Origin of the sequence: Pseudomonas marvdashtae, assembly GCF_014268655.2 — a bacterium.
Classification (GTDB): domain Bacteria; phylum Pseudomonadota; class Gammaproteobacteria; order Pseudomonadales; family Pseudomonadaceae; genus Aquipseudomonas; species Aquipseudomonas marvdashtae.
Window position 1 is genome coordinate 166496 of record NZ_JABWQX020000001.1, and the last position, 55853, is coordinate 222348.

Here is a 55853-nt window from a genome sequence, read left to right on the forward strand (position 1 = left end):
TCGACAACAGCATGCCCTGGCACTTGCCGGGGGACTTCAAATACTTCAAGGCCACCACCTTGGGCAAGCCGATCATCATGGGACGCAAGACCTGGGATTCCCTTGGCCGACCGTTGCCGGGGCGCTTGAACATCGTAGTCAGCCGCCAGCCGGACCTGATGCTTGAGGGGGCGGAAGTGTTTTCCACGCTGGAGGCAGCGGTGGCGCGGGCCGAAGCCTGGGCGCGGGAACAGGGCGCCGATGAGCTGATGCTGATCGGCGGTGCCCAACTCTACGGGCAGGCATTGGCACAGGCGGATCGGCTTTACCTGACTCGCGTGGCGCTGAGCCCGGAAGGGGACGCATGGTTTCCGGAGTTCGATCCGAGCCAGTGGAGACTGGTCTCGAACCAGCCGAACCCGGCCGATGGAGACAAGCCGGCCTATAGCTTTGAAGTGTGGGAAAAATTCTGATTCAAGCGTAGATGTGGATCGTTCCCACGCTCTGCGTGGGAATGCAGCCCGTGACGCTCCGCGTCACTGGACGCGGAGCGTCCCTTGAGGCATTTCCACGCAGAGCGTGGGAACGATCAATCTCCGGTGCCGCCGGTCAAGCGTGCACCAGCTCTCCATGCGCATCGGCGTCCAACAGCGCCTTGTCGGTCTGCTGCATCACCTGGCTGGTAATCGCCCCGGCGGTGATCGAACCGCTGACGTTCAAGGCCGTGCGGCCCATATCGATCAGCGGCTCGACTGAAATCAGCAGCGCCACCAGCGAGACCGGCAGGCCCATGGCCGGCAGCACGATCAGCGCGGCAAACGTCGCGCCGCCGCCGACACCGGCCACCCCAGCCGAGCTCAAGGTCACGATGGCAACCAGCGTCGCGATCCATACCGGGTCCAAGGGGTTGATGCCCACGGTCGGCGCGACCATCACCGCCAGCATCGCCGGATAGAGCCCGGCGCAACCGTTCTGGCCGATGGTGGCGCCGAACGATGCGCTGAAGCTGGCAATTGCCCTGGGAATGCCGAGGCGGCTGGTCTGGGCTTCGATGCTCAGGGGAATGGTCGCGGCACTGGAGCGGCTGGTGAAGGCGAAGGTCAGCACCGGCCAGATCTTGCGGAAGAAACGCAGCGGGTTGATCCCGGCGGCGGACACCAGCAAGCCATGGACCACGAACATCAAGCCCAGTCCCAGATACGAGACCACAACGAAGCTGCCAAGCTTAATGATGTCCTGCAGGTTGGAACCGGCCACCACTTTAGTCATCAGCGCGAGCACGCCGTACGGGGTCAGCTTCATCACCAGACGCACCAGGCGCGTCACCCAGCTTTGCAAGGTGTCGATGGCGTTGATCACTTTCTGGCCTTTCTCGGCGTCATCCTTGAGCAGTTGCAACGCCGCGACACCGAGGAACGCGGCGAAAATCACTACGCTGATGATCGACGTCGGCTTGGCCCGAGCCAGGTCGGCAAAGGGGTTTTGCGGAATGAACGAAAGCAGCAATTGCGGGATGTTCAGGTCGGCGACCTTGCCGGCGTACTCGCTCTGGATCACTTGCAGGCGCGCCAGTTCCTGGGTGCCGGCCACCAGGCCCTCGGCGGTGAGGCCAAACAGGTTGGTCAGGCCGATGCCGATCAACGCGGCGATGGCGGTAGTGAACAGCAGCGTGCCAATGGTCAGGAAGCTGATCTTGCCCAGGGACGAAGCGTTATGCAGGCGGGCCACGGCGCTGAGGATCGAGGCGAAGACCAGCGGGATTACGATCATTTGCAGTAACTGCACGTAGCCGTTGCCCACCAGGTCGAACCAGCCGATCGAGGCCTTGAGCACCGGGTTGCCGGCGCCATAAATCGTGTGCAGGGCGATACCGAACACCACGCCCAGCACCAGGGCCAACAGCACTTTCCTGGCCAGGCTCCAGGTGCGGTGACGGGTTTGCGCCAGGCCGAACAGCAAGGCGAGGAACACCAGCAGATTGAGGATCAGCGGCAGATTCATCAAAAGAGACTCCGATAAGACGTGCCAGTCGCCCGAAGCCGCGACTGTGAGCCGGGAAGCCTAACAGCCTGATATCTAATGAATTAATACTAAAAAGGCATGTTGATTGTCGTTTATGGAATAAGGACTTGGCGTTTGCGGGTATGCCGCTGGCGTGATCAGGACGCAAGCGGTCGCGGCTGGGCGAGGACTGTCACACGCATTTGTTAGCGTCGAGTCTTTGAACCTGGGAGAAATGCCGATGAAGCGCGCACCTCGTTTTCTCGCTGTCGTCTTGAGTCTTGGCCTCGCCGGCCAGGTCCTCGCCACCGAACTCAAGCACTGGCCGGCGGAGCAGGCCAAGGCTTTGGACGCGATGATCGCGGCCAATGCCAACAAGGGTAGCTACGCGGTGTTCGACATGGACAACACCAGCTATCGCTACGACCTTGAAGAGTCGTTGTTGCCGTTCATGGAAAACAAGGGCCTCATCACCCGGGAGACCTTGGACCCGTCCTTGAAGTTGATGCCGTTCAAGGACACGGCCGACCACAAGGAAAGCCTGTTTAGCTATTACTACCGTTTGTGCGAAGTGGACGACATGGTCTGCTACCCGTGGGTAGCCCAAGTGTTCTCAGGCTTCACGCTCAAGGAACTCAAGGGCTATGTCGATGAGTTGATGGCCTCCGGCAAACCGGTGCCGACCACCTATTACGATGGCGACAAGGTGGTCCAGTACAACGTCAACCCGCCGAAAATCTTCACCGGCCAGGCCGAGCTATACAACAAACTGATGGAAAACGGCATCGAGGTCTATGTCATGACCGCCGCTTCCGAGGAACTGGTGCGCATGGTCGCTTCGGATCCCAAGTATGGCTACAACCTCAAGCCGCAGAACGTGATCGGCGTGACCACGCTGCTCAAGGACCGCAAGACTGGCGAGCTGACCACCGCCCGCAAGCAAATCACCAACGGCAAATATGACGAGAAGGCCAATCTTGGCCTGGAATACACGCCTTACCTGTGGACCCCGGCGACGTGGATGGCCGGCAAGCACGCGGCGATCCTGACCTACATCGACGAATGGAAAAAACCGGTGCTGGTGGCTGGCGACACGCCGAGCAGCGACGGCTACATGCTGTTCCATGATGTAGACGTGGCCAAGGGTGGTATCCACTTGTGGGTCAATCGCAAGGATAAATACATGACGCAGATAAACGGCATGATGGCCAAGCACGCGGCCGCCCAGGCCAAGGAAGGGTTGCCGGTGACGGCGGACAAGAACTGGGTGATCGTCAAGCCTGAAGATATCCAGTAAACCGGATCAGGTCGCGGCTTCTGTGGCGAGGGAGCTTGCTCCCGCTCGGCTGCGAAGCAGTCGTGAACCGGCGGGTGCGGTGTGTCTGATGCTCCGCATTTGGCAGGTTTTAGGGCCGCTTTGCAGCCCAGCGGGAGCAAGCTCCCTCGCCACGGGAATATCGTTGGTCCAATAAAAAATGCCCCGCACTTGGCGGGGCATTTTTATTGTCGCTATCGACGCTTACAGCCCGTCGAGCATCGCCTTGTTGCGCACCGCGCCTTTGTCGGCGCTGGTGGCGAGCAGGGCATAGGCCTTGAGGGCGGTGGTGACTTTGCGCGGACGCACTTCCACCGGCTTCCAGCCTTTCTTGTCCTGCTCGGCCCGGCGTTCGGCCAGTTCTTCATCGCTGATTAACAGGTTGATCGAACGGTTCGGAATGTCGATCAGCACCTTGTCACCATCGCGCACGAGGCCAATGGCGCCGCCCGCAGCGGCTTCCGGCGAGGCGTGGCCGATGGACAGGCCCGACGTGCCACCGGAGAAACGGCCGTCGGTGAGCAATGCGCAGTCTTTGCCCAAGCCCTTGGACTTCAGGTAGGAGGTCGGGTAGAGCATTTCCTGCATGCCCGGGCCGCCCTTCGGGCCTTCGTAGCGGATGATCACGATATCGCCAGCCTTCACTTCATCGGCGAGGATGCCGCGCACGGCGCTGTCCTGGCTTTCAAAGATCTTGGCGTTGCCTTCGAACACATGGATCGACTCGTCGACGCCGGCGGTCTTCACCACGCAGCCGTCCAGGGCGATGTTGCCGTACAGCACGGCCAAGCCGCCTTCCTTGGAGTACGCGTGCTCGACGCTGCGGATGCAGCCGTTTTCACGGTCGTCGTCCAGGGTCTCCCAGCGGGTCGACTGGCTGAATGCGGTTTGCGTCGGGATGCCCGCCGGGCCGGCCTTGAAGAAGTGATGCACGGCCTCGTCGGTGGTCTGCGTGATGTCCCACTTGGCGATGGCTTCGGCCATGGTCTTGCTGTGCACGGTCGGCAGGTCTGTATGCAACAGGCCGCCACGGGCCAGCGACCCGAGGATGCTGAAGATCCCGCCAGCGCGGTGCACGTCTTCCATGTGGTACTTCTGGATGTTCGGCGCGACCTTGCACAATTGCGGCACGCTGCGAGACAAGCGATCGATGTCGCGCAGGTCGAAATCGATCTCGGCTTCCTGGGCGGCGGCCAGCAGGTGCAGGATAGTGTTGGTGGAACCGCCCATGGCGATGTCCAGGGTCATGGCGTTTTCAAACGCCTTGAAATTGGCGACATTGCGCGGCAATACCGACTCATCGTTCTCGCCGTAGTAGCGCTTGCACAATTCGACGATGGTCCGGCCAGCCTGCAGGAACAACTGTTCGCGATCGCTGTGGGTGGCCAGTGTCGAACCGTTGCCCGGCAACGCCAGGCCCAGGGCCTCGGTCAGGCAGTTCATCGAGTTGGCGGTGAACATGCCGGAGCACGAACCGCAGGTCGGGCAGGCGCTGCGCTCGTACTCGGCGACCTTCTCGTCAGAGGCGCTGGAGTCGGCGGCGATTACCATGGCGTCGACCAGGTCCAGGCCATGGCTGGCGAGCTTGGTCTTGCCGGCTTCCATCGGGCCGCCAGAGACGAAGATCACCGGGATATTCAGGCGCAGCGCAGCCATGAGCATGCCGGGGGTGATCTTGTCGCAGTTGGAAATGCAGACAATGGCGTCGGCGCAATGGGCGTTGACCATGTATTCGACCGAGTCGGCGATGATCTCGCGGCTCGGCAACGAATACAGCATGCCGTCGTGGCCCATGGCGATGCCGTCGTCCACGGCGATGGTGTTGAATTCCTTGGCGACACCGCCGGCGCGTTCGATTTCACGGGCGACCAGCTGTCCCAGATCCTTGAGATGCACGTGGCCCGGTACGAACTGGGTGAAGGAGTTGGCAATGGCGATGATCGGCTTCTTGAAGTCGTCATCCTTCATCCCCGTGGCGCGCCACAAGGCACGGGCGCCGGCCATGTTGCGGCCATGGGTGGATGTTTTCGAGCGGTAATCAGGCATGGAGCACTCCGGGCGGCTAATCAGGTACTTATCAGGTATCAATGGGAAGTGAGCTTCTGTTGACGTCCGGAACACTCGGGATTGGCGGTGTGTCCGGAAGTGGCCGACAACTGTGCAGGATCGCTGCGCGCCTCAGCATGAGCTCATAAACCCGCCGGGGATGAATGGCGATGAATGCCGTGATTCTACACCGCTGGCGCCAGGATGAAATGACGCAAAGCGCTGATCGGGCGCCAATGTCGTGCGCGGGATGACGACTGGCAGGGTTCAGCCAGCCAACAATCCCTTGCCATGCTGGCGGACCAGGGCATTGAGGGCCAGCCCCAGCAGGCTGAGCAGGACCAGGCAGAGGGCCAGGGTGAGCTGCAAGTCCAGCGGGGTGAGGCTGATCGCGGCGCTGGTCAGCCCGCCGACGGTGAATATCAGTACGCTGCCGGCCGAAGCGGATGTGCCGGCCTGCCCGGGAAATCGATTCATGGCTTGGGTATGGGCGGCGGCGCGGGCAATGGTCGTTCCGGTGGTGCAGACGATCATGGGCACTAACAGCGTGGTGACTGACAAGCCCAGGGAGTGGGTGAGCCCCAGCATCAGCAGGCCTGCGCCGAGAATCAGGCCCAGGCCCGTAATGATTTGTGCCTGTGGATCGATTCGATGGCTCAGCACGGTCGCGACGGCGCCGCCGCCGATATAGGCCAGCCCATAGCCCAGCAGGGCCAACGAAAAAGCCTCGGGAGAGAGGTGCAACTGGTCGATCAGGACCAGCGGTGAAATGACGATGAACGAGAAATGACAGGAAAACGCCAGGGCCGAGGTTAGCCAATAGGCCATGAAACGGAAGTCGCCGCAGACCTTTCGATAGGCGGCGATGAAATCCAGGCGCCTGGGTTGGCTGCCCGCCGCGCCGTGGTGAAGTAGACGACTGGCGCCGATGAATGCACCAATTGCCAGGGCGATGAACACCAGGAAACTGCCACGCCAGCCCATCCAGCTTTGCAACCCGGTGCCGGCCAGTGGCGAAACGGAAATGAAAATCCCCCCGCAGGTGACCAGGAAGATCCGCAGTCGCTGCTGTTCCTGACCGGTGAACAGGTCCTGGATCAGCGCTTGGGACAGCACGAAAAAGCCACACCCCAAGGCCTGGACAATACGCGACAGCAAAAAAGACCAGTAACCGTCGGCAAGCACGCAACCTGTTGCTCCAACGGCTGAAACGGTAATCCCGATCAGCAGCAGGTTTTTTCGCCCCATGACGTCGGAAAGCGGCCCGACCAGCAGTTGCGAAAGGGCGATACCCACCGCGAACAGGCTGACGGACAGGGCAATGTCCGATGATGGACGTTCGAAATGCCCGGACAGGGCGGGGAACGAGGGCAGCACGACATCGATTGGAAAGACACCGAGCAGCGTCAGCGTCAGCAACAAGCCGACGGTGGCCGGTTTGCGGGCCGCCAGGCGGTTTTGCGGATCAGTCATGAGGCGTTCCAAGGGCGTACCTGAGGGTCGCTTTCAATCCTAATGCGTCATGGCCGCCAGTTACGGGGAGATTGAGTAGGACGGTTCTGATAATCGCGTGGGGGCGTTCCTACACACTTGTTCAGACGCGCAAAAAAATCGCAGCCAAGGCTGCGATCTGGTTGCCAGTCGGGGGCACAGCGCTACGGCACTGGCCCCGCCCGGCCTCAGCTGTTAGGCAACAACCGGCAAGTGATGCTCTTGATGTAGCGGGTTTCGGCGATTGCCGGGTGCACCGGATGGTCTGGTCCCTGGCCGCCGCGTTCGAGCAGTTGGATGTTGCGGTCCAGGTGACGGGCGCTGGTCAGCAGGATGTTCTGCAGATCATCTTCGGGGAGGTGCATCGAGCACGACGCGCTGACCAGGATGCCGTCCTTGCTGAGCAGGCGCATGGCCTGCTCGTTGAGGCGGCGGTAGGCGCCTTCGCCGTTCTTCAGGTCTTTCTTGCGCTTGATGAAGGCGGGTGGGTCGGCAACGATGACATCGAAACGTTCTTCGCTGGCCTTGAGTTCCTTCAGGGCCTCGAACACGTCGCCTTCGATGCAGGTCAGCTTCTCGGCGAAGCCGTTCAACGCGGCGTTGCGCTCAACGCCGTCGAGGGCGAAGGCTGAAGCATCGACACAGAATACTTCACTGGCACCGAATGCCGCGGCTTGCACGCCCCAGCCGCCGATGTAGCTGAACAGATCCAGTACGCGCTTGCCCTTGGCATACGGCGCCAGGCGTGCGCGGTTCATGCGGTGATCGTAGAACCAGCCGGTCTTCTGGCCTTCCATGACCGGCGCTTCGAATTTCACCCCGTTCTCTTCCAGCGCCACCCACTCCGGCACGAGGCCGAACACGGTCTCGACGTAGCGGTTCAGGCCTTCGGCGTCACGGGCAGCGGAGTCGTTCTTGAACAGGATGCCGCTGGGTTTCAGCACCTGGGTGAGGGCGGCGATCACGTCGTCCTTATGGGCTTCCATGGTCGCGGAGGCGATCTGCACGACCAGGATGTCGCCGAAACGGTCGACCACCAGGCCCGGCAGCAGGTCGGAATCACCATAGACCAGGCGATAGAATGGCTTGTCGAACAGCCGCTCGCGCAGGGACAACGCTACGTTGATACGATGCACCAGCAGCGACTTGTCCAGTGGCAGCTTCACATCGCGTGACAGCAGGCGCGCGCAGATCAGGTTGTTGGGGCTCATCGCAACGATGCCCAGCGGCTTGCCGCCTGCGGCCTCGAGGATTGCCTGGTCGCCGGCCTTGAAGCCGTGCAGCGGGGTGGCGGCCACGTCGATTTCGTTACTGTAGACCCACAGGTGGCCGGCGCGCAGGCGACGGTCGGCGTTGGCTTTGAGGCGCAGGCTAGGCAGGGACATGACGTCGCTCCGGAAAAAAGAGCGGGAGTATACCGTGTTGCGGGGATTGGCGGGCTTAGAGGACGATCGGTGGCCTGGCGGTGTATCGGATCCATCTTTAAGGGTTAGAATCCCTGCCTGGCCCAGAGTGCGTACCCATGTCCAAAGAGCTTACCGCCGAACAGATCCAACAGTCCCTTCAAGGCATCAGTGTGCCGCCCCAGCCGCAAATCATGGTGGATTTGCAAATGGAGCAGTACATGCCCGATCCGGACCTGGAGACCATCGCCAAGCTGATTTCCCAGGACCCGGGACTCTCGGGTGCCTTGCTCAAGATCGTCAATTCACCCTATTACGGCTTGAGCAACAAGATCACCTCGATCCAGCGCGCCGTGAACCTGCTGGGCAGCCGCTCGATCATCAACCTGATCAACGCGCAATCGATCAAGGGCGCGTTGCACGATGACGCGATCGTGGTCCTGAATCGCTTTTGGGACACCGCCCAGGACGTGGCCATGACCTGCCTGACCCTCGCCAAGCGCGTCGGTCTGCAGAACGGTGACGAAGCCTACGCGCTGGGGTTGTTCCACGATTGCGGCGTGCCACTGATGCTCAAGCAGTTCCCCACGTACATGGGCGTGCTGGAGGAGGCCTATGCCAACGCCAGCGCCGAATGCCGCGTGGTGGATACCGAAAACCGTGTGTTCAACACCAACCATGCGGTGGTCGGCTATTACACATCCAAGTCCTGGCGCCTGCCGGATCATGTCAGCCAGGCCATCGCCAATCATCACAATGCGCTGGCGATTTTCAGTGACGAGTCTTCGCGCAATAACAGCCCGCTGAAGAACCTCTTGGCGATCCTGAAGATGTCCGAAAACATCTGCGCGTCCCATCGGGTATTGGGCAATCAGGCCGAAGACCGCGAGTGGCAGTGCGTCGGGCCGCTGGTGCTCGATTACATAGGGTTGTCGGAGTACGACTTCCAGACCCAGAAACAGGAAATTCGCGACCTGGCCACTCGTTGAGTGCCGTCGCCTGATTCGAGAACCCCATGCCAGAACTGCCGGAAGTCGAAACCACCCGTCGCGGAATTGCACCGCACCTTGAGGGGCAGCGGGTCAGCCGCGTGCTGGTGCGCGACGGCCGCTTGCGCTGGCCTATTCCGGAAGATCTCGACGTGCGGCTTTCGGGGCAGTGCATCGTTCAGGTGGAGCGGCGCGCGAAGTACCTGTTGATCAATGCCGAGGTCGGCACGCTGATCAGTCACCTGGGCATGTCCGGCAACCTTCGGCTGGTTGAAATCGGCATGCCCGCCGCCAAGCATGAGCATGTCGACATCGAGTTGGAGTCCGGCCTGGCCTTGCGCTACACCGACCCTCGGCGCTTTGGGGCGATGCTCTGGAGCCTCGATCCGCTCAATCACCAATTGCTGATTCGCCTGGGGCCGGAGCCGCTGACCGATCTTTTTGACGGCGAACGGCTTTTCCAACTCTCCCGTGGGCGTTCGATGGCGGTCAAGCCGTTCATCATGGACAACGCGGTGGTGGTTGGCGTCGGCAACATCTATGCGACAGAAGCGCTGTTTGCTGCCGGGATCGACCCGCGTCGCGAGGCGGGCGGCATCTCTCGGGCGCGTTACCTGAAGTTGGCGATCGAGATCAAACGCATCCTCGCCCATGCCATCGAGCGTGGCGGGACCACGTTGCGGGACTTCATTGGCGGCGATGGCCAGCCCGGTTATTTCCAGCAGGAATTGTTCGTGTACGGGCGGGGCGGACAATCGTGCAAGGTTTGCGGCACGGGGCTGCGGGAAATCCGCCTGGGCCAGCGTGCGAGCGTCTGGTGCCCACGCTGCCAGAGCTGATTCGTCCTACGGTCTATAGTCAGTAGTCATACTGCCTAGCCGAAGGATCGCCCCCATGAATCAGCTTCGACCTTTTGTTCTGGCACTCTCGCTGAGTGTCGGTTTGCCTGTCCTGGCAAACACTGAGAGCGGTGACCCGCGCTATACCATCCAGAATCCGCCTGCCTTCGCCATGATCGGCGACTTGCTGATTGCCCGTCCGTTGCTACTCGCGGCCACCGTGATCGGTGCCGGGGCGTTCGTCGTATCGTTGCCGTTCACCGCGTTGGGGGGCGGTGTAGGCGACGCGGGGAAGGCGTTGGTGGTCGACCCGGCGAAAGCCACCTTCGTGCGCTGCCTGGGGTGTATTGGGGAAGGGTTTGAGCGGCAGGAGTGAGGCCTGGAGGCTCGCCCGAAAACTCAAGCCTTGCCGGTAATCTTGCGGTATTTCGCCATCAACTGTTCTTCAGTCTCCGGATGAGCCTCGTCCAGCGGGATGCAATCCACCGGGCAGACTTGCTGGCACTGGGGTTCGTCGTAATGGCCGACGCACTGGGTGCACAGGTTCGGGTCGATGACGTAGATTTCTTCGCCCTGGGAAATGGCTTCGTTCGGGCACTCGGGTTCGCAGACGTCGCAATTGATGCAGTCGTCGGTGATGATCAGGGACATGCAGACTCCGGCCGGGGCGTTGGGCCCGGGCAGTTGAAAACGAATAGGCGCAATTGTGCCGCAATCAAGAGCGCAGTGCACGCGGGCGCGATGGACTGCGCCTGCTTGGCGGTCTGGCCGCGAAGTGAGTCGCGACCAGAGAGGGCTATTTCTTGAAGCGCAGGGTCAGCGCATCGGCCACCGCTGGGTGCACGAACTTGGTGATGTCGCCGCCCAAGGCCGCGATTTCACGCACCAGGGTCGAAGAAATGAAGGAATAACGCTCCGACGGCGTCAGGAACAGACTCTCGACGTCCGGCGCCAACTGTCGGTTCATGTTGGCCAGTTGGAATTCATATTCGAAGTCCGATACCGCGCGCAGGCCCCGCAGGAACACGTTCGCGTTCTTTTCCTTGGCGAAATGCGCCAGCAGCGTCGAAAAGCCAACCACTTCCACGTTGGGCAGATGCTTGGTGACCTCACGAGCCAGCTCCACACGTTGTTCCAACGGGAACAGCGGGTTTTTCTTCGGGCTGGCGGCGACGGCAATGATCACATGGTCGAACAGGCGCGAGGCGCGTTCGACCAGATCGCCATGGCCCTTGGTAATAGGGTCGAAGGTACCTGGGTACAACACTCGGTTCATCGCGTCGTCCTGGCGGGAGTCCGTTGGGGAGTCGGATGGTATCGCAGCCTTCTCGGTCGGCCAAGTCGGCTGTTGGGTAAGAACGCACTATAGACGTTGCGAATATTCGATATTTTCATGTTTTTCCCAAACGTTCGGCCAGGGCAGTCGCCAGTTGCGCGGTCAATCCATAGACCGACAACTGCGGATTGGCGCCAATGCTGGTGGGGAACAGCGAGCCGTCGTGGATCGAAAGATTGTCCAGTTGATGATGACGTCCGAGGCTGTCGGTCACAGCGGTCTTTGGATCTTCGCCCATTGCGCACCCGCCCATGACATGGGCGCTGCCCAGGCGGGTGCGGTACAAGGCAAGGTCGAGTTGGTCGATCTGCGTGCGAGCTTCGGCCAGGGTTTTCACATACCGCGCGTCGCTGTGCATTGGCATGACTGCCCGGGCCCCGCCGGCGAACTGGATCTCGGCCATGCTGTGGAATGCCCGGCGCAAGCCGTCCCAGGCATACGGCGAAACGTGGTAGTCGAGCACAGGCGTGCCGTCGCTGCGCAATTCGACGCTGCCGCCAGTGCTGTCCGGATGAAAACCATCGCGCAGCAGCGCCAGCATGGCATGGGTATGAGGCAGTTGCGCCATGTGCAGGGCGCTCTCGCCGCCGAACCCGCCCAGCAGCGTGGCGGCAAGGGCCGGGTGCAGGGGTGGGACTTCGAGCTTGTAGGACATTTTGCCGGAGACGCCGTCCTGCCATTGGAAATGATCCGAGTAAATCGACTGTGGCGCGCCGTAGAACGGGTTGATGACTTCGTCGAATTGCCCGGCGGACATGTTCACCAGATGCAGGAAGGTGCGCTTGCCAAGGCGTTTGTGCGGGTCCGGCGCATCGGAGCGCAGCAGCAGGGCCGGGCTGTTGATGCCACCGCCGGCCAGTACGTAATGCCTGGCCCTGACGGTGATGCGCCGCCCGGTGGGCGCTACACAGCGCTCGTCCATGGCTTGGCACTCCAGGCTGGCGACCGCATTGTTCTTGATGACGACGCGCTCAGCCCGCGCCAGGTAAAGCAGCGCGCCGCCCTTGTCCAGCGTGGCGGGTATGGTGGTGACAAGCATTGATTGCTTGGCGTTGGTCGGGCAGCCCATGCCGCAGTAACCCAGGTTCCAGCAGCCGCGCACGTTGCGCGGGATGACGTGCCAGCTGTAGCCCAAGCGTTCGCAGCCTTTGCGGATCACGTCGTTGTTGGCGTTGGGTGGGATCAACCACGGCGCCACGCCGAGGCGCTGTTCCATCCGCTCGAACCAGGGCGCCATCTGGGCCGGGTCGTGCCCCTTGACGTTGTGCTCGGCCGCCCAGTGGTCGAGGGTTTGCGCCGGCGTGCGAAAGCTGGAAGTCCAGTTGATCAACGTCGTGCCGCCCACCGCCCGGCCCTGGAGAATGGTAATGGCGCCGTCCTTGCTCATGCGCCCGAGGCCTTCTTGGTACAGGCTGGTATAGGCCTGGTCTTCGAGCAGCGTGAAGTCATGGCTGGTCTTGAGCGGGCCTTCCTCGATCAGCAAAACGTTGAAGCCGGCGGCGCTGAGAATTTCCGCCGTGGTGCCACCGCCGGCGCCGCTGCCGATAATTGCCACGTCCGCTTCCAGCGTCAGGTCCTCGGACAATTGCGCGCCGTTGTAGGTGGTCCAGCCACGGGCGAGGCCTTCGCGGAACGGGTCGAGTACGGGCATGCTCGGGCTCTCTTAGTGGCATGGGGTTGCGATGGGGCATTTTCAGGAGGGGCGTGCCTGGCTTCAGATCGCTGGCGGCCCCGGATACCCGCAATGGGCCCAGGACTCGGGCCGGCTGTACCAGGCCATCATGACCATTTGCAGCAACGAGCTGTGGCCTTGGCGCAGCAGACTCAGCGAGCTGTTTTCCCAGCGCGACAGAAACTCTTGGATGTCATGGACGCTGGCGTTTTCCCACGCGCCCCAGACTCCAGTCAGCGGTCCGCGGGTTACTCCCAGCGTGAGCACGTCGAACAACTGGCGCGTGAGCTTGAGCATGGACGGCGACAGATGCGCCAGTCCACGATCCAGGCTTTGCAGCGTGGCACCAGCGGCGGCGGGGATTGTTTCACCCGCCACGGCGGCGTTCAGCATCACCGGAATGACGGCGTGCAAAAATGGCAGGTCGCTATCGCGTAGCGCCAACAATCCATTGGCCGGTTGACTGGACGAGCAACCGCTCAGGCTGGCGCCCACACCAACGGTTGCCAAAAAAACGCTGGCGCCCAGGCTCAATTGCAGCAGGCCGCGTCGTGACAGGGCGGGCGTATCGGTCAGGCTTGGGTTCATTATTGTTATTACCCGGGAGACCATCGTTAGCGGATAAACAGCTTTTGGATCAGCGTCTGCAGCGGCTTGCCATAGGGCGGATAAATCAGCTTTGCGGCGTTGAATCGTTGTTTGGTCAGCACGCTCTTGGCCTTGCTGAAGGTCAGGAATCCCTCGTGGCCGTGATAGTGCCCCATCCCCGAGGCGCCAATGCCGCCAAACGGCATGTCGTCCTGGGCCACGTGCAACAAGGTGTCATTCAGGCATACGCCGCCGGAATGGGTTTGTTCGAGCACGCGATTCTGTTCAGCCTTGTTGTAGCCGAAGTAATAGAGCGCCAGCGGACGTGGCCGCTGGTTAATGTAGGCAAACGCCTGGTCGAGGTGCTCGTAAGGCACGATGGGTAGCAGTGGCCCGAAGATTTCGTCCTGCATGACGGTCATGTCATCGGTGACGTTAAGCAAAAGGCTGTGGGCCATGCGTCGGCCCTGGCCCTGGTCGAACAACTCGATCAACAGCGCGCCCTTGCTGGTGGCATCGCTGATATAGCCGTTGAGTCGCGCCAGTTGTCGTTCATTGATAATCGCGGTGTAGTCCGGATTGTCGCTCAGCGTCGGATAGAACCCGCGCACGGCCTCGCGATATGCCTCGACGAACGCCCCGACCCGATTCTGGGGGACCAGCACATAATCCGGCGCCACACAGGTTTGCCCGGCATTGAGGGTCTTGCCGAAGGCGATGCGCTCGGCGGCGTCCTTGAGTGGTACGTCGTCTGAAACGATGGCGGGAGATTTGCCGCCGAGCTCAAGGGTGACGGGGGTCAGGTTTTCAGCGGCGGCACGCATCACGTGCTTGCCGATGCTGGTGGCGCCGGTGAACAGCAGGTGATCGAACGGCAACCTGGAGAACGCGACGCCGACATCCGCCTCGCCAAGCACGACGCACACCAGATCCTGAGGAAAGATCCGCGCCAGCAATTGCTTGAGCAACAAACCAGTGGTGGGGGTCGATTCGCTGAGTTTGAGCATCACCCGGTTACCCGCCGACAACGCCCCCACCAAGGGACCGATGGCCAGGAAAAGCGGATAGTTCCACGGCACGATGACCCCGACCACGCCCAGCGGCTGATAGACCACTTTCGCCGACGCCGGCTGGAAGGCGATGCCGACCTTGCGCCGGGAAGGCTTCATCCAACCCTTGAGGTGTCGGCTGGCGTAATGAATGCCGTGCAGGCTCGGCATCAGCTCGGCCAGCAACGTTTCGTCTGCGCTGCGGTGGCTGAAATCGTCGCTGATGGCATTGATCAGCGCCTGTCGTTCGTTGCTCAACAGTTCACGCAATGCCTTGAGCCATTGCAGGCGCTGTTCGGCCGGCGGCATCGGGTGAGCGGCGTAGGCTTGGCGCTGGGCGGCAAAGAGTGCCTGGAGTTCGTCCAGCTGCTGTTGGGACTCGTGCAAATAAGCAACGTCGGCAGGCATGGCGGCACCGGATAATTGTTATAGTCGATGCTTTCTAGAGCTTATGCTCTAAAAAGTCAAATGAGCGGTGGAAAATGGCTTGGGTTTTATCCTGTGACCGATAGGTCGTAAGATGCCCTTCAATTACTTTTTCATTAAAGCCCAAGCCATGGCCCCACGAATAAAAACCAGCGAGCGCATCGTGCAGAACAGCCTGGAGTTGTTCAACCGGCAGGGCGAGCGCAGCATCAGCACCAATCACATCGCCGCCCACATGGACATGTCCCCGGGGAATCTCTATTACCACTTCCCCAACAAGCAGGCGATTATCGCCGTGCTGTTCAGTGAATACGAAAACCTGGTGGACAGCTTCCTGCGCCCGCCTCAGGGGCGGCCAGCCACGGTGGACGACAAGCGTTTCTACCTGCAGGAGTTGCTATCGGCAATGTGGCGCTACCGCTTCCTGCATCGAGATCTGGAACATCTGCTCGACAGTGACCCGGAACTTGCGGCGCGCTACCGACGGTTTTCCCAGCGCTGCCTGATCCATGGCACCGCTATCTATGAGGGCTTTGTTGCCGCCGGCATCCTGGAGATGGACCGTGTGCAGATCGAGTCGCTGACGCTCAACGCCTGGATCATCCTGACCTCCTGGGTACGGTTCCTCTGCACTACGCGGGAAAACTCCAGCCATCTGAGCGAACAGGCCATCAAGCGTGGCGTGTATCAAGTGCTCGTGCTGGAGGCGGGCTTCGTCACCGATCAAGCCCGCGAAGCGGTGAATGCACTGTTCAAAGAATATTATGTCCCCCTGGCCCAGACTCTGGAGGAAGGGCAGTAGGATCGGACCCCCTGAACCCGTTACAGGAGCTCACCATGCCCATCGCTCAACTCATCAGTCCCCAAGGCCTTGAACAGAGGCGAACAGATCCCGGGCTGGTGATTCTTGATTGTCGTTTTGCCTTGGAGGATCCGGACTACGGCCAACGCAGCTACGCCGAAGGCCATATTGCCGGAGCGTCGTTCGCGGACCTTGAGCGGGATCTGAGCGGGCCGGTGATCAAGGGTGTGACCGGGCGCCATCCGCTGCCCGATCCTGAAGCCTTGATCGCGCGCCTGCGTGCCTGGGGCATCGGCAACGACAGCACCATCGTGCTGTACGACGATGGTCCCGGCGCCTATGCCGCCCGGGCTTGGTGGCTGCTGGTGTGGCTGGGCAAGCGTGACGGTGTCTACATCCTGGATGGTGGTCTCAAGGCCTGGCACTCGGCGGGCTTGCCGCTGAGTCTCGATCCACCTGCAAATCAGCCTGGGACGTTCAGCGGTTCGGCGGACGCGAATCTGCTGCTCGACGCCGAAACGTTGCAACAGCGCCTCGGCCAGTCGGACATGACGTTGCTGGATGCGCGGGCATTGCCCCGTTTCAAGGGCGATGTCGAGCCGATCGACCCGGTGGCCGGGCACATCCCTGGCGCGCAGTGCGCAGCTTTCACCGACAACCTGGGCGCCGATGGACGATTCCTGCCTGCAGGCCAGCTCAAGCTGCGCTTCGCTGAAAAGTTGGGCGATCGCCCGCCGAGCGGGCTGGTGGCCTATTGCGGCTCCGGCGTGACGGCCTGCCATAACCTGTTTGCCTTGTGCTTGGCGGGGCATCCGTTGGGCAAGTTATATGCGGGATCCTGGAGCGAGTGGATCAATGATCCGCAGCGGGGCGTGGCGAAGGGCGAGTAATGCCATGCGAGGCCAAGCTGGCCAGCCATTCGGGTACGCGTCGTTCGAGATAGTAGCCCGGGCGCCGCAATGTTCCGTCGACAAACCCGACATGGCCGCCCTGGGCATGCAATTCGAGTTGGGTGGAGCCTGACAGCTCCGCCGGTTCGGGCAAGCTGTGGGGAAACACGAACGGATCGTCGGCGGCCTGGATAAGCAGGGTTGGGGTTCTTATCCCGGTGATGAAATAGCGGCTGGAGGCGCGACGATAATAATCGGCCGCATCCGAGTAACCGTGCAGCGGCGCGGTCACCCGGCCATCGAAATCCCAGAACGTGCGCATGTTGTCCAGCGAGCCCAGCGCGGCCAGGGCGGCAAGCCCGTCATGACGCCCGTCATGCTGGAATTGACGCTGTTTGTTGCGCACATAGGCGAGCATTTCGCGCATGAAATGGGCCTGGTAGAACCTGGAGAACCCTTGCCCGATGCGGTCGGCGCATTGATCCAGGCGGAACGGCACTGAAACCGCCACTGCTCCCTGCAATTGGCTGTCGCTGCCGGTTTCCCCCAAGTGCTTGAGCAACACGTTGCCGCCGAGTGAATAACCCACCGCGAACAACGGTGCCAACGGCCGCCGGGCCCGAAGGTGAGCGATAGCGGCGGCCAGGTCTTCGCTGACGCCCGAATGATAGCTACGGGGCAACAGGTTGGGTTCTCCCGAGCACCCGCGCCAGTTCAAGGCGACGCTGGCCCAACCCTTAGCGTCGAGCGCTCGCTGCAGGCCGGCCACATAGGGTGAGTTGGAAGAGCCGGTCAGCCCATGCAGTACCAACACTAATGGTGCATCGGCACTGTGCGGGCCGTGCCAGTCGAGATCCAGGAAGTCACCGTCTTCGAGCCACAGCCGTTCGCGCTCGCGTTCGATGTGGACAGTCTTGCGCCAAAGCGGTCCCCATAGCGTCTGCAGGTGTGGATTAGCCAGGCCGAAGGCCGGTGTAAATCGTTGGCTGGACATAGGGGAGTCTACAGGCACGTCGGGTCTCGTCATTTCAAGCATAGGCGCCAGGCGTGGAGGTGCGCCTGGCGCGGCAGCTTTAAATTGCCATAAAGGCCTGCGCGGCGCGACATCTGTCCTGTGCAAGGGCATCGGCCGACGGTGCCACTGGCGCTGGCAAGGGTTGCTGCTCGACCGTGGGACCCACCGTCACAACGTGCCAGGCGTCGGCTGCGAAATGGCGGTTCAGTGTGTCCTTTATTTGCCTGGGGGTCAGTGCCTGCATCTGTTGGACGGTGTAGTCCAGGTCAAGCGGCAGGTCATCTCGATTTATCCTGACCAATTGATCGAGAATCTGTGCATTGTTGGCGCTGTCATGAGCAATCGAACTCCGCATCCGGCCTTTCAGTTGGTCAACTTCCTGTTGCGTCGGCCCGTCGCGCAGATAGTCGGTGAACATTGAGCGCACCAACGCCTGAGTGCCTTGGTTGAAGTGTGGACTGGTCCGAAGCGAGATGATCGCCAGGGCGCCATCGGCCCAGTCCCAGTGCAGGATCCTGGTGCCATACACCAGGCCGCGCTTTTCCCTCAGCTCCGTCATTAACCGGTTCTTGAAAATCCGGTTCGCCGCATCCAGCGCAAGATAGTCGGCATGCGTGCGCGGCACGCTGGGCTGGGCGAGCAGAAGTTGGGTTTGTTGCTGCGCCCGTTCCAGATGGCTGTTCGTTGGCGTGCCAACCGAGGAGGGGTCGTCGGGACGAGCGGCCTGGTTGGTGCCGGGCAAGGCACTGCTGATCTGTTGGCTGATCAGTTGGGCCTGTTCGAGCGTGAGGTCGCCGACCAAGGTGATCTGCGCCTTCACCGCCGAGTAGGCTTGCCGATGGAAGTCCTGTACCGCTTGGCGTGTCAGAGCGTCCAGCGCCTCGTTCGTGCCGAACATCGGTTGGGCATAAGGGTGCTTGGGCGCCAGTTGTTCCTTGAGGTGTTGGTGCGCGATGTCCGTCGGGTTCTGTCGGTCACGCAGAAGTATGTCTTTCGCCTCGTTTTTCACCCTTGCCAATGCTTCATCACTGAGCAATGGGTTGCCCAATATTTGCGAAAACAACCGTAGGGCTGGGGTGCGCTTTTCCATTTCGCTCAAACTGCGCAAGGAAAATGCGCTGCGTTGCGGATCTATCCCCATGCCGAGCCTTGCCCCCAGGCTCTGAAAGGTGTCGATGATCGCTTGATGGCTTTCCATGCCTGGCACGCCTTCGTTGAGCATGCTGTAGGTTACGCCGGCGAGGCCGGGGATATTGCTCCGGGCGCTTCCCGCCTCGAAGCTGACATGGACATCGAACATCGGCGATGCCGTCGTACGGACGAACAAGACCTTGCTGCCAGCTGTTGTCTTCCAGCCCTTGACGGCCAGGGGGCGCGGCTTTGGTGCGACGATGTCTGGCTCAAGCAGCGATTGCAGGCGCACCGTGGAGCCATTCGAAACGGTATCGGCCAAGGCTTGCGCGCAGCAACCCAACAGTGCGATCCCCAACATCGCAAGACAGCCAGCCTGAGCTGATTTATTCATGGGTTTGCTCCCCTTGGATGTGCGCTATGGTCAGGCGATCACGGGTCAGATAGGTCGCGGCGGCTTGTCGGATGTCATCCGGGGTTACTTTTTTCAGCTCGGCAATTTCGTCGTTCATCAATCGCCAGGACAGCCCGTTGCTCACCAAGGAGCCGAGGAAATGGCCCTGGCCCTCTATTGAGTCCTGGCCGTAAATGTTTTGTGCGATCAGTTGCGTGCGAGCACGTTCCAGCTCATCAGGCGCGGGGGGATCGGTTCGTAGCTTGTCAAGTTCTTGCCACACGCGCGCCTCGACGTCATTGAGCGAGCCGGTGTAGGCATTGGAGATACGGCCGTCGATCAACAGAAGAGCGTCGCCACGTCCCAGCCAGTTGTAATCGGAGGATAGGGCGGAGAACAGCGGCGTCTTGAATTGAAGCTGCGATTGCAGTCGGGCGCTGCTTGAGCCTGCCAGTAGCATTTGGAGCAAGCGCAAGGCATACACGGTCCGAGGAGGCTCGGCGGTCACCAGCACCGGGACATTGAATGCCATGAGAAATTGCGTAGCGGAGTCGGGTACGTCAAGGATGAGCCTGCGTTCGCCGGGTCGGTCCAACTCCAGCGGTGCCCGCGACGCGGTGAAAGGACGGGCGGCTACCGCCCCAAAGTAAGTTTTTGCCAGCAGCTTGACCTGCTCAAGCGTGACATCGCCAACCACGACCAACACGGCATTGCCGGGCGCATAGCGGGTTTGATACCAGTCGCGCAAGTCAGCAATGTCGAGTCGCTGCAGGTCGTGCATCCAGCCGATGGTGGGCGTGCGGTAGCCACTTGAAAGATGGGCCAGGCTAAGAAAGCGTTCCAGGGCCAGCTCTCCGGGGTGGTCCTGGTTCTCGCGCCGTTCCTCCTGGATGACGGCAATTTCCGGCAACCAGTCTTCGGCGCGCAGGTGAGCGGTCGACATGAGGTCTGCCATCAGTTCGAACGCGACACCCAAGTGACGAGGCTCAAGGGTTTGATGATGTACGGTGAAATCTTCCCCGGTAAAGGCATTGTATTGGGCGCCCAGGGTATCCAGGGTCTTCATGGCCTCGCCCGCACAACTCTTGTGGCTACCTTTGTAAACCATATGTTCCAGCGCGTGAGACAGTCCTGAGCGGCTCGGCGCCTCGTCGGCCGAGCCGACTTTGAACCAGAGTTGCGAGCTGACCAGTGGGGCACGATGATCTTCGCGCACGACCACTTTCAGGCCATTGTCCAGCGTGAACTCGTGGGTGGGGGGAGAATCGGCTACCGCCACTAGCGGTGCCAACCAGAAGAAAAGCAGCATCCTGCTGCGAAAAACGTCCATGGGTAAAATCGTCCTCAGTGGTTCACAAAATTGTGTCACTCACTGTGGCGTTTCCAGGATGGCGGCGTGCGGTAAATAAGTACCGCACCTTCCAAGCGTTTTTCGGTTCACGCAGGTGCGACTGCTCCAGCGGTGCGTTGCCAGAGCGCGTAGAAGACCCGGCCGGATTTCTGCTCGCGATGCAGGCGCCAGTTGCTCGGCATACCGAGTGTCGAGGGCGCTGTTTCGCTTTCGGTGTAGACCCATGCGTCGTCCGCCAGCCATTGTCGGTCTTCAAGCAAGGCGCACACGGCAGGCAACAGATTCTGATTGAAGGGCGGATCGAGGAAGACGAGGTCGAAGGGCGTCGACGGTTGACCTTCCAGATAGCGCAGCGCATCGGCCGTCTGCACTTGGCCGACGGTGCAACGCAGGGTACCCAGGTGTTCTTTCAGGCTGGAGACCGCCAGGCTGCTGGCATCCAGCGCCTGCCCCATGGCGGCGCCACGGGACAGCGCCTCGAGGAACAGCGCGCCGCTACCGGCGAATGGGTCGAGCACCCTGGCACCTGCTACGTAGGGCGCGAGCCAGTTGAACAAGGTTTCGCGAACCCGGTCCGGGGTCGGGCGCAAGCCTGGGGCATCCGGGAAGCTCAAGCGTCGGCTGCGCCATTCGCCGCCGATGATGCGCAGTTGGTTCACACCGTTGTGCACGGGTTTCTTGCTGGAATTGGATGGACGGGCCATTAGTGCTCCGGGACCCCGAGCGGCTGCTCGGCAGGTTTGTCAGTGGGGGCCGGCAACGGCTCTTGCGGCACGGTCGGGCCAGCGGTGACGATGACCATCTTGTCCGTGCTCAGGTGTTTGTTCAGTGCGGCCTTGACTTGCTCGACGGTCAGCTCCTGCGACTGGCGCATGAAATCTTCCAGGTAGCTCAGCGGCAAATCGTAGAAACCCATGGCGCCGAGCTGGCCAACGATGTCGGCGTTACTGGCGGTGGATAACGGAAAGCTGCCGGCCAGCTCGCGCTTGGCATCGTCGAGTTCCTTTTGGGTCGGGCCGTTCTCGAGGTAATCGGCGAATACGTCCTGCACCAGCTTGAGCGTGCCTTCGCTCATCTGCGCACGGGTTTGCAGATTGATCATGAACGGGCCGCGGGCCTGCATGGCGGTGAAGCCGGAATAGACGCCATAGGTCAGGCCGCGTTTTTCACGAACTTCGGTCATCAACCGCGTACCGAATCCGCCGCCACCGAGGATCTGGTTGCCCAGGGACACGGCTGCATAGTCTGGATCGTCCCGATCGATGCCCAGTTGCGCGAGCATCAGGTTGGTCTGCTTGGATGGGAACTCGATGTGGTGGACGCTCGCTTTCGGCTCCACCGGTGGTGGTGTTTTCGCCAGGGCGGGGCCCTTGGGCAGCGCGCCGGACACCTGGTTGGCAATGGCTTCGGCCTCGGCACGGGACAGGTCCCCCACCAACGCGATCACGGCGTTACCAGCCGCGTAGGCCCTGGCGTGGAAAGCCCGGGCCTGGGCCAGGGTGATCGGCGGAATGCTTTGCGCGGTGCCGTCGCTGGAGTGGGCGTAGGGATGATCGCCATACAAGCGCTTCATCAATTCCAGGCCCGCCAGTTTGCCGGGGTTCTGCTTCTGGTACTCGAAGCCGGCGAGCATCTGGTTCTTGATGCGCGCGAAGGAATCGGCGGGGAAAGTCGGCTTGCCGACCACTTCGGCAAACAGTTTCAACGCCGGCCCACGCTTGTCCGCCGCGCTGAGGCTGCGCAGCGAGGCCACGGCCATGTCCCGAAAGGCACCGTTGCCAAAATCCGCGCCAAGGCTTTCGAACCCTTCGGCGATGGCGCTGACGTCCTTGCCAGCCACGCCTTCGTTGAGCATGGCGTTGGTCAATTGCGCCAGCCCGGGAACGTCGCCGTCCTGGCTGCTGCCGGCGGCGAAGGTCAGCCGCAGGTCGAACATCGGCAACTCGCGGGCCTCGACGAACAGCACCTTGGCGCCGTCAGCGGTTTTCCAGGTTTGTACGTTGAGCTGGCGACGGCTGGGCGCCTTGCCGTCCAGCTCGGCCAGTGATTGCAGCTTTTTACCGGACTTGGCGTTGTCCAAGGCCTGGCTGGCGGTGACGTCAGTGGCCGGCAGCAGATAGAACGCCAGCGCTCCAGCCACCGCGATGAATACCAGGGCGATCAGTGGTCCCCGGCGCGATAAATTGCGCTCATTCATGAGTTTTCTCCTCGGGCAGGACGTGCGCGACGCTCAGGCGCGAGCGGGTGAAATACAGCTGGGCTGCCTTCTGGATATCCTGCGGGGTCACGCTTTGCAGTTCGGCGAGTTCGGTGTCCATCAGCTTCCAGGACAGACCGACTGTTTCCAGCTGGCCGATGGCAGTGGCCTGGCTGGTGATCGAATCACGCTCGTACACCAGGCCGGCGATGACCTGGGCGCGCACGCGCTCCAGTTCTGCGGCGGTCGGGGCGGTGGTTTTCAATTGTTCGAGCAAGCGCCACAAACCGGCTTCGGCCTGGGCCAGGGTCTTGTTCTTCTGGGTGTTGGGCGTTGCCGACAAGGTGAACAGCGTATCGCCACGGGTGAAGGCGTCGTAATTCGACGAGCCGCCGGAGACCAACTCTTCGCCACGCTCCAGCTGTGCCGGAATCCGTCCGCTGTAGCCGCCGTCCAACAGGGCCGAGATCAGCCGCAGCGCGTTGACCGAAGCCTTGTCCGTGGCGGTGGCAATGCTTGGCACATTGAAGGCGAGCATGACACTCGGCAGTTGGGTCTGCACATGCAGGGTGATCTTGCGCTCGCCAGGCTCGGCCAGCTCCAGGGGAATTTTCGCCGGCGGCACGGCGCGCCGGGCAATCGGGCCGAAGTAGCGCTGGGCCAGGGTCTTGACCTCTTCCGGCGTCACGTCGCCGACCACCACCAGGGTGGCGTTGTTCGGGACGTACCAGGATTCGTACCAGTGGCGCAGTTCCTCGACCTTCATCCGCTCCAGGTCGGCCATCCAGCCGATGGTGGGCGTGTGGTAGCCGCTGGCCGGATAAGCCATGGCCTTGAAGCGCTCATAGGCCTTGGACATGGGCTTGTCGTCGGTGCGCATGCGGCGCTCTTCCTTGATCACCTCGATCTCGCGGCTGAACTCCTCTGGCGGCAGGCGCAGGCTCGCCATGCGGTCGGCTTCCAGTTCGAAGGCCACGGCCAGGCGATCCCGGGCCAGCACTTGGTAATAAGCAGTGAAGTCGTCGCTGGTGAAGGCGTTTTCCTCCGCGCCGAGGTCACGCAGGATCAGCGATGCCTCGCCGGGGCCGATCTTGTCGCTGCCCTTGAACATCATGTGTTCCAGCGCATGGGACAAACCGGTCTGGCCCGGCGTTTCGTAGCTGGATCCGACCTTGTACCAGACCTGGGAAACGACCACCGGTGCGCGATGGTCTTCACGCACCACGACCTTGAGGCCGTTATCGAGGGTAAATTCGTGGGTGGGTTGGGGATCGGCAGCCAAGACTGGAAAGGGCAGACAAACCGTGCAGAGCAGCAGGCCTGCGGCGCAGCGGGCAAGAGCATTCATTCGTGTTTAAACCTGTTGGGCTGCCTGCCGGGTCTTAGCCTCAGCAGGCGAGGAGGTGCTAGGATAACGGTCCGTTTTACTGGCGGCCACGCCTATCGGGTCTTTTATCGGCCCAGGGTTGTTTGAGTTCCGTGCAAAAGCGTTGGGTTTGTTCGGGGATGCCCGCGTTTTCGCCGATGATGTCTTGCCAGTCCTTCGAAAAATCGAGGTTGAAGTGTCCTGGAGACATTTCGACAATCTGTTGCGCGTGAACAAGCTGGATGAAACGCAGTCTGTTCAGCATCGAATATTTATCACCGAGGCGCCCTCAAGGCGCGTCGCTACCGTGAGATAGCCGTCCTCCATGTTTGGTTCCAACGACGACAAGAAGACCCCAGCTGAGGCTGGCGAGAAAAAAAGCCTGTTCGGATGGCTGCGCAAGAAGCCGCAGGAACCCGTTGTCGAACAGCCGCAACCTGAGTCTGCCGACGAGTCGGTGGTTGAAGAGGCTGCGCCCATTGTCCTGCCGATCGCCGAGCCGGTGCTGCAACCAGCCCAGCCTGAATCCGCGCCTGAAGCCGAACCGGTGGCCGAGCAACCGTTGACCCCGCCCGCCGGACAGACACTCTGGCCGGCTTTGCCGGTCGCGGAGGAGCCCGTCGCGCTGGTCGAGGATGCCCAGGCCGCGCAGGTCACGCCACCGATTCCGGCCTCGACGCAGCCGGTCGAGGCACCGACTGCCGAGGCACCTCCGGTCGTCATTGCGCCTGCTCCGGCCGAGATCGCCCCAGCGCCTGCACTGGCTGAGGAGCAAACCCCGGCCGAGCCTGAGCCCCGCGCCGAAGAGAACAAAGTCGGCTTTTTCGCCCGTCTCAAGCAAGGCCTGTCCAAGACCAGCGCCAGCATTGGCGAAGGCATGGCCAGTCTGTTCCTGGGCAAGAAAGTCATCGATGACGAATTGCTGGAAGACATCGAGACCCGCCTGCTGACCGCCGATGTTGGCGTCGAGGCCACTTCGGTGATCATCCAGAGCCTGACCCAGAAGGTTGCGCGTAAACAGCTGACTGACGCCGATGCCCTGTACAAATCCTTGCAAGGCGAGCTGACCAGCCTGCTCAAGCCAGTGGAAAAACCGCTGGTGATCGCCTCCCAGAACAAACCGTTCGTGATCCTGGTTGTCGGCGTCAACGGCGCCGGCAAGACCACCACCATCGGCAAACTGGCCAAGAAGCTGCAGCTCGAAGGCAAGAAAGTCATGCTCGCCGCGGGCGACACCTTCCGCGCCGCCGCGGTCGAACAACTGCAAGTGTGGGGCGAGCGCAACAAGATCCCGGTGATCGCCCAGCACACCGGCGCCGACTCCGCTTCGGTGATCTTCGACGCCGTACAAGCGGCCAAGGCTCGCGGCATCGACGTGCTGATCGCCGACACGGCCGGTCGCTTGCACACCAAAGACAATCTGATGGAAGAACTGAAGAAGGTCCGCCGGGTGATCGGCAAGCTCGACGCCGACGCGCCTCACGAAGTCCTGCTGGTGCTGGACGCCGGTACTGGCCAGAACGCCATCAACCAGGCCAAGCAGTTCAACCAGACCGTCGAGCTGACGGGACTGGCCCTGACCAAGCTCGACGGCACCGCCAAGGGCGGGGTGATTTTTGCCCTGGCCAAGCAGTTTGGCCTGCCTATTCGATACATCGGCGTGGGCGAGGGCATCGATGACTTGCGCACCTTTGAAGCCGAGCCCTTTGTCCAGGCGCTGTTTGCCGAGCGGGAGCATTCATGATTCGTTTCGAACAGGTCGGTAAGCGCTATCCGAACGGTCACGTCGGCTTGCATGAGCTGAGCTTTCGGGTCCGTCGGGGCGAGTTTCTATTTGTCACCGGCCATTCCGGCGCCGGTAAAAGTACCTTGCTACGCCTGCTGCTGGCGATGGAGCGGCCTTCCACCGGAAAACTGCTGCTGGCCGGGCAGGACCTGAGCACCATCAGCAACGCGCAGATTCCCTATCTGCGGCGTCAGATCGGCGTGGTGTTCCAGAACCACCAGTTGTTGTTCGATCGCACGGTGTTCAACAACGTGGCGTTGCCGCTGCAAATCCTTGGCCTGTCCAAGGCCGAGATCGTCAAGCGCGTGGATTCGGCTCTGGAGCGCGTGGCCCTGTCGGACAAGACCGACCTGTACCCGGGCGATCTGTCCACCGGCCAGCAACAACGCGTCGGCATCGCCCGCGCCATTGTCCACCGCCCGGCCTTGCTGTTGGCGGATGAACCCACCGGTAACCTCGACCCGCGATTGGCGGCGGAAATCATGGGCGTATTCGAAGACATCAACCGCTTAGGCACCAGTGTGCTGATCGCCAGTCATGACCTGGCATTGATCGCACGTATGCGTCACCGAATGCTCACCTTGCAGCGCGGTCGATTGATCGGTGATGGGGAGGCCGGCGTATGAGTGCGACTCGCAGCCCGAAAGTGGCCGAACGCGTGGCCCCCAAGGGCACCGATCCGCAGCCGCAGAAAAAAAAGCGCGACGATGACGACGGCCCGGATTTCGCCACGCTGTTGCGCGCCTGGGTAGAAAGCCATCGCGCCAGCCTGCTCGACAGCCTGCGGCGCCTGGGCAAGCAGCCCATCGGCAGCTTTTTTACATGCATGGTCATGGCGGTGGCGTTGAGCTTGCCGATGGGCCTGTCACTTCTGCTGAATAACGTCGAGCGGCTTGGTGGTTCCTGGCAGCGTGCGGCGCAGATTTCCCTTTATTTGCAACTGGACGCGACATCGGGCGAAGGCCATGCATTGCGCGAACAGATCAAGGCCATGCCGGGCGTAGCCGATGCCGAATACGTGGGGCGCGAGCAGGCGCTTGAAGAGTTCCAGCAACAGTCCGGCCTGGGCGAAGCCCTCAAGGAACTGCCGGAGAACCCATTGCCGGGCGTGGTGCTGGTGACGCCGAATGAGGTCGACAAGCCCACTCTTGAAGCATTAAGACAAAGACTTTCCGAGTTGCCGAAGGTACAGCAGGCGCAACTTGATCTAGTCTGGGTCGAGCGTCTGGCGGCGATACTCAAGCTCGGCGACCGGTTTGTCTTCGGCCTGACGGTGCTTCTGGTGTCTGCATTACTTTTGGTGATAGGTAATACCATTCGTCTTCATATTGAAAACCGCCGCACCGAGATAGAAGTGATTAAACTCGTCGGCGGTACGGACAGTTATGTACGCAGGCCCTTTCTTTACATGGGGGCGCTGTATGGCTTCGGTGCCGGCATTCTGTCCTGGGGTGTATTGGCGTTCGGCCTGGATTGGCTGAATGATGCGGTTGTGGGACTGGCCGGTTTGTACGGCAGTGATTTCGCACTGGCCGGTGTGCCAGTCGCCGACGGTCTGTCGCTCTTGCTTGGCGCGGTGCTGTTGGGTTATATCGGTGCATGGATTGCGGTAGCACGCCACCTGCGTGAGCTTGCTCCAAAATAGTGTTTTTTGCGCGTATTGACCTTTCAGTTTTTGTGGGAACTTGTCCTACGGTTCCCGGTCAATTTTCGCAGTGCTGAACTGCACGAGTTATGTGAGTCGGAGGTTTTTTCGTATGACCACTTCTTTGCAACCTGCTTATGCCCTGGTCCCGGGTGCGAACCTCGAGGCCTATGTGCACACGGTGAACAGCATTCCATTGCTGACGCCCGAGCAGGAGCGTGAACTGGCCGAGAGTCTCTATTATGAGCAGGATCTTGAGGCGGCTCGGCAGATGGTGCTCGCCCACCTGCGTTTTGTCGTACATATCGCCCGCAGCTATTCCGGCTACGGGCTGGCCCAGGCCGACCTGATCCAGGAAGGCAACGTTGGCCTGATGAAGGCGGTCAAGCGTTTCAACCCGGAAATGGGTGTACGCCTGGTGTCCTTTGCGGTGCACTGGATCAAGGCGGAAATCCACGAGTTCATCCTGCGCAACTGGCGCATCGTGAAAGTCGCGACCACCAAGGCCCAGCGCAAGCTGTTCTTCAACCTGCGCAGCCAGAAAAAGCGTCTGGCCTGGCTGAACAATGAAGAAGTCCACCGCGTGGCGGAAAGCCTCGGCGTAGAGCCTCGGGAAGTTCGCGAGATGGAAAGCCGCCTGACCGGCCATGACATGGCTTTCGACCCGGCCGCCGAAGCGGACGACGACAGCGCTTTCCAATCGCCGGCCAACTATCTGGAAGACCACCGGTACGACCCGGCCCGTCAACTGGAAGATGCCGACTGGAGCGACAACTCCAACACCAACCTGCACGAAGCGTTGGAAGTGCTGGACGAACGTAGCCGCGACATCCTTTACCAGCGCTGGCTGGCCGAGGAAAAAGCCACGCTGCACGACCTGGCGCAGAAGTACAACGTGTCGGCCGAGCGGATTCGTCAGCTCGAGAAAAGCGCGATGAACAAGCTCAAGACGTCCATCGCAGCTTGACCTGCGACAGCGGCAATAAAAAACGCCCCGATCAGTGATGATCGGGGCGTTTTTGTTTGTGCGATGCAAACCCCTGCTCTGATCGTTCCCTCGCTCGATCATATAGGGAGAGGCTTCAGCGTCTAGTTACTGCGCCCAAGGCGCCCGCCGTGCATGATCGAGCCCCAGCAAATAGCTGTCGCCGCCCAACTGACTCATCTGCTGGCGAATCCAGCTCGCTCGCCGCAGTACATACGGGCTCGGTCGGCTGGCGTTCCATACCCGCGGGTTGGGCAGCACTGCCGCCAGCAGGCTGGCCTGTTGACGGGACAAGGCGTCGGCGCTTACACGGAAGTGATGCCGCGCCGCCGCTTCCGCCCCAAACACACCGTCGTCCCACTCGACGCTGTTGAGGTACACCTCAAGGATCCGCTGCTTGGGCCAAAACACCTCGATCAGCGCGGTGAACCAGGCTTCCAGGCCTTTTCGCAGCCAGCTGCGTCCCGACCACAGGAACAGGTTCTTGGACACTTGCTGGCTGAGGGTGCTCGCGCCACGGATCGAACCGCCTCGCCCGTTATGGGCAAATGCGGCCTGGATCGCGCTGATGTCGAAGCCCCAGTGCTCAGGGAATTTCTGGTCCTCACCGGCAATCACCGCCACTTTGAGACTGTCGGAAATCTGGTCCCAAGGCTGCCAGTCACGCTGCAGGTCGATCGGCTCGCCGCCGAACCAGGATTCAACCTTGCGCTCGATCATCAGCGCGGTGAACGGTGGCGGCACCACGCGAAACAGCAGCACCAGCACAACGCTGCCGACGGCGAACCAGAGCAGGGTTTTAACGAATCGTCGAAACAATGTACGCAGCATAGAGATGGCTTGGCCGAACCCGTCGAGCGGGCCATTATACAGACCCTGTCCACCGAGTCTGATTGGAGTTCCCATGTTGCGTAGCTTTCTGATGCTGGCGGCGTTTTTCGGCTTCACGGGCGTGGCGCTGGGGGCATTCGCCGCCCATGGCCTGAAAAACCTGAGTGCCGATTACCTGGCGATATTCCACACTGGCGTGACCTATCAACTGGTCCACACCCTGGCATTGCTGTGTGTTGCGTTGCTGGCCACGCACATTCCCGGGCGCATCGTGATGTGGGCCGGCATTTCCTTTGTGATCGGCATCATTCTGTTTTCCGGCAGCCTTTACTTACTGACCATGACCGGTATCGGCAAACTCGGCATCATCACCCCGTTCGGTGGCCTGGCGTTTCTGATTGGCTGGCTCTGCCTGGGGCTCGCGGCCTGGCGTCTGGCCTGACGGTCACGAAGTGCGCCTCCAACCGTTGAGCAGAACCTGGATGAACGATGGCGCGAGGAGGCGGTTGCCGTATCCGCTCAGGTGATCGCCGTCGCGAAAAAGCGGTTTGCCGTCGTCATAGGCCGAGCAAGTGGAGCCTGGGCACAGCAGCGGTAGCGGATCCCAAACACGAAGCATCGGGTACTCCTGGGTTAAATGCTCCAGCAATGCCATTTGTGGCGCTCGCAGCTGCTCGATTTGATCCCGCTCCACGGTGAAGCCAGGCGCGCAGATCGGGTTCATCCGGTTGAACCAATCTGAGCAGCGGTACGCTGGCGCCTTGAACAGTGGCATGGGGGCATCGATCAGCACCCGCACCTTGGCGTTCATCAGCCGCGTCAGTGTTGCTTCTGCGCTACTGCGGGCTCCGTCGAGCTGCTCGGGATTCAATTCGGCGAGGGCCTCGTTGAGCACGGTTTCATCACCACGCACCCAATCGCGGCCTGCAAGCTCCGGCATTCGCAGAGAGGCGAGGAAAACGATATCACCGGGTTTTGCCCGCGCCTCGATATCACGCAGAGCTTCGTTCCTGGCTTGGGTGCAGGCGCCTTGCGGGTCGGGAGCTATAAGGCTGGCCACCGCGCAGCCGCCGCGCTCATGTTCCACAACACTGATACCCAGCCGTCGCGAGACGAGGCTCAGCAGAGTGCGATAGGCCGCGGCATGCGAATCGCCGAACACGAACAATTGGCGGCCCTGCAGCGATAGGTCGCCGATTGGCTCGTTTGCCGGACCTTGCGGCAGCCTGCGGGAAAACCAGATGTAGGCGTCGCTGGTCTGGCTCAGCGACAGGGCCTCAGGGTTTTCACTCACCCAGCGAGCCCCTGACCAAGACAGGCCGACCGCCGCAAGGCATGCGGCGATGGCGACCCAGGCGTGGCGTTGAAAATGCGACCGGCCGGTGCGCAGCGGTGTCTCGATCCAGTGATAGGAGGCAGCAGCGAGCGCCGCGACGATCACCGGGTAGGCCAGCTGTATGGCGAATTGCTCCAGGCCGGTGGTCCAGCGCAGGAATACCAGCACTGGCCAATGCCAGAGGTAAAGCGAGTAGGACAATCGGCCGACATAGGTAGCCGGTGATGAACGCAGAAGACGCAGGAGCGGCGACGGGGTATCGGTCTTCTGTATCACGGCAGCCAGGATCAACAGGGTGCCAGATACGGTCAAGAGGGCCCAGGGAAACGGAAAGTGCTTCGCGTCGGCGAAAATCAACCCGCCCGACACCAATGCGAATCCACCGAACAGTACGGCTGGGGTCACCGCAGAGGGCAGCACCAGGCGTTTTGTCGCCACGAGCTGGAAGAGGATCGCCCCGGATGCCAACTCCCAGAATCGACTGGGTAACAGATAAAACGCTTCGAGAGGGCTTTGCTGTGTTTGCACAACGCTGAATACCAATGACGCCAGCGCCAGAAGGGGCAGCAAGGCCCAGGCGAGGCGATGCCGTTGTCGAAAGCGCAGCCAGACGAAGTAGACGAGGGGAAAAACCAGGTAGAACTGCTCTTCTACGGCCAGCGTCCACGTGTGGGTATAGGGATTGAGCTGGGTGGAAGGCGAGAAGTAGGTGTCGGTGTTCCAGGCCAGCATGAAGTTGCTCAGGCCGAAGTAGGCCGCCAGTCCGGTTCGATCATTCTGCATGCTGAGCCAGGCCTGTGGTACGAACATCGCCGAGACCAGGGCACAGGCCAGGAGAACCAATAGCAGGGCAGGCACGATGCGCAGGAATCGTCGACGGTAAAAATCCGCCAGGTACGCCGTAAAGCTCATGTCGGAGCGGGTGTACAGCGACTGGCTGATGACGTAGCCCGAGATGACGAAGAACATGTCGACCCCAGTGAAGCCGCCGGGCAGCATGTTCAGGAAGTCGGCGTGGAAAATGATCACGCTCAGGACGGCGACGGCGCGCAGGCCATCGATGGCAGGGATGTTTGGCATTGCATGGACGCTGGACACAGGTCCTCCTTGTGCTTGATAGACGCGTCCATGCGGGACCAGAAATATAGACGGGGCCGGTGCTGCTTGGGCGTTGCATTTGTTGCTGGATCAGTCCGAGGCATCCAAATGCCCCGGGCCTTTTCGCGGACGCCGCTTGGCGGCCGGGCTGACCGGCTGGTCCATTTCATGACGAATGGCTTGGGTCACCCAGACTGATCGGGCTAGAATGCCAGCCCCTAAAAATGATGGCGGCATCCGGCATGCGCATTCAGTTGAACGGCGAATCCCTTGAACTGCCCGACGGTGAAACCGTTGCGGCCCTGCTGACCCGTCTGGAACTCACCGGACGCCGCGTCGCGGTGGAGCTCAATCTGGATATCGTCCCGCGCAGCCAGCACGCCGAAACCACGTTGAACGACGGTGATTTGGTCGAAGTGGTCCACGCCATTGGCGGCGGCTAGTCGTCTCGGTTTCGCAGCATTTCGCAAGAACCTCACCCCAACAGAGGATTTCCCATGAGCATCGTTCGTAGCGACAAGCCCTTCGTCCTGGCCGGTCGTACCTACCAGTCGCGTTTGCTGGTAGGCACCGGCAAATACCGCGACATGGAAGAAACCCGCCTGGCCATCGAAGCCTCGGGCGCCGAGATCGTGACCGTCGCCGTGCGCCGGACCAATATCGGCCAGAACCCGGGCGAACCGAACCTGCTGGATATCCTGCCACCGGATCGCTACACCATTTTGCCGAACACTGCCGGTTGCTTCGACGCCATCGAAGCCGTGCGCACCTGCCGCCTGGCCCGTGAGCTGCTCGACGGCCACAACCTGGTGAAGCTGGAAGTGCTGGCGGACCAGAAAACCCTGTTCCCCAACGTGATCGAAACCCTCAAGGCCGCCGAGACCCTGGTCAAGGAAGGTTTCGACGTGATGGTCTACACCAGCGATGACCCGATCATCGCCCGTCAACTGGCGGAAATCGGCTGCATTGCGGTCATGCCACTGGCCGGCTTGATCGGCACCGGCCTGGGGATCTGCAACCCGTACAACCTGCAGATCATCCTGGAAGAAGCCAAGATCCCGGTGTTGGTAGATGCTGGTGTCGGCACCGCGTCCGACGCCACCATCGCCATGGAGCTGGGTTGCGAAGCGGTGTTGATGAACTCCGCCATCGCCCACGCCCAGCAGCCGATCCTGATGGCCGAAGCCATGAAACACGCCATCGTCGCTGGTCGCCTGGCGTACCTCGCCGGCCGTATGCCGAAAAAACTCTACGCCAGCGCGTCCTCGCCGCTGGATGGTCTGATCAAGTAAGAGCCATTGATGACTGAATCGAACGACACGCCTGTCCTGCCGGAAGACGGCGAAGAGCGCCAACACCGCCGCATCAAGAGTTTCGTGATGCGCGCCGGGCGCATGACTGAAGGCCAGCAACGCGGCCTGGAGCAGGGCGCGCCGCTTTATGTCCTGCCGCTGGCCGATGCGCCGGTGGATTTCGACCAGGTGTTCGGCCGCTCGGCGCCGCGCTCGTTGGAGATTGGCTTCGGCATGGGCCACTCACTGCTGGAAATGGCCGCTGCTTCGCCGGAACAGGATTTCATCGGTGTGGAAGTCCATCGTCCGGGCGTGGGCGCGCTGCTTAACGGTGTGTTGACCCAAGGGCTGACCAACCTGCGGGTCTACGATTGCGACGCCATCGAAGTGCTCAACCGCTGCGTGGCCGACAACAGCCTCGACCGGTTGATGCTGTTCTTCCCGGATCCGTGGCACAAGAGTCGTCACCACAAGCGCCGTATCGTCCAGGCGTCGTTCGCTGAGTTGGTGCGCAGCAAGTTGAAGATCGGCGGTGTGCTGCACATGGCCACCGACTGGGAACCTTATGCCGAGTACATGCTGGAAGTCATGAATGTCGCGCCGGGCTACCGCAACCTGGCCGAAGACGGCAAGTGCGTACCGCGCCCGGCCGAACGGCCGATCACCAAGTTCGAGCGCCGTGGCGAACGGCTCGGGCATGGGGTTTGGGATTTGAAGTTCGAAAAGTTGGCGTAAGCATCGCGCGTTAAACAATGTGGGAGCCGGTGTGCTCCCACATTTCGTTTCACGGTCTATCGACGGTCCGCCACCACGCCAATCAGCACCAGCACCACCAGCAATACCGGCGCCAGGCTGTAGTTGTTGAACTGGCTCAAGCCTCGGACGATCCACGGCGTGGCGTAGATCAGTGCGGCGCCGCTGCCGATCATGCACAACAGGGCGATCAGCGGGACGCGCAAGGCGCCGGCGATGCTGCCCAAGCGTTGCTCGACCCAGCCCTTGATGTCAGCACCAAACAGCACCAGCAGGCAGCCAACCAGTGCCAGGGATATTTCCGACAGATTGCTGCGGCTCCAGCGGGACACGGTGGCGAGCAGGTCGAGTACCAGATCCATTCGTTTTCCTTGTTTGATCAGCTCAGAAATTTTTGCAGCAAGTCATTGAGAAACAGTTGTCCGCGCTCGGTCGCCGCCAGACGTGACGGTTCGACCTGCAACAGGCCACTTTGTTCGGCCTCGCGCCGGCCTTCGGCCAAGGTGTCCAGGAACAGCCCGGTGCGTTGCGGATAAAGCTGCGCGTCGACGCCATCGGTGAGGCGCAGCGCGTTCATCAGGAACTCGAAGGGCAGCTCTTCGTTGGCGAGCTGTTTTTCACCGGCGAGGAAACGTTTGGCCGGGTTGAGATAGTCCTTGGGCAAGCGGGTCTTCCAGGTTCGCACGATGCGCCCGTCCGGATGACTGAGCTTGCCGTGGGCGCCGGCGCCGATGCCGATGAAATCGCCGAAACTCCAATAGTTGAGATTGTGCCGTGCCGCGCGCCCAGGCTGGGCATACGCCGAGACTTCGTACTGGGCGTAGCCATGTTCGGCGAGCAGCGCTTGCCCGGCCTCCTGGATATCCCACAAGGTGTCGTCTTCCGGCAAGGTCGGCGGCTGGTTCCAGAACACCGTGTTCGGCTCCAGCGTCAGCTGGTACCAGGACAAATGCGTCGGCTTCAAGGCGATGGCCTGGCGCAAGTCGCTCAAGGCATCGTCCAGGGACTGATCCGGCAGGCCGTGCATCAGGTCCAGGTTGAAGTTGTCGAACCCGGCCTGGCGGGCCATGCCGGCGGCGCGTACCGCTTCGTCGCCATTGTGGATCCGGCCCAAGGCTTCGAGCTTGGCCTGCTGGAAACTCTGGATGCCGATGGACAGGCGATTGATGCCCAGCGCCCGGTACGCGACGAACTTCTCTTGCTCGAAGGTTCCGGGGTTGGCTTCCAGGGTGATTTCAATGTCTGGCGCAAAAGGGACGCGCGCCTCGACACCTTGGAGCAATCGCCCCAATGCCTGGGCGCTGAACAGGCTTGGGGTGCCGCCACCGAAAAAGATCGAGCTCAGTTCCCGGCCATATACAGCATGCAGGTCCTGGTCGAGATCGGCGAGCAATGCGTCGACATATTCCTCTTCCGGCAGCTGCGGGCTGGCGGTGTGGGAATTGAAATCGCAATAAGGACATTTGCGTACGCACCACGGGATGTGGATGTACAACGCCAGGGGCGGCAGCACTGGCAGCGAACCCCGTGGCGTTTGTGCACCGCCGTGGATCAGCGGTGGCGGAGCATCATTGATCATTGCAAGCCCAGGCGTTGACGCAGCAGGGCCATGGCGCGGGCGCGGTGGCTCAGTTGATTCTTTTCCACGGGGCCCAACTCAGCGCTGGAGCAATTGCGTTCCGGCACCCAGAACAGCGGGTCGTAGCCGAAACCGTGTTCTCCGCTGGCTTCGGTGAGGATGCGCCCGTGCCACAAGCCTTCGCAGAGGATCGGTAGCGGATCGTCGACATGCCGCACCAAGGCCAGGACACACACGAACTGCGCCCCGCGCTCGGCTTCGGGCACGTCCTTGAGAGCTTCGAGCAGCTTGGCGTTGTTCGCCGCGTCACCTTTGCCATCAGCGTAACGGGCCGAGTAAATGCCCGGCGCGCCGCCAAGGAAATCCACGGCCAGCCCGGAATCGTCGGCCAGCGCCGGCAAACCCGAGATACGCGCGGCATTGCGAGCTTTGAGAATGGCGTTCTCGACGAACGACAGGCCGGTCTCTTCCGGCTCCACCTGGCTGAATTCGCCGATCGAGCGCAGTTGCACCGACCCGCCAAGCATGGCCTGGAGTTCCTTGAGTTTGCCGGCGTTGTGGCTGGCGAGCACGAGTTGGGTGAGGTTCATCATTGCCCCGGGAAGAGTTCCTGGTTGAAGTTGATCGTGTTGATCTTGTCGCCCGTCTGCACCTTGATTTCAAAGGTGCGGGTTTCCTGCTGGTCCACCGGGTACTGGGCGATGTAATAGATCGCGCCTGGTTCAGTGACCTGACGGAAGGTGAGGGTGACTGTCTTGCTGGTCAGGTCCTTCACCGTGCCGCTGACCTGGGCCATCAATGGCTTGCCGCCCTTGATCACCGTGACATTGATCACGCCTTGGTTCTTGCTGCGGATCAGCTCGGCGGCGTTGGCGATGTCGGGCGTCAGGAAGGTGGAATTGAATGTGTTGTAGTGCACGGTGACGTCACCGAACACTTCCTTGCGCTCGGCCTTGATGACGTCGGCCGCCATGGCGCCCGCGCTCAGGCAGGCGGTGATTAAGAACAACGCTAAGCGTTTCATGTCGTGCTCCTGAAAAGGCCGGTGTTCAGACGGCGACCTGATGATCGGCCAGGCCTGGGCTGCTGACTCGATAGATGCCAATTTCACCTAACAGATTAGGCCATAGCTTGCTTGCCCACCCGTGCCGGTGCTGCTGGTCCACCGCCAGGCGATTGATGACCCGGGCTTCGCGCTCACGGCACAGCGCTTCGAAATCCTCGAAGGTGCAGAAGTGGATGTTCGGCGTGTTGTACCAGGTATAGGGCAGGAATTCCGAGACAGGCATGCGCCCTTTGCTCGCCAGGTACCAACGGCAGCGCCAATGCCCGAAGTTGGGGAAGGTGATGATGCACTGGCGGCCGACCCGCAGCATCTCGTCGAGAATTTTATCGGGGTAATGCACGGCTTGCAGGGCCTGGGTCATGACCACGATGTCGAAGCTGTTGCTGGCGAAATTGCCCAGGCCCTTGTCCAGGTCCTGTTCGATGACGTTGATGCCCTTGGCTACGCATTCGGCGATGTTGTCCGGGTCGTTTTCCAGGCCGTAGCCGGTCACTTGCTTGTTGTCCCGCAGCCAGGTCAGCAATTCGCCGTTGCCGCAGCCCAGGTCGAGCACGCGGCTGCCGGCGGGGATCCATTCCTGGATGATGTCCAGATCGGCTCTCATGGCGTCCTCACAGCGTAATACGGTTCATATAGTTGCCGAACGCCTGCAAATAACGCGGGATCGGAATCAGGAAGGCGTCGTGGCCTTGGGGCGCGTCGATTTCCAGGTAGCAGACGTCTTTGCGCGCGGCCATCAGCGCATCCACCAGTTCCCGGGAGCGGGCCGGAGAGAAGCGCCAGTCGGTGGTGAATGACATCACGCAGAATTTGGCCGTGGCATTGGCGAAGGTTTTCGCCAGGTTATCGTCGAAATTCGCCGCCGGGTCGAAGTAGTCGAGCGCCTTGGTCATCAGCAGGTAGGTGTTGGCGTCGAAACGCCCGGAGAACTCTTCACCTTGATAACGCAGGTAGCTCTCGACCTGGAACTCGACGCTGTGGAAGTCGTAGTTGAGCTTTTCGCTCTTGAGGCCACGGCCGAATTTTTCGCCCATGGAATCGTCGGACAGGTAGGTGATGTGCCCAACCATCCGCGCCAGCATCAGCCCGCGCTTGGGGATCACGCCGTGTTCCTGGAACGAACCGCCATGGAACTCCGGGTCGGTGAGGATGGCCTGGCGCGCCACTTCGTTGAAGGCGATGTTCTGTGCCGACAGCTTGGGGGCCGAGGCGATTGCCAGGCAGTGGCGCACGCGGTCCGGGTAGGTGATGGTCCATTGCAGCGCTTGCATGCCGCCGAGGCTGCCGCCGATCACCGCTGCCCACTGGCCAATGCCGAGGCGGTCGGCCAGGTGTGCCTGGCTGTGCACCCAGTCTTCCACGGTCAGCACCGGGAAATCGGCGCCGAACGGCTTGCCGGTGTCCGGATTGAGGCTGCTGGGGCCGGTAGAGCCGTTGCAGCCGCCGAGGTTGTTCAGGCTGACCACGAAGAACTTGCTGGTGTCGATGGGCTTGCCGGGGCCGATGCAACTGTCCCACCAACCGGGCTTGCGGTCGTCGGCGCTATGGTAGCCGGCGGCGTGGTGGTGCCCGGACAGGGCGTGGCAAATCAGCACGGCGTTGCTCGCCGTGGCATTGAGGGTGCCGTAGGTTTCGTAGATCAGGTCATAGGCTGGCAGCGAACGACCGCAGGCCAGGGCCAGGGGCTCGCTGAAATGCGCCATTTGCGGCGTCACCAGACCAACGGAATCGGGGGGAAAGGCAGCTGGCATCGACCCTGCTCTCGTTGAAATGAGGCGTAAGTCTAAAGACCGCTGTGGCAAGCGGCAAGCAAAGGGCGGCGATCGTTCCCACGCTCTGCGTAGTAACGCTGCCTGGGACGCTCCGCGTTCCGCTTTGGAGGTGACGCGGAGCGTCACGGGATGCATTCCCACGCGGAGCGTGGGAACGATCAAGCTGCAGCTTGCTTTAGATCAGCAACCGCAGAATCTCCGGCATCATGGTCATCGCCGCCAGGTTGTTGATCACCAGCATGTCGATCAGCTTGAGCACCATGAACGCCAGGATCGGCGAGATATCCAGGCCGCCGAGGTTCGGCACGATGCGGCGGAACGGTGCCAGGGCCGGTTCGCAGATCTGGTTCACCAGCTCGGCGCCCGGGTTGTGGCTGCTCGGCGCGACCCACGACAGGATCACGCTGATGATCAGGGCGAAGAAGAATATCTTCAGGAACAGCGCGGTCACGCCAATGAGCGACCAGATCAGCAGTTGCAGCGGGTTGCCGGTGGTGCCGTAGGTCAGCAGCAGGGTCAGGGCCATCAGCGCCAGTTGAATAAGGATCGCCAGGACCAGCGACGACATGTCCAGGCCGAACAGGCTAGGGATTATCCGGCGCAGCGGCTTGAGCAGTGGCTGGGTCGCCTTGACGATGAACTGACACAGCGGGTTGTAGAAGTTGGCGCGCACCAGTTGCAGCACGAAACGCATCAGCACGATCAGCAGGTACAAGCTACCAAGGGTTTGCAGTACGTAGACCGCTGCAGTGTTCAATCCAATCATGAATGGCTCCTTATTGGCCCAGTTGTTCGGCCATTTCGGCCGAGCGGTGCGCGGCGGCGCCGAGTGCTTTTTCCACCAGGGCTTCGAAGCCCCCGGCCTGGAACGATTTGATGGCGGCTTCAGTGGTACCGGCCGGAGAGGTTACGCGACGACGCAACTCAGCGGCATCGACATCGCTGGACACCGCCATGTACGCGGCGCCGAGAGCGGTCTGCAGCGTCAGCTGGGCGGCGACTTCGCGGGGCAGGCCGAGCTTCTCGCCTGCGGCCGTCATGGCTTCGATCAGCAGGAAGAAATACGCCGGGCCCGAGCCTGAGACCGCAGTGACCGCGTCCAGTTGCTGCTCGGTGTCCAGCCACAGCGCAAGGCCGACGGCCGATAGCAGCTCTTGCGCCTGCTGGCGTTGCTCGGCGGTCACCTGTTCGGTGGCGAACAGGCCGCTGACGCCCTGGCGCAGCAGCGCGGGGGTGTTGGGCATGCAGCGCACGATCGGCTGGGCGCCGAGCCATTTATTCATGCTCGCGCAAGTAATACCCGCGGCAATCGACACCACCAGTTGATGGGGCTTGAGGGCCGGACGAAGCGCCTCGCACACGACTTTCATCGCTTGCGGCTTGACCGCCAGGACGATGACGTCCACGCCGTCGATGGCCTGGGCGTTGTCGGCGAAGGTTTCGATGCCGTGCTCGGTGCTCACCCGCTTGCGGGTCTCTTCACCCGGATCGCTGGCGCGAATCCAAGAAGCATCCAGGCCCTTGGCCCGAAGGCCGCCGATCAGGCTGGCGGCCATGTTGCCGGCGCCGATAAAGGCAATACGCGTGTTGCTCATGACGGGTCCTTATAAAGAGATGAGTGAGTCAGCTGGGCGATTGACCGTAGTCGCGAGCCCCAAATAGGGCCGTGCCGATACGCACCCAGGTGGCGCCTTGGGCGATGGCGGATTCGAGGTCATGGCTCATGCCCATGGACAATGTGTCCAGCGGCAGGTCCAGGCTGGCTTGCAAACGCTGGACGGCGGCAAAAGCTGCATCCTGTTCGGCGCGATCGTCGGTTGGCTCGGGAATGGCCATCAGCCCGCGTAACTTGAGGCGTGGCAACGCATTGATGGCGCTGGCGAGGGCGGGCAGGTCCGCTGGCGTGCAGCCGGATTTGCTGGCTTCGCCGCTGACGTTGACCTGGATGCAGATATTCAGCGGCGGCAGGTCGGCCGGGCGCTGCTCGGACAGGCGTTGGGCAATTTTCAGGCGATCCACGGAGTGCACCCAGTCGAAATGTTCGGCGATAGCGCGCGTCTTGTTCGATTGAATGGGGCCGATGAAGTGCCAGATCAAGGGCAGGTCGGTGAGTTCGGCCTGTTTGCCCAGCGCTTCTTGCAGGTAATTCTCGCCGAAGTCCCGCAGGCCGGCGGCATAGGCCTCGCGAAGGGCCTGGGCGGGCTTGGTCTTGCTCACCGCCAATAGCTGGACGCTGTGTCCGGCGCGTTGGGCGGCCTGTTCCGCGGCATGGATGCGCGATCTAACCTGAGCAATGTTGTCTGCTATCGTGGTCATAAAGAAAGGCCAGCGGTCTGAGGTTCGCGGCATTCTACTGGAATTGAGGAGCGCTATGGATATCACTGAATTACTGGCGTTCAGCGCCAAACAGGGCGCATCGGACCTGCACCTGTCCGCCGGGCTGCCGCCGATGATCCGTGTTGATGGCGACGTGCGGCGGATCAACCTGCCGGCACTGGACCACAAGCAGGTTCATGAGCTGATCTTCGACATCATGAACGACCGCCAGCGAGTGGATTACGAGAAGTTTCTGGAAACCGATTTTTCCTTCGATGTGCCCGGCGTGGCGCGGTTTCGGGTCAATGCCTTCAACCAGAATCGTGGCGCAGGGGCAGTATTCCGGACCATTCCGTCGAAAGTCCTGACCATGGAAGACCTCGGGATGGGCGAGGTGTTTCGCAAAGTGACCGAGGCCCCTCGTGGGCTGGTGCTGGTGACCGGGCCGACCGGTTCAGGCAAGTCCACCACCCTGGCGGCGATGATCGATTACTTGAACAGCCACAAGCACCATCACATCCTCACCATCGAAGATCCGATCGAATTCGTCCATGAACCGCGCAAATGCCTGATCAACCAGCGCGAGGTGCACCGCGACACTCAAAGTTTCTCCACGGCCCTGCGCTCGGCGCTGCGAGAAGACCCGGACGTGATCCTGGTGGGGGAAATGCGCGACCTGGAGACCATCCGCCTGGCGCTGACTGCCGCCGAAACCGGGCACCTGGTGTTCGGCACCCTGCACACCACGTCGGCGGCCAAGACCATTGACCGGGTTGTGGACGTGTTCCCGGGCGATGAAAAGTCGATGGTTCGCTCGATGTTGTCGGAGTCGTTGCAGGCGGTGATCTCCCAGACGCTGGTCAAGAAGATCGGCGGCGGCCGGGTCGCGGCCCACGAAATCATGCTGGGAACCTCGGCGATCCGAAACCTCATTCGGGAAGACAAGATCGCGCAGATGTATTCGTCGATCCAGACTGGCGGCTCGCTGGGGATGCAAACGCTGGACATGTGCTTGAAAGACTTGGTGACCAAGGGGCTGATCAGCCGCGAGCATGCCCGGGAGCGGGCGCGTACGCCGGATAATTTTTAGAGATGTGCAGCTAGGAGGCTGATCGTTCCCACGCTCTGCGTGGGAATGCAGCTCGGGACGCTCTGCGTCCCCTCAAAAGCCGAACGCAGAGCGTCCGTAGAGACGTTCCCACGCGGAGCGTGGGAACGATCATGCTGGATCAGCGCTGAACCACGCGCATCGCCCCCGGTTCTTTCGGCAGCACGCGCTTGGCAACCACGTAGTGGGTGTTCCAATACGGCTTGTTCAGCGTGTCGATGGTCACCGACTTGCCCCGGCGCGGAGCGTGGATAAACCGGTCGTTGCCCAGGTAGATGGCCACGTGGTTGACGCGGCGGCTCTTGAGCTTGAAGAAAATCAGATCGCCAGGCTTGAGGTCCTTGCGCTCGACTTTCTCGCCGTGGCCGGCTGCCATGGCGTTGGAGGTGCGTGGGAGGTCGAACGTGGCGTCATTGAAAGCGTACTTCACCAAACCACTGCAATCGAAACCTTTGCTTGGGCTACTTCCGCCCCAACGGTAAGGTGTGCCGAGTACATTCACGGCGCGGCTCAGGACATTGCTGGTCGTCTTGGTCGCCATGGGTGGCACCAGTCGGCTGTGGGCGGTGCTCACACGCTGGACGCTTTGCTTGTTCTTGCTCGAAGGAGCAGAAACATGGGATTTAGGGGTATAGCCGTTGACGTTGGGAAGACGTTGCTCACGATTGGTGGCGTGGGCGGCCAGTGGCAATAATAGGCAAATGGTTAGCCATGTCTTGAAAAATGGACGCATTAGGCAGGGCTCTTGAAGGTTAGCGCGCAACTTTATAACAGCTTTTTTCGCCATTCCGAGGCCGTTTGTCGATTCGAAACCCAGCGTAAACCCGGCAAAATTGCGACAATTTGACCCGATTGTCCGACAGAGCCCCCGTATCACGGGCTTTTGCGCGACGCGAGTCGCTCAGGACCGCTTGTCGGCGAGACACAAAAAAGTCACAAAAAGTCCGAACAAATTTTTCTATCGAGGCAAAAGAGGCATTAATGAACAGCTATCAGCAGGATGCAATCCGCGATACCCACAGCAAAGTCATCGGGTATCTGCTGTGGATTTTGGGTTTTACCGGTGCTCACCGCTTCTATTACGGCAAGCCGGTAACCGGCACGATCTGGTTCTTCACCTTCGGGCTGCTGGGCATCGGTTGGCTGATCGACTTGTTCCTGATTCCAGCCATGGACCGCGAAGCGGACCTGCGTTTTACCCCGGGTCCGATCGAGTACAGCGTGGCGTGGATACTGCTGACGTTTCTCGGCGTACTGGGCGTGCATCGCATGTATCAGGGCAAATGGCTCAGCGGCATCCTCTATCTGCTGACCGGCGGGGTGTTTTTCCTGGGCGTGCTGTATGACTTCTGGACGCTGAACGATCAGGTTTCGATCCGCAATGCTCAGAAACGCGGGGCTTTCCAGTAAGACGGCAGATCGAGTCGCCTGCATTCGCGCAGCAGGCGACTCGATTTTTTTTCAGGCTTGGTGGGTGATCCGCCCATCCATCAGGGTGTAGCGCACCACACCCGGCAGGCTGTGGCCGAGGAACGGGCAGTTGTCGCCCTTGGAACGCCAGGCTTCACCGGCCACGGTGGAGGTAGCAGGGTCGAACAGCACCAGATCCGCCGGCGCGCCCACGGCCAGTTTCCCGGCTGGAAGTTGCAGCGCCTGGGCCGGGCCGGCGCTCAGGCGTGCCAGCAGGGTTGGCAGGTCGAGCAAGCCGTCTTCCACCAGCGTCAGGGCCAGCGGCAGCAGCAGTTCGACGCTGCTGATGCCCGGCTCGGTGGCGCCGAACGGGGCCAGCTTGGCATCGCGCTCGTGGGGCTGGTGATGGCTGGAGATGGCCGAGATGACGCCGGACTTCACCGCCTCGCGCAAGCCATCGCGGTCGGCGCGGGTGCGCAGTGGCGGCTGGACATGGTAGACGCTGTTGAAATCGATCAGCGCTTCGTCGGTCAGGATCAACTGGTACAGCGCCACATCGGCGGTCACCGGCAAGCCGCGGGCCTGGGCCTGGGCGATCAACGCCGCGCCGCGGGCACTGGTCAGTTGGCTGAAATGGGCACGCACGCCGCTTTGCTCCACCAGCAGCAGGTCGCGGGCCAGGGCCACGGTCTCGGCGGTTTCCGGAATTCCCGGCAGGCCCAGGAAGCTGGCGGTCGGGCCCTCGTGGGCCAGGCCACCTTCGGCCAAGTCATGATCCTGTGAGTTGAAAACCACTGTCAGCCCGAACGTCGCTGCGTACTCCAGTGCGCGGCAGAGGGTGCGGGCGTTGCGGAAACTGCTCAAGCCGTTGCCGAACGCCACGCAACCGGCGTCGCGCAAGGCGATCAACTCAGCCAGTTGCTCGCCCTCCAGGCCTTTGCTCAACGCCCCGATCGGGAAGACCTTGGTGTTGCCGGCTTCCCGGGCGCGGTCGAGGATCAGTTCGGCCACCGCCGAAGTGTCCAGCACCGGCTTGGTCTGCGGCGGGCAACACAGGCTGGTTACGCCACCAGCGGCGGCGGCCCGGGTCTCGCTGATAATGCTGCCTTTGCGGCTGTAGCCGGGCTCGCGCAAGGCGACGTTCAGGTCCACCAGGCCGGGAGCGGCCACCAGGCCTTGGGCGTCGAGGATCTCGACCGCGACGAAACCGACCGGCGCCGCGCCAAGGGCGACGATCTTGCAGGCATCTATATGGATGTCAGTCACTTGATCCAGGCCACTGGCTGGATCGATCACGCGTGCGCCGAGAATGCTGAGCTTCACTGGGCGTTCTCCTGGTCGAATTGGCGCTGGGCCGTTTGCCCGCTCATGGCCATGGACAGCACCGCCATGCGGATGGCGATGCCGTAGGTCACTTGATTGAGGATCACCGAATGCGGTCCGTCGGCCACCGCCGATTCGATTTCCACGCCGCGGTTGATCGGCCCCGGGTGCATGACGATGGCGTCCGGCTTGGCCCCGGCCAGGCGCGCCGTGGTCAGGCCGAACAAGCGGTAGAACTCGCCTTCGCTGGGCAGCAGGCCGCCGGTCATCCGCTCGCGTTGCAGGCGCAGCATGATCACCACGTCGACATCCTTGAGGCCTTCGGTCATGTCGGTGTAGACCTTCACGCCGTATTGCTCGACGCCGATGGGCAGCAGGGTTTTCGGCGCGATCACGCGGATGTCCGGGCAGCCGAGGGTCTTGAGTGCCAGCATGTTGGAGCGGGCCACTCGCGAATGCAGGATGTCGCCGACGATGGCCACCGACAGGTTTTCGAAGCTGCCCTTGTGCCGACGGATGGTCAGCATGTCGAGCATGCCCTGGGTCGGGTGCGCGTGACGGCCGTCGCCGCCGTTGATGATCGCCACCTGGGGGCAGACGTGTTCGGCAATGAAGTGCGCCGCCCCGGAATCACCGTGACGGACGACGAACATGTCAGCGGCCATGGCTTCGAGGTTGCGCAGGGTGTCGAGCAGGGTTTCGCCCTTGCTCGCCGAGGACGTGGACACGTTCAACGTGATCACGTCCGCCGAGAGTCGCTGGGCCGCCAGTTCGAAGGTGGTGCGGGTGCGGGTGGAGTTTTCGAAGAACACGTTGCACACGGTCTTGCCGCGCAGCAACGGGACTTTCTTCACAGCCCGGGCACCGACTTCAAGGAAGGAGTCGGCGGTGTCGAGGATTTCCGTCAGCAGCTCGCGGCGCAGGCCATCGAGGGACAGGAAATGCCGCAGTTGGCCCTGATCGTTGAGCTGCAGCGGGCGCTTGGTTTCGAGAGGCGTCATCGCGATGGACTCTTACAAGGGCAGTTAAAGGGCAAGGTCTTGCAGTTCGAGTTGCAGCGGCGACGGGCCGGAGAGCTTGACTCGCTCATCGGCGGCCAGTGTCAGCGTCGCGCCGACCACGTTCGGTCGGATCGGCAGCTCGGCGGCATCCAGGTCCAGCAGGCACACCAGGGTCACGCTGGCCGGGCGACCGTAGTCGAACAGTTCGTTCATGGCGGCGCGGATGGTCCGGCCGCTCATCAGCACGTCATCGATCAACACCAGGTGCTGGCCTTCGATCTCGAACGGCAGCGCCGAGGGGCGTACTTGCGGGTGCAGGCCGTTCTGGCTGAAATCATCACGGTAGAAAGATACGTCCAGGGTGCCCAGCGGCGAGTCGCTGCCCAGTTCATCGAGCAAGGCCTGGGCGACCCAGACGCCGCCGGTGCGAATGCCGATATAGCGCGGCTCGCTGATGCCGCGTTGTTCCAGGTGCGCCGTGAGACGGATCGCCATCTGGCTGATCAGTTCGGCAGGATTGGGCAGGCTCATGCTGGCTCCTTCAGGTTCCCGGGTCGGTGCTTTTGACTCGGTTTATCGCTAAAAGAAAGCGCCTTGGCGGCGCTTTCAAAAAATCAGGTTTCGAACAGGGCGGCGTTGGCGTCGAGCCAGCCTTGCAACAGCAGGGCGGCGGCGATGGCGTCCACCGGGTTGTCGCGGTAACTGCCTTTCTGCCCGCCGCGTACCAGGCGCTCGCCCTTGGCCTCGAAGGTGGTCAGGCGCTCGTCATGGGTATAGAAGGGCAGGTTGTAGCGGCCGTTGAGCCGGCGCGCGAATTTTTCGGCGCGCAGGCACATGTCGCTGGGCGTGCCGTCCATGTTCAGCGGCAGGCCGACCACCACGGCGTCGGGTTTCCACTCCTTGATCAGCGCTTCGACCTGGTTCCAGTCCGGGACGCCGTTCTGTGCCTTCAGTGTGCACAACTCGCGGGCCTGGCCGGTAATGACCTGGCCGACCGCGACGCCGATCTGTTTGGTGCCGTAATCGAAGCCCAGCAGCAAGCGCAGCGCCATCAGGCGTGTCCTGCCTGGCTGGTGAGCAGGCTGAGGTTGACACCCAGCCGGCTGGCCGCCGCTTCCAGGCGCAGTTCGCTGCTGGTGTTGAACAGGATATCGGCGTCGAATGGGCAGGTCAGCCAGGCGTTGTCGGCCAGTTCGGCTTCCAGTTGCCCCGGTTCCCAACCGGCGTAGCCGAGGGCGATCAGGCTTTTCTCCGGGCCGACGCCGTCGGCGATAGCGAATAACACATCCTGGGAGGTGGACAGCGACACGCCATTCAGGTCGACGGTGGCCTGGAATTTTGGACCCGACGGATGAAGTACGAAACCCCGGTCGGTCTGCACCGGGCCGCCGATGAAAATCGGTACGTGCTGGCACAAGAGTGGCGGCTCGACCTCGGGACGCAGTTGCTCAAGGATATCCGCCAGGTTCAGTTCCTGCGGACGATTGACCACCAGTCCCATGGCCCCATTGGCCGTGTGCTCGACGATGTAGGTCAAGGTGTGGGCAAAATTCGGATCAGCCATGTGCGGCATGGCAATCAGGAAGTGATGCTTGAGGTAGGTGGGGCTGACGTTTTTCATAGGCGCTAGTGTGGCGGCGCAGGCGCGAACTGACAAGCCGGGGATGTGCAGGAAGCGCTGATCACAGCCACCTTCATCCACGGCAGGCTCAGTTGCTGGAAAGCCGATCGCCGCGGGCAAACTTCCAGGTACGGATGATTTCCAGGCGGTCGATGTCCGACAGATCCCCGGTGAACGGCGCGAACGGCGCGGCCAGGCGCACGATTCGCTGGGCCGCCTGGTCCAGCAAGGGCTGGCCGGAGGATTCCAGTACCAGCACCTCATACAGCGAACCGTCGCGGTTGATCGAGACCATCAATCGCAGATTGCCGTAAATCTGCTTGCGCCGGGCTTCCTCGGGGTAGTTGAGGTTGCCGATGCGCTCGACCTTCTTGCGCCACTCGTCCTTGTACCAGGCGCCCTTGTCGCGCATGGTCGACGCAGCGCTCAGGCGATGGATGCGCGGACGCTTGGCGTACAACTGCTGCTCCTGGGCCAATTCGGCTTCCAGGCTGGCGATGTCGCTGGACAGCTGCGAGCTGTCGAAGGTTGGCTCGGGGGCCTTGGGTTTCGGATCAGGCTTGACCTCTTCCTTGACCGGGGCCTTTTTGGGCTTCGGTGCCGTAGTAGTAACGGCGGCTTTTGGCGCTGTTTCCTGCACCTCCGGCTTGGCGGCCGGCGGCGGGGTGATCTTTTGTACCTTGTTGTCCTGGAACGGCGCGATCTCGGTGGTCTTGGGAATCGCTTTCTTTTCCAGGGTACCGCTGCCTTGCTGGTTTTCCTGGGCCAGGAAGTCCGCCTTCTGTGGCTTGGTTTCACTCTTGAAGGTGGCCAGGGTAATTTCCAGGGTCTGGCTGATCTGCTTGGGTTCGACCGTGGCAAAGCCAACGCCCAGCAGCACGGCCAAGTGGATCAATGCCGCCAGGAACAAGGTAAAACCGAGACGATCAGCCGGGCGCACACCGCGATGGGCGAGCTCTTGGGGCAGATCGGGTGGGCGTGTCATGACAAGGAAACCAACATCACGTTTTTTCAGGCCGGGCATGATAACGCAATGTGGGTTTCCTTCATCAGGATCTGGATCAACGCGCCTTGAGCTTCTGATCGATGGCATCCATCAACATCCCGCCGATGTCCGTACCGAAGGCATTGTCGATTTCGCGGATACAGGTCGGGCTGGTGACGTTGATCTCCGTCAGGTGCTCGCCGATCACATCCAGGCCGACGAACAGCAGGCCTTTCTCGCGCAGGGTCGGGCCGACCTGGGCGGCGATCCACCGATCCTTCTCGGTCAGCGGGCGGGCTTCGCCGCGACCGCCGGCCGCCAGGTTGCCCCGGGTTTCACCAGCGGCCGGGATACGCGCCAGGCAATAATCGACGGGTTCGCCGTCGATCATCAGGATGCGTTTGTCGCCATCGACGATGGCCGGCAGGTAACCCTGGATCATGATCTGCTGCTTGCCGTGCAAGGTCAGGGTTTCAAGGATCACCGACAGGTTCGGGTGACCGGCGGTATGACGGAAGATCGAGGAACCGCCCATGCCGTCCAGGGGCTTGAGGATCACGTCGCCGTGATGGTCGGCGAACTCGCGCAACACGTCCGGGCGACGGCTGACGATGGTCGGCGGCGTGCACTGCGGGAACAGCGTGGCGAAGAGCTTTTCGTTGCAATCGCGCAGGCTCTGCGGCTTGTTGACCACCAGTACGCCAGCGCTTTCAGCCTGTTCCAGCAGATAAGTGGAGTAAACGAATTCCATGTCGAACGGCGGATCCTTGCGCATCAGGATCACGTCCAGGTCGCTGAGCAGCGCATCGCTTTCTTCGCCCAGTTCGAACCACTTCTCGGGATTGGCGAAGACCTTCAGCGGCTTCATCCGCGCCCGGGCCTGGCCTTGCGCCTGATAGAGATCGCGCTGCTCCATATAGAACAGCTCCCAGCCGCGCTTCTGAGCGGCCAGCAACATGGCCAGCGAGCTATCCTTCTTATAGGAAATGCTGGCGATAGGGTCCATGACAATGCCGACGCGTACGCTCATGGCTTGGTTCCTCGAAAATTGGGTGGGCACGAAGGGCGTGAAAAAGTGGCGTCAGAGTGGCGCCCCCAAGATTGGCGGTCAAGGAAAAACCGCCGTACCGAGCGGCTGATAGATCGGCGCTGGAGACTGTGCTAAAAAGGCTGCCATGTGACGTGCGGGCCTTGAACATCAAGGGTTTGCGCTGTCGATCACTCTTATGCGTTAAAAAACCGGTTTGCAGTGGCAATGGCAGAGCATCTTACGCAGCAGCAACCCAGCGCCTTGAAGGTCATGGTCATCGACGACTCGAAGACCATCCGCCGTACCGCCGAAACCTTGCTGCGCAACGCCGGTTGCGAGGTGATCACGGCGATCGACGGCTTCGATGCCCTGGCCAAGATCGTCGACCATCACCCAGGCATTATCTTTGTCGACATCATGATGCCGCGCCTGGACGGTTACCAGACGTGCGCCCTGATCAAGAACAACAGCGCTTTCAAGGCCACGCCAGTGATCATGCTGTCGTCCCGCGATGGTTTGTTCGACAAGGCCAAGGGACGCATCGTCGGTTCCGATCAGTTTCTGACCAAGCCTTTCAGCAAGGAAGAGTTGCTGGGTGCGATACAGGCCCATGTCCCGGGTTTTGCCGCAGCCCAGTTGCACCAGGCACATTAATGACGCTCGGCCTCGGGCCTGAGGTCTAGAAGAATGGGGAATACCATGGCACGAGTTCTGATCGTCGATGATTCGCCGACTGAAATGTACAAGTTGACCGGCATGCTGGAAAAGCATGGCCATCAGGTCCTGAAGGCCGAGAACGGCGCCGATGGCGTGGCACTGGCGCGCCAGGAAAAGCCCGACGCGGTGTTGATGGACATCGTCATGCCCGGCCTCAACGGGTTCCAGGCCACGCGCCAACTGACCAAGGACCCGGACACCGGTCGTATCCCGGTCATCATCATCACCACCAAGGACCAGGAAACCGACAAGGTCTGGGGGACGCGTCAAGGGGCGAAGGACTACCTGACCAAGCCGGTGGACGAGGAAACCCTGATCGCGACCCTGAACAAAGTACTGGCGGGTTGAAAGCGCGGCCATGAGCCAATCCCTGACCGCATTCGAGCTGTTGCTGCAGATCGATCGGCGCTGTCGGCTATTGGGCGCGGACTTGCCGTCCCAACCGATCCACCGCGATAGCTGGAGCGGCATCGGCTTTCGCCTGGGCGATCATTGGTACGTGGCGCCCATGGGCGAAGTCAGCGAGGTGCTGCACGAGCCGCGCCACACGCCTTTGCCCGGGGTCAAGCCATGGGTTCGCGGCGTGGCTAACCTGCGCGGGCGTTTGTTGCCATTGATGGACCTGTGCGGTTTCTTCGGCCATGAACTGTCCAGCGTGCGCAAGCAGCGGCGGGTGCTGGTGGTGGATCATGACGAGGTGTTTGCCGGCTTGCTGGTGGACGAGGTCCAGGGGTTGCAGCATTTCCCCCAGGGCAGCCTCGAATCGATTTTGACGAACGACCTCGATGGCCCGGAATCGGCCTTCGTCCAGGGCCGTTTTGGCGCAGAGCGGCAATGGCTGGTGTTCAGCCCGTTTGCACTGGCGCGCTCGCCAGGATTCATGGATGTGGCGGTTTAACGAGACTTAGCGCGGCCCCTGTGGAAGCGAGCAGGACAGGCGAGGACCGATGATCAAAACTCAAACAGGCAAGACACTGGAGGCGTCGCGCAGTCGTTCGCAGATCATCGTGCTGTTCGTCGCGCTGATCGTCTTCATCATGCTGTTATTTGCCAACTTCGCTTACCTCAACACCCAGTCTACGTACGACAAGCAGTACATCGGCCATGCCGGTGAGTTGCGAGTGTTGTCCCAGCGCATCGCCAAGAACGCCACCGAGGCCGCGGCCGGCAAAGCCGCAGCCTTCAAGCTGCTGAGCGATGCGCGCAACGATTTCGCCCAGCGCTGGGGCTATCTGAAACAAGGCGACCCGGTGACTGGCTTGCCGCCGGCGCCTGCCACCCTGCGCCCGCAGATGCGCGCTGTGCAACTGGACTGGGAGCGCCTGCTGAAGAACACCGATGCCATCCTGTCCAGCGAGCAGACCGTCCTGTCGTTGCATCAGGTCGCGGCGACCCTGGCCGAAACCGTGCCGCAACTGCAGGTCGAATACGAGAAAGTCGTTGAAATCCTCCTGCAACGCGGCGCGCCGGCCGCCCAAGTGGCCATGGCCCAGCGCCAGTCATTGCTGGCCGAGCGGATTCTTGGCGCGGTGAATACGGTGTTGGCCGGCGACGAGAACGCCAGCCAGGCGGCTGACACGTTTGGCCGCGACGCCGCGCGCTTCGGCCAGGTGCTCAACGGCATGTTGCAGGGCGACGCGACCTTGAAAATTTCCCAGGTACAGGACCGCGATGCCCGTGCGCGCCTGACTGAAATCAGTGAGCTGTTCGAATTTGTCTCAGGCTCGGTGGATGAAATTCTCGAAACTTCTCCGGAGCTGTTCAAGGTCCGCGAGTCGGCGGGCAACATCTTCAACCTGTCGCAGACCTTGCTCGACGAGGCCTCGCACCTGGCCACGGCTTTCGAAAACCTGGCCGGCGGGCGTTCCGTGAACAGCATCGGCGGTTATGTGTTGGGCCTGCTGGCGCTGATGTCGATCATCCTGATCGGCCTGGTGATGGTCCGCGAGACCAATCGCCAGTTGCGTGAAACCGCGGAAAAGAACGAGCGCAACCAGAACGCGATCATGCGTCTGCTGGATGAAATCGAGGATCTGGCCGACGGCGACCTGACCGTGACGGCTTCGGTCACCGAAGACTTCACCGGGACCATCGCCGACTCGATCAACTATTCGGTGGATCAACTGCGCGACCTGGTGGCGACGATCAACCTGACCGCCGGCCAGGTGGCTGCCGCCGTGCAGGAAACCCAGGCCACCGCCATGCATCTGGCCCAGGCGTCCGAGCACCAGGCCCAGCAGATCAGCGAAGCTTCGACTTCAATCAATGAAATGGCCCAGTCCATCGACCAGGTGTCCGCCAATGCCGCCGAGTCGTCGGCCGTGGCCGAGCGTTCCGTGGAAATCGCCAACAAGGGCAACGAGGTGGTGCACAACACCATTCATGGCATGGACAACATTCGCGAACAGATCCAGGACACTGCCAAGCGCATCAAGCGCCTGGGTGAGTCGTCCCAGGAAATCGGCGATATCGTCAGCCTGATCGACGATATTGCCGACCAGACCAACATCCTCGCGCTCAACGCGGCGATCCAGGCGTCCATGGCGGGCGATGCCGGTCGTGGCTTTGCGGTGGTGGCCGATGAAGTGCAGCGGTTGGCGGAACGCTCCTCGGCGGCGACCCGGCAGATCGAGACGCTGGTGCGAGCGATCCAGGCCGACACCAACGAAGCGGTGATCTCCATGGAGCAGACCACCACCGAAGTGGTCCGCGGCGCCCGGCTGGCACAGGATGCCGGGGTCGCGCTGGAAGAAATCGAAGGGGTTTCCAAGACCTTGGCGGCGCTGATCCAGAGCATTTCCAACGCGGCGCAGCAGCAGACCACCTCGGCGGGGCAGATATCCTTGACCATGAACGTGATCCAGCAGATCACCAGCCAGACTTCGTCCGGCTCCACTGCCACCGCCGAGAGCATTGGCAACCTGGCGAAAATGGCCAGCCAGCTGCGCCGCTCGGTGTCGGGGTTCACCTTGCCGGCGGCGCCTGTGGCGGATGAGGGCAAGGCGTGACTATTGAGAAGGGTTATGTGGCGGGGCAGCTTTTGTGGCGAGGGAGCAAGCTCCCTCGCCACAAAGGCTGATGTGCTCCTGCTGCATATGACTTTGATTTGGAGTGGTTATGGGTGATCGGCACGACTACGTGGCCCTGGAATGGGTCAAGGGCGAGATTGCCGAAACGCTGAAGCAGGCCCACCTGGCCCTTAATCGCCTGGTGGACGACCCGCAGGCGTCGGATGCCCTTGCCCAATGCCTGGCCTGCATCCATCAGGTCCATGGCAGCCTGCAGATGGTCGAGTTCTACGGCGCGGCGTTGCTGGCCGAGGAAATGGAGCAGCTGTGCGGCGCCTTGCAGAGCGATCGAATCGCCCATCGCGACGAGGCCATCAGCCTGTTGCGCCAAGCCTTGGGCCAGTTGCCGATCTATCTTGATCGGGTCCAGGGCGCTCGTCGCGACCTGCCGTTAGTGGTGCTGCCATTGATCAATGACTTGCGCAGTGCCCGGGGCGAGAGCCTGTTGTCGGAGACCAGCCTTTTCAGTCCGCAATTACCCGATATCGCCCCGCTCGGCGAGGACGCCTTGAAACGGCTCGAGCCGGCCGACCTGCCAGGCACCTTGCGCAAGTTGCGCCAGACCCTGCAAGTGGCCCTGGTGGGGCTGTTGCGCGAACAGGACGACGCCACCCATCTCGGTTACCTGGCCAAAGTCTTTCACCGTTTGGAAACCTTGTGTGCCGGCGCGCCGCTCAACGTGCTGTGGCAAGTCGCTTCGGCGCTGGTCGAAGGCATGCGCGACGCACGCATCGGCAACAGCCCGGCGCTGCGCAGCCTGTTCAAGGACGCCGACAAAGAACTCAAGCGCCTGCTGGAGCAGGGCATTGCCGGCATCAATCAACCGGCCCCACCTCACTTGGTCAAAAGCTTGTTGTTCTATATTGCCAAGGCCGAACACCCCAGCGGGCAGATGCAGATCATGAAAGAACGCTACTCACTGGACGACGCGCTGCCCGACGGCGCGATGGTCGATGAAGAAAGGGCGCGGCTGGCCGGGCCCGACCGCGATGCCATGCGCTCGGTGCTGGCGGCGCTTTGCGAAGAATTGGTGCGGGTCAAGGAGCGCCTGGACCTGTTCGTGCGCAGCGACCGCCAGCACGCCTCGGAACTGGACAGCCTGTTGGCGCCCCTGCGGCAGATCGCCGACACCTTGGCGGTGCTCGGTTTCGGCCAGCCGCGCAAAGTGATCATCGACCAATTGGCGGTAGTGCTGAGCCTCGCCCAGGGTCAACGCGACCCGGATGACGCGACGCTCATGGATGTCGCGGGGGCCTTGCTCTATGTCGAGGCAACGCTGGCCGGCATGGTCGGCACCGTCGAGCCTGAAAGCCGCGACGACAGCCCTCTGCCGACGACTGACCTGACCCAGATCCACCAGATCGTCATCAAGGAAGCCCACACCTGCCTGCAACAGGCCAAGGACATGATCGTCGATTACATCGACGCCGACTGGAACAGCGAGCAGCTCGAGGCGTTGCCGGGGTTGCTGACCCAGGTGCGTGGCGCGCTGGCGATGATTCCGTTGAGCCGTGCCGCCAGTCTCGTGGAGGCTTGCAACGGTTCCATCCACGAGCATCTGCTGCTCGATCATGCCCAGCCGGGCTGGGAAGAACTCGATCATCTGGCCGATGTGATCACTGGCCTGGAATATTACCTGGAGCGTTTGAGCGAAGACCCCCATAAGCCCGCTGAAGGTCTGCTGGATGAGGTCGAACGCAGCCTCGGCGCCCTGGGCTATTCCCCAGACGAAGCCCGCGTGCCGGTGCTCGATGATGTGCTGAGCCCCAACGAGGCCCAGGTCATGCAGGACTTGCAGGAACTGGACGATCCGCAAACCGTGCAATCGCTCGCCGAAGTCCTGGCCAGCCCGGTCTCGGCGGTCAACCCGCCGGCGAGGAACATGCCGGCCAGCCTGCTGCCGCCGCCGCGGGATGAAAGCCCGGTGGACGACGAGCTGCGCGAAGTGTTCCTCGAGGAAACCGCCGAGGTCCTGGAAGTCCTGCATGAGTACCTGCCGCGCTGGGCTGCTCACTCGGATGACCACGTTGCCCTGACTGAACTGCGCCGAGCCTTCCACACCCTCAAGGGCAGCGGTCGGATGGTCCGGGCGCTGATCCTGGGCGAGTTGGCCTGGGCTGTGGAGAATCTGCTCAATCGCGTTTTGGAACGCAGCGTCGAGCCGGGTACTTCGGTCCGGCAGTTGGTTGAAGAAACGGTGCAATTGCTGCCTGAGCTGGTCGCCGATTTCGCGGCCTCTCACCAACGCCAGCGTGACGATGTCGACCGCTTGGCCGCCCGTGCCCATGCGCTTGCCAAAGGCAGTGATGAAGAGGATGACGACGAACAGGACGTGGCTGCGCTCGATCCTTTGCTCCTGAAAATTTTCGACAATGAAGCCCAGGCCCACCTCGCCACGCTCAATCGCTTTCTCGACCAGGCCGCCGAGCAGTTGCCGTTGCAAGCCGGCGACGAACTGCAACGGGCCTTGCATACGCTCAAGGGCAGCGCATCGATGGCCGGTGTAGCGCCGATCGCCGAGCTCGCCGGGGTGATGGACGAAATGGCCCGGGAATACAGGGCGCATCTGTTGGCCCTCGACCTGGACGAGGTTGAGCTGTTGCTGGAAGGCGAAGGGCTGCTGCGACGTGGCCTGCGCCAGTTGCACAGCGAACCGCTGGCGCCGATCCCCGGTGCCGTCGACCTGATCCAGCGCGCCCGGGCGCTATTGGCCGAGCGCCTGCAGGCGGCCCACGACTCGCCGGACCAAGGCGTGCGAACCAAGCGCGATACGCAGTTGATCAATAACTTCCTCGCCCAAGGCATGGACATCCTGCTGGACGCCGAAAGCCTGCTGCAGCGGTGGCAGCAA

The 55853-nt window shown here is 61.7% G+C and carries 57 protein-coding genes (2 of these 57 running past the window's edge); 23 read left to right on the forward strand and 34 right to left on the reverse strand.

Translation table 11 applies throughout. From position 1 onward, the window contains the following. On the forward strand, positions 1-452 hold the 3' portion of the coding sequence (locus HU742_RS00830) for a dihydrofolate reductase (RefSeq protein ID WP_186633986.1). It extends 61 nt beyond the left edge of the window; the window shows 452 of its 513 coding nt (coding positions 62-513); its start codon lies off the left edge, out of view; its stop codon occupies positions 450-452. A gap of 136 nt (positions 453-588) precedes the next feature. Here HU742_RS00830 and HU742_RS00835 read toward each other — a convergent pair whose 3' ends face one another. Continuing rightward, the gene (locus tag HU742_RS00835) at positions 589-1980 is read right to left on the reverse strand and encodes an L-cystine transporter (RefSeq protein WP_186633989.1); all 1392 of its coding nucleotides are present in this window, start codon (positions 1978-1980) and stop codon (positions 589-591) included. Positions 1981-2221: 241 nt separating this feature from the next. Here HU742_RS00835 and HU742_RS00840 point away from each other — a divergent pair, with 241 nt between their 5' ends. Continuing rightward, positions 2222-3277, forward strand: a complete 1056-nt coding sequence (locus HU742_RS00840) for an HAD family hydrolase (RefSeq protein ID WP_186643440.1) — start codon at positions 2222-2224, stop codon at positions 3275-3277. A 222-nt stretch (positions 3278-3499) separates the two neighbouring features. Here the strand turns inward: HU742_RS00840 and ilvD are convergent, their stop codons facing one another. The 3 genes from ilvD to HU742_RS00855 all read right to left on the reverse strand — a co-directional run bounded on the left by ilvD (position 3500) and on the right by HU742_RS00855 (position 8217). Beyond that, complete coding sequence (gene ilvD, locus HU742_RS00845; RefSeq protein ID WP_186633994.1) at positions 3500-5341, reverse strand: dihydroxy-acid dehydratase; 1842 nt, start codon at positions 5339-5341, stop codon at positions 3500-3502. Between the two features lie 267 nt (positions 5342-5608). Beyond that, a complete protein-coding gene (locus HU742_RS00850) occupies positions 5609-6814 on the reverse strand; it encodes an MFS transporter (protein WP_186643441.1) in 1206 nt (401 codons plus the stop codon). 206 nt (positions 6815-7020) lie between these two features. Further along, the gene (locus tag HU742_RS00855; protein ID WP_186643442.1) at positions 7021-8217 is read right to left on the reverse strand and encodes a class I SAM-dependent rRNA methyltransferase; all 1197 of its coding nucleotides are present in this window, start codon (positions 8215-8217) and stop codon (positions 7021-7023) included. A gap of 191 nt (positions 8218-8408) precedes the next feature. On the opposite strand from HU742_RS00855, the gene HU742_RS00860 reads away from it, so the two are divergent. The 3 genes from HU742_RS00860 to HU742_RS00870 are packed head-to-tail and all read left to right on the forward strand — an operon-like array spanning position 8409 to position 10439. Continuing rightward, the gene (locus HU742_RS00860) at positions 8409-9224 is read left to right on the forward strand and encodes an HDOD domain-containing protein (protein ID WP_186634451.1); all 816 of its coding nucleotides are present in this window, start codon (positions 8409-8411) and stop codon (positions 9222-9224) included. A 26-nt stretch (positions 9225-9250) separates the two neighbouring features. Further along, complete coding sequence (mutM, locus tag HU742_RS00865) at positions 9251-10063, forward strand: bifunctional DNA-formamidopyrimidine glycosylase/DNA-(apurinic or apyrimidinic site) lyase (protein WP_186643443.1); 813 nt, start codon at positions 9251-9253, stop codon at positions 10061-10063. Between the two features lie 55 nt (positions 10064-10118). Then, complete coding sequence (locus tag HU742_RS00870) at positions 10119-10439, forward strand: multidrug transporter (RefSeq protein ID WP_186634008.1); 321 nt, start codon at positions 10119-10121, stop codon at positions 10437-10439. Between the two features lie 23 nt (positions 10440-10462). Here HU742_RS00870 and HU742_RS00875 read toward each other — a convergent pair whose 3' ends face one another. The 5 genes from HU742_RS00875 to HU742_RS00895 all read right to left on the reverse strand — a co-directional run bounded on the left by HU742_RS00875 (position 10463) and on the right by HU742_RS00895 (position 15116). Continuing rightward, on the reverse strand, positions 10463-10714 hold the full coding sequence (locus HU742_RS00875) for a YfhL family 4Fe-4S dicluster ferredoxin (protein WP_003206534.1): 252 nt from the start codon (positions 10712-10714) through the stop codon (positions 10463-10465). Positions 10715-10859: 145 nt separating this feature from the next. Next, positions 10860-11339 (reverse strand): pantetheine-phosphate adenylyltransferase, encoded by a 480-nt coding sequence (coaD, locus tag HU742_RS00880; protein WP_007897855.1) that lies wholly within the window; start codon positions 11337-11339, stop codon positions 10860-10862. Between the two features lie 115 nt (positions 11340-11454). After that, complete coding sequence (locus HU742_RS00885; RefSeq protein ID WP_186643444.1) at positions 11455-13050, reverse strand: GMC family oxidoreductase; 1596 nt, start codon at positions 13048-13050, stop codon at positions 11455-11457. Positions 13051-13113: 63 nt separating this feature from the next. Continuing rightward, positions 13114-13659 (reverse strand): twin-arginine translocation pathway signal protein, encoded by a 546-nt coding sequence (locus HU742_RS00890; RefSeq protein ID WP_186643445.1) that lies wholly within the window; start codon positions 13657-13659, stop codon positions 13114-13116. Between the two features lie 26 nt (positions 13660-13685). Then, positions 13686-15116: a coniferyl aldehyde dehydrogenase gene (locus tag HU742_RS00895; protein WP_186634017.1), complete on the reverse strand. Its 1431-nt coding sequence runs from the start codon at positions 15114-15116 to the stop codon at positions 13686-13688. A 148-nt stretch (positions 15117-15264) separates the two neighbouring features. Between HU742_RS00895 and HU742_RS00900 the strand changes: the two genes are divergently transcribed. Next, positions 15265-15936, forward strand: coding sequence for a TetR/AcrR family transcriptional regulator (locus HU742_RS00900; RefSeq protein WP_186634454.1), 672 nt, complete (start codon positions 15265-15267; stop codon positions 15934-15936). 35 nt (positions 15937-15971) lie between these two features. After that, positions 15972-16826 carry a sulfurtransferase gene (locus HU742_RS00905; RefSeq protein ID WP_186643446.1) on the forward strand — a complete coding sequence of 285 codons (855 nt, stop codon included), beginning with the start codon at positions 15972-15974 and terminating at the stop codon, positions 16824-16826. Here HU742_RS00905 and HU742_RS00910 read toward each other — a convergent pair. The 6 genes from HU742_RS00910 to HU742_RS00935 all read right to left on the reverse strand — a co-directional run bounded on the left by HU742_RS00910 (position 16789) and on the right by HU742_RS00935 (position 24262). After that, the gene (locus HU742_RS00910) at positions 16789-17820 is read right to left on the reverse strand and encodes a hydrolase (protein WP_186643447.1); all 1032 of its coding nucleotides are present in this window, start codon (positions 17818-17820) and stop codon (positions 16789-16791) included. The genes HU742_RS00905 and HU742_RS00910 overlap by 38 nt on opposite strands. A gap of 79 nt (positions 17821-17899) precedes the next feature. Continuing rightward, the gene (locus HU742_RS00915; RefSeq protein ID WP_186643448.1) at positions 17900-19366 is read right to left on the reverse strand and encodes a M16 family metallopeptidase; all 1467 of its coding nucleotides are present in this window, start codon (positions 19364-19366) and stop codon (positions 17900-17902) included. Continuing rightward, positions 19359-20696 carry a M16 family metallopeptidase gene (locus HU742_RS00920; RefSeq protein ID WP_186643449.1) on the reverse strand — a complete coding sequence of 446 codons (1338 nt, stop codon included), beginning with the start codon at positions 20694-20696 and terminating at the stop codon, positions 19359-19361. Before HU742_RS00920 ends, HU742_RS00915 begins: the two co-directional genes overlap by 8 nt. 107 nt (positions 20697-20803) lie before the next feature. After that, complete coding sequence (rsmD, locus tag HU742_RS00925) at positions 20804-21421, reverse strand: 16S rRNA (guanine(966)-N(2))-methyltransferase RsmD (protein WP_186612081.1); 618 nt, start codon at positions 21419-21421, stop codon at positions 20804-20806. Continuing rightward, positions 21421-22914 carry a M16 family metallopeptidase gene (locus tag HU742_RS00930; protein WP_186643450.1) on the reverse strand — a complete coding sequence of 498 codons (1494 nt, stop codon included), beginning with the start codon at positions 22912-22914 and terminating at the stop codon, positions 21421-21423. Before HU742_RS00930 ends, rsmD begins: the two co-directional genes overlap by 1 nt. After that, positions 22907-24262, reverse strand: coding sequence for a M16 family metallopeptidase (locus HU742_RS00935; RefSeq protein WP_186643451.1), 1356 nt, complete (start codon positions 24260-24262; stop codon positions 22907-22909). Before HU742_RS00935 ends, HU742_RS00930 begins: the two co-directional genes overlap by 8 nt. A gap of 148 nt (positions 24263-24410) precedes the next feature. On the opposite strand from HU742_RS00935, the gene HU742_RS26940 reads away from it, so the two are divergent. The 5 genes from HU742_RS26940 to rpoH all read left to right on the forward strand — a co-directional run bounded on the left by HU742_RS26940 (position 24411) and on the right by rpoH (position 28678). After that, positions 24411-24596, forward strand: coding sequence for an ATP-binding protein (locus tag HU742_RS26940; RefSeq protein ID WP_225923594.1), 186 nt, complete (start codon positions 24411-24413; stop codon positions 24594-24596). A gap of 9 nt (positions 24597-24605) precedes the next feature. Then, complete coding sequence (ftsY, locus tag HU742_RS00945) at positions 24606-26024, forward strand: signal recognition particle-docking protein FtsY (protein ID WP_186643453.1); 1419 nt, start codon at positions 24606-24608, stop codon at positions 26022-26024. Beyond that, a complete protein-coding gene (ftsE, locus tag HU742_RS00950; RefSeq protein WP_025215982.1) occupies positions 26021-26692 on the forward strand; it encodes a cell division ATP-binding protein FtsE in 672 nt (223 codons plus the stop codon). Before ftsY ends, ftsE begins: the two co-directional genes overlap by 4 nt. After that, positions 26689-27711, forward strand: a complete 1023-nt coding sequence (gene ftsX, locus HU742_RS00955) for a permease-like cell division protein FtsX (RefSeq protein WP_186634044.1) — start codon at positions 26689-26691, stop codon at positions 27709-27711. The genes ftsE and ftsX overlap by 4 nt, the downstream gene beginning before the upstream one ends. 112 nt (positions 27712-27823) lie before the next feature. Then, positions 27824-28678 (forward strand): RNA polymerase sigma factor RpoH, encoded by an 855-nt coding sequence (gene rpoH / locus HU742_RS00960; RefSeq protein ID WP_092395442.1) that lies wholly within the window; start codon positions 27824-27826, stop codon positions 28676-28678. 126 nt (positions 28679-28804) lie between these two features. Here the strand turns inward: rpoH and mtgA are convergent, their stop codons facing one another. Next, positions 28805-29527, reverse strand: coding sequence for a monofunctional biosynthetic peptidoglycan transglycosylase (gene mtgA / locus HU742_RS00965; protein WP_186634047.1), 723 nt, complete (start codon positions 29525-29527; stop codon positions 28805-28807). A 73-nt stretch (positions 29528-29600) separates the two neighbouring features. On the opposite strand from mtgA, the gene HU742_RS00970 reads away from it, so the two are divergent. After that, entirely contained in the window at positions 29601-29969 is a 369-nt protein-coding gene (locus tag HU742_RS00970) for a DUF423 domain-containing protein (protein ID WP_186643454.1), read from the forward strand. A 3-nt stretch (positions 29970-29972) separates the two neighbouring features. Here HU742_RS00970 and HU742_RS00975 read toward each other — a convergent pair whose 3' ends face one another. Further along, on the reverse strand, positions 29973-31943 hold the full coding sequence (locus HU742_RS00975; protein ID WP_186643539.1) for an acyltransferase family protein: 1971 nt from the start codon (positions 31941-31943) through the stop codon (positions 29973-29975). Positions 31944-32203: 260 nt separating this feature from the next. Between HU742_RS00975 and thiS the strand changes: the two genes are divergently transcribed. The 3 genes from thiS to trmB are packed head-to-tail and all read left to right on the forward strand — an operon-like array spanning position 32204 to position 33988. After that, positions 32204-32404 (forward strand): sulfur carrier protein ThiS, encoded by a 201-nt coding sequence (gene thiS, locus HU742_RS00980; RefSeq protein WP_186634052.1) that lies wholly within the window; start codon positions 32204-32206, stop codon positions 32402-32404. A gap of 54 nt (positions 32405-32458) precedes the next feature. Then, on the forward strand, positions 32459-33253 hold the full coding sequence (locus tag HU742_RS00985) for a thiazole synthase (RefSeq protein WP_003177480.1): 795 nt from the start codon (positions 32459-32461) through the stop codon (positions 33251-33253). A gap of 9 nt (positions 33254-33262) precedes the next feature. After that, on the forward strand, positions 33263-33988 hold the full coding sequence (gene trmB / locus HU742_RS00990; RefSeq protein ID WP_186643455.1) for a tRNA (guanosine(46)-N7)-methyltransferase TrmB: 726 nt from the start codon (positions 33263-33265) through the stop codon (positions 33986-33988). 56 nt (positions 33989-34044) lie between these two features. Here the strand turns inward: trmB and HU742_RS00995 are convergent, their stop codons facing one another. From HU742_RS00995 to HU742_RS01035, 9 genes are all read right to left on the reverse strand, one after another. Continuing rightward, positions 34045-34368, reverse strand: a complete 324-nt coding sequence (locus HU742_RS00995) for a DUF3392 domain-containing protein (protein WP_014340681.1) — start codon at positions 34366-34368, stop codon at positions 34045-34047. A 17-nt stretch (positions 34369-34385) separates the two neighbouring features. Next, the gene (gene hemW, locus HU742_RS01000; RefSeq protein ID WP_225923543.1) at positions 34386-35585 is read right to left on the reverse strand and encodes a radical SAM family heme chaperone HemW; all 1200 of its coding nucleotides are present in this window, start codon (positions 35583-35585) and stop codon (positions 34386-34388) included. Next, on the reverse strand, positions 35582-36178 hold the full coding sequence (gene rdgB / locus HU742_RS01005; protein WP_186634058.1) for an RdgB/HAM1 family non-canonical purine NTP pyrophosphatase: 597 nt from the start codon (positions 36176-36178) through the stop codon (positions 35582-35584). The genes hemW and rdgB overlap by 4 nt, the downstream gene beginning before the upstream one ends. Further along, complete coding sequence (locus HU742_RS01010; protein ID WP_186634061.1) at positions 36175-36609, reverse strand: DUF4426 domain-containing protein; 435 nt, start codon at positions 36607-36609, stop codon at positions 36175-36177. The genes rdgB and HU742_RS01010 overlap by 4 nt, the downstream gene beginning before the upstream one ends. Positions 36610-36634: 25 nt before the next feature. After that, positions 36635-37255, reverse strand: coding sequence for a methionine biosynthesis protein MetW (metW, locus tag HU742_RS01015; protein ID WP_186634064.1), 621 nt, complete (start codon positions 37253-37255; stop codon positions 36635-36637). Between the two features lie 7 nt (positions 37256-37262). Further along, positions 37263-38402 carry a homoserine O-succinyltransferase MetX gene (gene metX, locus HU742_RS01020; protein WP_186643456.1) on the reverse strand — a complete coding sequence of 380 codons (1140 nt, stop codon included), beginning with the start codon at positions 38400-38402 and terminating at the stop codon, positions 37263-37265. Positions 38403-38598: 196 nt separating this feature from the next. Then, entirely contained in the window at positions 38599-39189 is a 591-nt protein-coding gene (locus tag HU742_RS01025) for a YggT family protein (RefSeq protein WP_186634069.1), read from the reverse strand. A gap of 10 nt (positions 39190-39199) precedes the next feature. Beyond that, positions 39200-40018, reverse strand: a complete 819-nt coding sequence (gene proC, locus HU742_RS01030; protein ID WP_186643457.1) for a pyrroline-5-carboxylate reductase — start codon at positions 40016-40018, stop codon at positions 39200-39202. A 28-nt stretch (positions 40019-40046) separates the two neighbouring features. Beyond that, entirely contained in the window at positions 40047-40739 is a 693-nt protein-coding gene (locus HU742_RS01035; protein ID WP_186634075.1) for a YggS family pyridoxal phosphate-dependent enzyme, read from the reverse strand. 55 nt (positions 40740-40794) lie between these two features. Between HU742_RS01035 and HU742_RS01040 the strand changes: the two genes are divergently transcribed. After that, positions 40795-41829 (forward strand): type IV pilus twitching motility protein PilT, encoded by a 1035-nt coding sequence (locus HU742_RS01040; RefSeq protein WP_186634078.1) that lies wholly within the window; start codon positions 40795-40797, stop codon positions 41827-41829. Between the two features lie 139 nt (positions 41830-41968). Here the strand turns inward: HU742_RS01040 and HU742_RS01045 are convergent, their stop codons facing one another. Continuing rightward, positions 41969-42580, reverse strand: a complete 612-nt coding sequence (locus HU742_RS01045; protein WP_186634081.1) for a C40 family peptidase — start codon at positions 42578-42580, stop codon at positions 41969-41971. 248 nt (positions 42581-42828) lie between these two features. On the opposite strand from HU742_RS01045, the gene HU742_RS01050 reads away from it, so the two are divergent. Beyond that, a complete protein-coding gene (locus tag HU742_RS01050; protein ID WP_186634084.1) occupies positions 42829-43257 on the forward strand; it encodes an NINE protein in 429 nt (142 codons plus the stop codon). 51 nt (positions 43258-43308) lie between these two features. Here HU742_RS01050 and HU742_RS01055 read toward each other — a convergent pair whose 3' ends face one another. The 7 genes from HU742_RS01055 to gshB form a co-directional block, all read right to left on the reverse strand. Then, on the reverse strand, positions 43309-44580 hold the full coding sequence (locus HU742_RS01055; protein WP_186643458.1) for a dihydroorotase: 1272 nt from the start codon (positions 44578-44580) through the stop codon (positions 43309-43311). Continuing rightward, positions 44577-45581 carry an aspartate carbamoyltransferase catalytic subunit gene (locus tag HU742_RS01060; RefSeq protein ID WP_003177495.1) on the reverse strand — a complete coding sequence of 335 codons (1005 nt, stop codon included), beginning with the start codon at positions 45579-45581 and terminating at the stop codon, positions 44577-44579. The genes HU742_RS01055 and HU742_RS01060 overlap by 4 nt, the downstream gene beginning before the upstream one ends. A gap of 24 nt (positions 45582-45605) precedes the next feature. After that, positions 45606-46112 (reverse strand): bifunctional pyr operon transcriptional regulator/uracil phosphoribosyltransferase PyrR, encoded by a 507-nt coding sequence (gene pyrR / locus HU742_RS01065; protein ID WP_186612060.1) that lies wholly within the window; start codon positions 46110-46112, stop codon positions 45606-45608. An 83-nt stretch (positions 46113-46195) separates the two neighbouring features. Next, the gene (gene ruvX, locus HU742_RS01070) at positions 46196-46633 is read right to left on the reverse strand and encodes a Holliday junction resolvase RuvX (RefSeq protein WP_003177497.1); all 438 of its coding nucleotides are present in this window, start codon (positions 46631-46633) and stop codon (positions 46196-46198) included. Next, on the reverse strand, positions 46633-47202 hold the full coding sequence (locus HU742_RS01075) for a YqgE/AlgH family protein (RefSeq protein ID WP_186612059.1): 570 nt from the start codon (positions 47200-47202) through the stop codon (positions 46633-46635). Before HU742_RS01075 ends, ruvX begins: the two co-directional genes overlap by 1 nt. A gap of 88 nt (positions 47203-47290) precedes the next feature. Beyond that, positions 47291-48187 (reverse strand): energy transducer TonB, encoded by an 897-nt coding sequence (locus tag HU742_RS01080; protein WP_186634092.1) that lies wholly within the window; start codon positions 48185-48187, stop codon positions 47291-47293. A 76-nt stretch (positions 48188-48263) separates the two neighbouring features. Further along, entirely contained in the window at positions 48264-49217 is a 954-nt protein-coding gene (gshB, locus tag HU742_RS01085; RefSeq protein ID WP_186643459.1) for a glutathione synthase, read from the reverse strand. A 225-nt stretch (positions 49218-49442) separates the two neighbouring features. Here gshB and HU742_RS01090 point away from each other — a divergent pair, with 225 nt between their 5' ends. From HU742_RS01090 to HU742_RS01110, 5 genes are all read left to right on the forward strand, one after another. Then, on the forward strand, positions 49443-49871 hold the full coding sequence (locus tag HU742_RS01090) for a response regulator (protein ID WP_186612057.1): 429 nt from the start codon (positions 49443-49445) through the stop codon (positions 49869-49871). 45 nt (positions 49872-49916) lie between these two features. Further along, entirely contained in the window at positions 49917-50282 is a 366-nt protein-coding gene (gene pilH, locus HU742_RS01095; protein ID WP_186634098.1) for a twitching motility response regulator PilH, read from the forward strand. A 10-nt stretch (positions 50283-50292) separates the two neighbouring features. Next, the gene (locus HU742_RS01100) at positions 50293-50832 is read left to right on the forward strand and encodes a chemotaxis protein CheW (protein ID WP_186634101.1); all 540 of its coding nucleotides are present in this window, start codon (positions 50293-50295) and stop codon (positions 50830-50832) included. A gap of 49 nt (positions 50833-50881) precedes the next feature. Beyond that, the gene (locus tag HU742_RS01105) at positions 50882-52942 is read left to right on the forward strand and encodes a methyl-accepting chemotaxis protein (protein ID WP_186634104.1); all 2061 of its coding nucleotides are present in this window, start codon (positions 50882-50884) and stop codon (positions 52940-52942) included. A 109-nt stretch (positions 52943-53051) separates the two neighbouring features. Continuing rightward, positions 53052-55853, forward strand: partial view of an Hpt domain-containing protein gene (locus HU742_RS01110; RefSeq protein ID WP_186643460.1) — the 5' end (the start) only. Its footprint extends 3126 nt past the window's final position; only the first 2802 of its 5928 coding nucleotides appear in the window; it begins with the start codon at positions 53052-53054; its stop codon lies off the right edge, out of view.

Coding starts and splice junctions, on each gene's coding strand:
- HU742_RS00885 (WP_186643444.1), bottom strand. CDS start 13,050: ATGCCCGTACTCGACCCGTTCCGCGAAGGCCTCGCCCGTGGCTGGACC.
- pilH (WP_186634098.1), top strand. CDS start 49,917: ATGGCACGAGTTCTGATCGTCGATGATTCGCCGACTGAAATGTACAAG.
- HU742_RS00855 (WP_186643442.1), bottom strand. CDS start 8,217: ATGTCCCTGCCTAGCCTGCGCCTCAAAGCCAACGCCGACCGTCGCCTG.
- HU742_RS00895 (WP_186634017.1), bottom strand. CDS start 15,116: ATGCCTGCCGACGTTGCTTATTTGCACGAGTCCCAACAGCAGCTGGAC.
- HU742_RS00985 (WP_003177480.1), top strand. CDS start 32,459: ATGAGCATCGTTCGTAGCGACAAGCCCTTCGTCCTGGCCGGTCGTACC.
- rpoH (WP_092395442.1), top strand. CDS start 27,824: ATGACCACTTCTTTGCAACCTGCTTATGCCCTGGTCCCGGGTGCGAAC.
- mutM (WP_186643443.1), top strand. CDS start 9,251: ATGCCAGAACTGCCGGAAGTCGAAACCACCCGTCGCGGAATTGCACCG.
- metX (WP_186643456.1), bottom strand. CDS start 38,402: ATGCCAGCTGCCTTTCCCCCCGATTCCGTTGGTCTGGTGACGCCGCAA.
- HU742_RS01060 (WP_003177495.1), bottom strand. CDS start 45,581: ATGACGCCTCTCGAAACCAAGCGCCCGCTGCAGCTCAACGATCAGGGC.
- ftsX (WP_186634044.1), top strand. CDS start 26,689: ATGAGTGCGACTCGCAGCCCGAAAGTGGCCGAACGCGTGGCCCCCAAG.
- HU742_RS00930 (WP_186643450.1), bottom strand. CDS start 22,914: ATGAATGAGCGCAATTTATCGCGCCGGGGACCACTGATCGCCCTGGTA.
- HU742_RS00870 (WP_186634008.1), top strand. CDS start 10,119: ATGAATCAGCTTCGACCTTTTGTTCTGGCACTCTCGCTGAGTGTCGGT.
- HU742_RS00910 (WP_186643447.1), bottom strand. CDS start 17,820: ATGTCCAGCCAACGATTTACACCGGCCTTCGGCCTGGCTAATCCACAC.
- HU742_RS00850 (WP_186643441.1), bottom strand. CDS start 6,814: ATGACTGATCCGCAAAACCGCCTGGCGGCCCGCAAACCGGCCACCGTC.
- coaD (WP_007897855.1), bottom strand. CDS start 11,339: ATGAACCGAGTGTTGTACCCAGGTACCTTCGACCCTATTACCAAGGGC.
- mtgA (WP_186634047.1), bottom strand. CDS start 29,527: ATGCTGCGTACATTGTTTCGACGATTCGTTAAAACCCTGCTCTGGTTC.
- HU742_RS01025 (WP_186634069.1), bottom strand. CDS start 39,189: ATGATTGGATTGAACACTGCAGCGGTCTACGTACTGCAAACCCTTGGT.
- HU742_RS01040 (WP_186634078.1), top strand. CDS start 40,795: ATGGATATCACTGAATTACTGGCGTTCAGCGCCAAACAGGGCGCATCG.
- rsmD (WP_186612081.1), bottom strand. CDS start 21,421: ATGGCCCGTCCATCCAATTCCAGCAAGAAACCCGTGCACAACGGTGTG.
- thiS (WP_186634052.1), top strand. CDS start 32,204: ATGCGCATTCAGTTGAACGGCGAATCCCTTGAACTGCCCGACGGTGAA.
- HU742_RS00900 (WP_186634454.1), top strand. CDS start 15,265: ATGGCCCCACGAATAAAAACCAGCGAGCGCATCGTGCAGAACAGCCTG.
- proC (WP_186643457.1), bottom strand. CDS start 40,018: ATGAGCAACACGCGTATTGCCTTTATCGGCGCCGGCAACATGGCCGCC.
- ilvD (WP_186633994.1), bottom strand. CDS start 5,341: ATGCCTGATTACCGCTCGAAAACATCCACCCATGGCCGCAACATGGCC.
- HU742_RS01075 (WP_186612059.1), bottom strand. CDS start 47,202: ATGAAAAACGTCAGCCCCACCTACCTCAAGCATCACTTCCTGATTGCC.
- HU742_RS01010 (WP_186634061.1), bottom strand. CDS start 36,609: ATGAAACGCTTAGCGTTGTTCTTAATCACCGCCTGCCTGAGCGCGGGC.
- hemW (WP_225923543.1), bottom strand. CDS start 35,585: ATGATCAATGATGCTCCGCCACCGCTGATCCACGGCGGTGCACAAACG.
- HU742_RS00915 (WP_186643448.1), bottom strand. CDS start 19,366: ATGAATAAATCAGCTCAGGCTGGCTGTCTTGCGATGTTGGGGATCGCA.
- HU742_RS01050 (WP_186634084.1), top strand. CDS start 42,829: ATGAACAGCTATCAGCAGGATGCAATCCGCGATACCCACAGCAAAGTC.
- gshB (WP_186643459.1), bottom strand. CDS start 49,217: ATGAGCGTACGCGTCGGCATTGTCATGGACCCTATCGCCAGCATTTCC.
- HU742_RS01045 (WP_186634081.1), bottom strand. CDS start 42,580: ATGCGTCCATTTTTCAAGACATGGCTAACCATTTGCCTATTATTGCCA.
- ftsY (WP_186643453.1), top strand. CDS start 24,606: ATGTTTGGTTCCAACGACGACAAGAAGACCCCAGCTGAGGCTGGCGAG.
- HU742_RS01090 (WP_186612057.1), top strand. CDS start 49,443: ATGGCAGAGCATCTTACGCAGCAGCAACCCAGCGCCTTGAAGGTCATG.
- trmB (WP_186643455.1), top strand. CDS start 33,263: ATGACTGAATCGAACGACACGCCTGTCCTGCCGGAAGACGGCGAAGAG.
- HU742_RS00905 (WP_186643446.1), top strand. CDS start 15,972: ATGCCCATCGCTCAACTCATCAGTCCCCAAGGCCTTGAACAGAGGCGA.
- ruvX (WP_003177497.1), bottom strand. CDS start 46,633: ATGGCGCTGCGCTTGCTGCTGGGCTTCGATTACGGCACCAAACAGATC.
- HU742_RS01100 (WP_186634101.1), top strand. CDS start 50,293: ATGAGCCAATCCCTGACCGCATTCGAGCTGTTGCTGCAGATCGATCGG.
- HU742_RS00840 (WP_186643440.1), top strand. CDS start 2,222: ATGAAGCGCGCACCTCGTTTTCTCGCTGTCGTCTTGAGTCTTGGCCTC.
- ftsE (WP_025215982.1), top strand. CDS start 26,021: ATGATTCGTTTCGAACAGGTCGGTAAGCGCTATCCGAACGGTCACGTC.
- HU742_RS00970 (WP_186643454.1), top strand. CDS start 29,601: ATGTTGCGTAGCTTTCTGATGCTGGCGGCGTTTTTCGGCTTCACGGGC.
- pyrR (WP_186612060.1), bottom strand. CDS start 46,112: ATGAGCCTGCCCAATCCTGCCGAACTGATCAGCCAGATGGCGATCCGT.
- HU742_RS00920 (WP_186643449.1), bottom strand. CDS start 20,696: ATGGACGTTTTTCGCAGCAGGATGCTGCTTTTCTTCTGGTTGGCACCG.
- HU742_RS00890 (WP_186643445.1), bottom strand. CDS start 13,659: ATGAACCCAAGCCTGACCGATACGCCCGCCCTGTCACGACGCGGCCTG.
- HU742_RS00975 (WP_186643539.1), bottom strand. CDS start 31,943: ATGCCAAACATCCCTGCCATCGATGGCCTGCGCGCCGTCGCCGTCCTG.
- HU742_RS00935 (WP_186643451.1), bottom strand. CDS start 24,262: ATGAATGCTCTTGCCCGCTGCGCCGCAGGCCTGCTGCTCTGCACGGTT.
- HU742_RS00835 (WP_186633989.1), bottom strand. CDS start 1,980: ATGAATCTGCCGCTGATCCTCAATCTGCTGGTGTTCCTCGCCTTGCTG.
- rdgB (WP_186634058.1), bottom strand. CDS start 36,178: ATGATGAACCTCACCCAACTCGTGCTCGCCAGCCACAACGCCGGCAAA.
- metW (WP_186634064.1), bottom strand. CDS start 37,255: ATGAGAGCCGATCTGGACATCATCCAGGAATGGATCCCCGCCGGCAGC.
- HU742_RS00995 (WP_014340681.1), bottom strand. CDS start 34,368: ATGGATCTGGTACTCGACCTGCTCGCCACCGTGTCCCGCTGGAGCCGC.
- HU742_RS01105 (WP_186634104.1), top strand. CDS start 50,882: ATGATCAAAACTCAAACAGGCAAGACACTGGAGGCGTCGCGCAGTCGT.
- HU742_RS01035 (WP_186634075.1), bottom strand. CDS start 40,739: ATGACCACGATAGCAGACAACATTGCTCAGGTTAGATCGCGCATCCAT.
- HU742_RS00875 (WP_003206534.1), bottom strand. CDS start 10,714: ATGTCCCTGATCATCACCGACGACTGCATCAATTGCGACGTCTGCGAA.
- HU742_RS01080 (WP_186634092.1), bottom strand. CDS start 48,187: ATGACACGCCCACCCGATCTGCCCCAAGAGCTCGCCCATCGCGGTGTG.